The following is a 43,570-nucleotide window of genomic DNA, read 5'->3' as shown; positions in this document are numbered from 1 at the left end:
GAGGGTGTGGGAGAGTAGGTCACCGCCGGAACATCATTAAACGGTCGAGAGCCCCAACCACACGGTTGGGGCTCTCCCGCATTTAACCCCAAAACAGCACCCACCCGGGATAAGAGGCCTATTCACTTTTGAATCCTTCCGGTCGGTGGGCCTAATTCCGTGTTCTAGCTGAAAGTTCCCACCACTGGCGTGGGTGGGAGGTGGATCGCTCCCAGGCACCCGAACTCGGCCAGGTCGGTGGGAAGCTCGGCGGCGACCACGTCCAGTACGTCTAGATCCCAGGTGTACTTCACGTCCCGTAGAACCGCGCTTTGTCAGGCTGCGACCTTTGTCGTGCCGGCTCGGGCAGGGGTTGTAGTAGCGGGCGCCGTCCATGATGTTGCGTGCCCCGGCAGACTGCAGTGCGGCTTGAAGATGTCTGTCCTGGCGTCAAGACCAGCCGTGGCGGATCGAACCTCTCCAGGCATGAGTGAGTATTCCGGGGTCCGGGGGAGTCGAACTGTTTGCCCATGACAGCCCCACGGAACCGGGCGGAGTGGCGGCCCCCATCATTGCCATCTGCCCCGGCGGGTTCAACTGCCAGATCAGCGTCACCCGGCTCATCGACGTCCCCCCACAGCCGAGCCACGGCACCTGCCTCAGTGGACTCGGTGGCTGTGGGTATGGGTGGGCCACTCGCAAAAAGTCGCGGAGGGCCCACCCAAGAACCTAGTTGGCCAAGGCAACGCTCCGAGCACCCGTCGAGAGGTCAACCCACGTTGCACCGAGGCTTCCGTCCTTGGCGAACAACTTGCCATCGGTTCCCACGACTGACAGCCGGTTCTGGGTGACCCTAACCTCGAGAGCACCCGTTGTCTGGTTGGACCAGGTTGAATAGAGGCTTCCTTCTTTGACGGATACAACGCCGCCGCTTATCGCTGCGATTCTGTTGCCAGCCAAGTGGAACTGCGACACGCCGCTTAGCTGCGTAACCCAACCTGCGTAGAGATCGCCCTCCTTTACAAGAAGGGAACCGCTGGTTTGGAGGACAGCGATACGGTTGCCATTGACTTGGATCCGCGACGAGCCTGTGACCTCAGTGACCCACGGGGCGCCCAACGAGCCCTCCTTCACCTCTGCCTTGCCCTGTGTGATGACGCCAATGCGATTTCCGTCCATCGAGAAGTCGGTTACCATCGACGCGACCACAACCCATAGGGCATTTACAGCGCCTTCCTTTACCCAGAGCTCTCCGTTGGAACGAAGGATTCCGATTCTGTTAGTGGTTACCACTATGGATTGGGCTTGATCTGCGACGTCAACCCACGCAGCATTGACTGGGCCGTCTTTGATTGTCGCTACGCCAGTCGAAGTTACTACACCGAGTCGACTTCCGGCGATGCTGAAAGAGCGCGACTGGTTTGCTACCAGGGTCCACCCGGCGTAGAGATGGCCCTCCTTCATGCTCAGTCTGCCGTTAGTATCTGACATCACCAATCGGGAAAGGTTCGTGTCAGATGATGGCGCGCCGCCGTTGAGCGTTCTTGGACGGAGATAACCGGCTAGCCCGCTCTTAGTTAGATACTGACGGACACATGGTCCAGTGGAAACTCCCGGGTACGGGTTACCAGGAAGCGAAGGTGATGAATTCTGCGAGAATACGTAGAGATTGGTACCGGCATCCGCTAATACTATTGCGACGTGAGAATACGGATATGAACCTGTGCCATATTGCCAAATTGCCACGTCCCCTTTGATGGGGGTCGCCGTGGACGGCACGGAATCGAAGTAGAGAGATGCGCCGTTTCCTGAGTAACCGTCCCACAGGGCCGAGGCATATCCAGGATTGGGGGATAGCTGCGTAGATACGTGGCTGACCCCCACTAGGTCGCGACAGTAGGCCTCCCAAAGGTCCCAGCACTGGGCACCATAGGCACCGTCAACATTTATGTACTTGCCCTCAGTTCGGCTGACCCAGGCATCCAAGTCATTCAAGCTGAAAGCGAGGGCCGGTCGCGCAGTCAGAAGGGATCCGGCACTGGCTGCGACCAGTGCACCAGCGCTAATAAAGACTCGGCGGCTAATACCATTTTCCATGCTTCCCCAATTCGCAAAGTTCCGACAAATCATGGAAAGAATAGGACACTTCTTCGCGGACGGCAATGGGCGAAGCCAGAAATGTAAGTCCGACTATTTGACAAGCGTCAAACTAAAATTTGTGGTAGACGCTAAAGTCTATTCCGCGAGAAAGTCTAGCTGGGTACCGCTAAAGACCGATCACGTAATTGATGCTGGTGGTGACGTTGGGCGATGCGAGCCGCGTGCATGATCTCTGGTTCGGGCGCGTAGGTGGCGACTTGACGTAGTCACTCGACGTCCGGCGTCTTCGTCGCCGCACTCCTCGCGGTCGCCGTCCCTGCCCTGGAAGGACTGTTCAACCAGGCCAGGGGACAAGGTCGGGCAGTAGCGCGTGCGCCTGCCCGGCGCCGGCTGGGACAAAACTGACGAATGCGGGTCGGCGGTGTTGGACTTCGTCCTCGTGGGAGGGCTGTTGTCGCTGTTCTTCCTCGCCATCGTCCAGCTCACCCTCGTCCTGCACGTACGGAACACTGATCGACGCCGCGGTGTAGGGCACTAGGTAAGGCACCCTCGCGGACCGCAACGCCGTTGACGCCAAGGAGTCCCCAGGTGTCTGTGAGGCTTGACACCGCGACAGCCGAAACAGCCCCTGCCGTTAGCCGGGCGCAGGGGACTCGCCTAGAATTGGATGAGATGTACGGACTTCGAAGCGCTTGATTTCGGGTTGCGTAGGAACGAAACACGGAATAGAGCGGCTGCGATTGCGCCAGTGGTCAGCTCATAACAGGAGGAATCCAGCATGGCTGAGCATAACGACGGTAATCGTGGCGGCAACGACCGCGGCAACTTTGGCGGCGGACGCACTTCAGGCGGCGGTGGATTCCGCGGCACCAACAACTCCGGCGGCGATCCTCGCGGGTTCCGTTCCCGGGATGACCGGGGCGCCCAGGGGGACCGTCCTTCCTCCAGTGACCGCGACCGAAAGCCTTTCGGAGACCGCCCGGCGCGGGAAGGCGACCGGAAGCCGCCGTACAGCGGTGGCGGGGACCGTGACCGCAAGCCCTATGGTGATCGTGCCCCGCGTGAAGGCGGCGGCGAACGCCGCAGCTTCGGCGGCGGCGGGGACCGGAAGCCGCCGTACAGCGGTGGCGGGGACCGTGACCGCAAGCCCTATGGTGATCGTGCCCCGCGTGAAGGCGGCAGCGAACGCCGCAGCTTCGGCGGCGGTGCCGACCGGAAGCCGCCGTACAGCGGCGGCGGGGACCGTGACCGCAAGCCCTATGGTGATCGTGCCCCGCGTGAAGGCGGCGACGAACGCCGCAGCTTCGGTGCCGGCGGCGGGGACCGCAAGCCGCCGTACAGCGGTAGTGCCGACCGCAAGCCCTACAGTGGCGGCGACAACCGTAAGCCCTTTGGCAGCCGTGATGACCGGCCCGCCCGTAGCTTTGACCGTGATGACCGGCCCGCCCGCAGCTTTGACCGCGGCGACTCCGGTCCCCGGCAGTTCGGCCGCGACCGGGCAGAAGACCGCCCCGTCCGCGTTCCCAATGCCCGGGACCTCCGCAGCGCCAACCGCCCCGACCGCGAGCGTTCACCGCAGATCGACGACGACGTTACGGGCAAGGAACTGGACCGCGCCACGCAGCACCAGATCAGGACCCTCGAGGAAAACAGCGCCGAGTGGGTGGCCCGCCACCTCGTGATGGCCGGCCGCCTCATCGACGACGAACCGGAGCTGGCCTTCCAGCACGCCCTGGCAGCCAGCCGGCGCGGAGGCCGCCTCGCGGCCGTCCGCGAAGCCGTGGGCCTGACCGCCTACGCCGCCGGCCACTACGGCGAAGCCCTGCGCGAGTTCCGCACCTACCGGAGGATCAGCGGCTCCAACATGCACCTGCCCGTCATGGCCGACTGCGAACGTGGACTCGGCCGGCCCGACCGCGCCCTGGAAATGGCGCGCTCCGAGGAAGCCAAGGACCTCGACGCCCCCGGCAAGGCGGAACTGGCCATTGTGGCCGCCGGTGCCCGCACCGATCTGGGCCAGCTCGATGCTGCCGTCTCCGAACTGGAAATCGCCCAGCTGGACATCAACCGGGCGTTCTCCTACAGCCCGCGATTGTTCCGCGCCTACGGCGAAGCCCTGGCCGCGGTCGGCCGCACCGCGGAGGCGGAGAAGTGGCAGCGCCAGGCCACCGTCGCCGAGAATGCCCTCGGCCTCGATGTCTCCGAGGACCCGGACATCATCGATCTCGGCTGGGACGAGGAAGAGGAAGCCCGCGAGGAACAGCAGCAGCGCCGGCTCCTGGCCGAACAGGCCGCCCAGCGGTCCGCCGCGGCTGCCCCGGAAGAGGAGTCGCCGCGTGCGGCCAGCGCCGAGGCCGTCGCCGGCCTGCCGGAAACTGCGGCGGCAGCCAACGCCCTCGACGAGGGATCCGACGATGCCGAATCCGACTTCTGGGAGTCCGACGACGCCGAGTCCGATGACGACTCCGTGGAAAAAGACGCCCTGGACCGCTCCGAGGTCCTCACCGGTGACGATTCCGGCGAGTCCGGACACGGCGAGTCCGGTGACGATTCCGGCGAGTCCGGACACGGCGAGTCCGGTGACGATTCCGGCGAGTCCGGACACGACCAGTCCCACGACGCCGGCTCGCACGAGCCGGAACGCACCGAAGGCTGATCCGGAATGGCCGCACCGGAGCTGATCTCCGCTTTCGACGCCCTGCTCGCCGACCTCGACGGCGTCGTCTACGCCGGGCCGCACGCCATCCCGGGCGCCGTTGAGTCCCTGCGCCGGCTGGCGGGGATCGGCGTCGGCCTTGGCTACGTCACGAACAACGCCTCCCGGACGCCGGCGCAGGTGGCACAGCACCTGCGCGATCTGGGTGCCCCGGCAGAAGACCACCAGGTGGTCAGCTCCTCGCAGGCCGCGGGCGAGCTGCTCGCCTCGCTGCTGCCGGCCGGTGCCCGGGTGCTGGTCACCGGCGGGGACTCGCTGGCCCAGGAGATCGCACTCGTCGGACTGGTGCCGGTCCGCAGTGAAGCGGAGCAGCCCGTCGCCGTCGTGCAGGGGTTCCATCCGGACCTCGGGTGGAAGGACCTCGCGGAAGCCGCCTACGTCATTGCCGGCGGCGCCCTGTGGGTGGCCACGAACACGGACATGTCCATTCCCCAGGCCCGGGGCATGGCACCGGGCAACGGGACGCTGGTCGGGGCCGTGGCCGCTGCCACCGGGCAGCGGCCCCTGGTTGCCGGGAAACCGGAAGCGCCGCTGTTCCACGCCGCCGCGAAACGCCTGGCCGCAGACCGGCCACTGGTCGTCGGCGACCGCCTGGACACCGACATCCTCGGCGGGAACAGGGCCGGCTTCGCCACGGTTGCGGTGCTGACCGGCGTAGACACACGCGAAACGATCCTCGCCGCCCGCACGCTGGAACGGCCCGGCTACCTCATCAACGACCTCACGGACCTGTACCGTCCCTACCCGGCCATTGAGTCCGACGCCGGGCAGCACCGCTGCGGCGCGGCCACCGCCGTGGTGCACGGGCAGACCGTCCGGGTCAGCGGCGATCCCGCCGACCTCGACGCCTGGCGGGCCGCGTGCTCGGCCTGGTGGACCGCCAATCCCGAGACCATTACGGCCCTGGCGCCGGTCCTCGAATGGCTGGATCACTAGACTGGGGACCATGACCGAGCCCAACCACACCACCGGGACGGACCCCGCAGGGGAAGACGCCCAGGTCACCTGGCCGGCGCTTCCGGCGGTGCCCGGCGATGCCGACACTGCCGCGGGGGATGATCCGTCTCGGGACCCCGCCGTCAGCGCACTGCTTCGTCGTCTCGGTGACCTGCCGGACCTCCCCGTGGCCCGCCACGAGGAGGTCTATGCCCTCCTGCATGATGAACTGCTCGCGGCCCTCAACGAGTCCATCGCAGCACCGCCAACCAAAGGCCCGGCCGCGGCCGGACCGACCACGTCACCAGGGGATGCCACGAATGAGCAGGCTTGACCAGGCCCTCGTCAGCCGCGGACTGGCGAGGTCCCGCACCCATGCCGCCCGGCTCATTGCCGAAGGCAAGGTCAGCTCCGACGGTGAAGTGCTGGCCAAGGCCTCGCTTCAGGTCCAGGACGACACGGCCCTCGACGTCGCAGCCGCCGAGGAGGACAACTACGTCAGCCGTGCCGGGCACAAGCTGGCCGGCGCGCTGGACGCGTTTCCCGCCGTCGAGGTCGAGGGCAAGCGGTGCCTGGACGCCGGGGCCTCCACCGGCGGATTCACCGAGGTGCTGCTGCGCCGCGGTGCGGCCCACGTCGTGGCCGTCGACGTCGGTCACGACCAACTGGTCCCCGTGATCCGGCATGACCCGCGCGTTTCCGTCCACGAAGGCCTCAACGTCCGCTACATGACCCCTGAGGAGATCGGCGGACCGGTGGCGCTGACGGTGGCGGACCTGTCCTTCATCTCCCTCACCCTCGTGCTGGCACCCCTGGCGGTGTGCACCGAACCGGGCGGCGACCTCGTCTTGATGGTCAAACCGCAGTTCGAGATCGGCAAGGACCGGCTGGGCCGCACCGGCGTCGTCACCTCGGAGCGGGAGCGCCGCCTCGCCGTGGCCAAAGTCGCGGCGGAGGCCATGGACACCGGGCTGGAACTGAAGGGCCTCGCGAGCAGCCCGCTGCCCGGCCAGGACGGAAACGTCGAGTACTTCCTGTGGATAAAGCGCGGGATTCGAACAGACCTGCCTAAGATCGAAGAGCGGGACGCAGCCGTTGCTGCGTTACTCGGAACAATCTGGCCCAAGTACTAGAAGCACCAGAAGGCGGAACCCGATGAGCAGGCGTGTCCTCATCCTTGCCCACACAGGCCGTGAGGAGTCCCTCAAGGCTGCCTGGGAAGCGTGCGCCCAGCTCCACGACTTCGGCATCATTCCCGTGATGCTCAAATCCGAGCTCGGCGACATGGTCCGCTTCTTCGGCCGCCTCGACCAGCCCGTCGAGATCCTCCATGACCACGTGATGCTGCCCGACGTCGAGCTCGTGATGGTGCTCGGCGGCGACGGGACCATCCTCCGCGCGGCGGAACTGGTGCGCGAGGTCGACGTGCCGCTGCTCGGCGTAAACCTCGGCCACGTGGGTTTCCTGGCCGAGAGCGAACGGGCGGACCTGGCCCAGACCGTCGAATGGGTCGCGAGCCGCCAGTACACCGTGGAAGAGCGGATGACCATCGACGTCCAGGTCTGGGTCCGCGGGCAGAAAATCTGGCACACGTGGGCCCTCAACGAGGCCGCGATCGAAAAAGGCAACCGGGAACGGATGCTCGAGGTGGTCACCGAGGTCGACGAACGCCCGCTGACCTCCTTCGGCTGCGACGGCGTGGTCCTGGCCACCCCCACGGGCTCCACCGCCTACGCCTTCTCCGCCGGCGGCCCGGTGGTGTGGCCCGAGGTCGAGGCGCTGCTGATTGTGCCGATCAGCGCCCACGCGCTCTTCGCCAAGCCGCTGGTGGTCTCACCCCGGTCCCGGCTCGCCGTCGAAATCCTGAACCGCACCGACGCCCAGGGTGTGCTCTGGTGCGACGGCCGGCGCTCCGTGGACCTCCCGCCCGGCGCGCGCGTGGAAGTGACCCGCTCCGCCACGCCCGTCCGGCTCGCCCGCACCCACCAGACGCCCTTCTCCGGCCGCCTGGTCCGCAAATTCGAACTGCCCATCCAGGGCTGGCGGGGACCGATGCCGCAAGCCGCCACGGTCCATACCGGTCCGGTGCCGGTGATCCGCACGCCCCGGCCGATGCCCCCGCTTCCGACGCCGCCGCAGGCAGGCCCGCCGCACGCAGGGCCGGACGAGACTCCTGATCCATCGACTGCGAAGTGAAGCATGCTTGAAGAACTGAGAATCCGCGACCTCGGTGTCATCACCGACGCCACGCTGCCCCTCGGCCCGGGCCTGAGCGTCGTGACCGGTGAAACCGGTGCCGGCAAGACCATGGTGGTGACCGCCGTCGGGCTGCTGCTCGGCGCACGCTCCGACGCCGGCGCCGTGCGCAGCGGCGCGAAGAGCGCCTCCGCGGAGGCGACGGTGAAGCTCGACGCCGGGCACCCGGCCGTGGCGCGCGCCCGGGAGGCCGGGGCCGAGGTCGAGGAGTTCGACGGCGGCGCGGAGCTGCTGCTCGCCCGCAGCGTGGGCGCGGACGGCCGCAGCCGCGCCTACCTCGGCGGCCGCGCCGCCCCGGTGGGGGTGCTCGGGGAGATCGGGGAAACCCTCGTGGTGGTCCACGGCCAGTCCGGGCAGATCCGGCTCAAGAGCCCGGTCGCGCAGCGCGAGGCCCTCGACAAATTCGCGGGGGAGAGCCTCGCCGCAGCGCTCGGCAGCTACCAGGAGCTGTACGCCCACTGGAAGTCCAGCCAGGCCGAGCTGGACGAGCTCCGCAGCGCCGCCCGGGAACGCCTCCGCGAGGCCGAATCCCTCGAGGTGGCCCTGGCCGAGATCGACGCCGTCGACCCGCAGCCGGGAGAGGACGAATCGCTCAAGGCGGAGGCAGTCAAGCTCGCCAACGTCGAGGAACTCCGGATCGCGGCCACCACGGCACACCAGGCACTCATCGCCGAGGACTTCGGGGACGGCAACGACGCCACCGCCCTGGTCGATGCCGCCAAACGCACCCTGGAGCACGTCGCCGAACACGACGAGGAACTCGGCTCCGCGGCCGCCCGGCTTGCTGAGGTCGGTTTCCTGCTCAACGACATCGCCACCGAACTCGCCAGCTACCAGTCCGCCCTCGACACCGAGGGTCCGGAACGGCTTGCCGAGATCGAGGACCGCCGGGGGGCCCTGGCGAAGCTGGTGCGCAAGTACGCCCCGAGCATCGACGAGGTGCTGGTGTGGGCCGAGCAGTCCCGGGCGCGGTTCCTGGAGCTGCAGGACGACTCCACCCGGATCGAGGCGCTGGAGGCCGAAGTGGCCCGCGCCGGGGCCGAGCTGGCCCGGCAGGCCGCCGGTATCAGCAAGCTCCGCAAAAAGGCCGCCAAGGACCTCTCCGCCCGCGTCAGCGCGGAACTCAAGGCCCTGGCGATGGCCGATGCCACCCTGGTCATCACCGTCGAATCCGGCGGGAAACCGGGACCGCACGGCGCGGACGAGATCTCCTTCCTGCTCCAGCCGCACTCCGGCGCCCCCGCCCGCCCGCTGGGCAAGGGCGCCTCCGGCGGTGAACTGTCCCGCGTGATGCTCGCCATCGAAGTGGTGCTGGCCGCCGTCGACCCGGTCCCCACCTTCGTCTTCGACGAGGTTGACGCCGGCGTGGGCGGCCGCGCCGCCGTCGAGATCGGACGGCGGCTGGCGATGCTGGCCCGGCACGTCCAGGTGCTCGTGGTGACCCACCTGCCGCAGGTGGCTGCATTCGCCGACCAGCACATCCGGGTCACCAAGACCTCCGTGCGCGGCGCTGACGGTGCCACCGCCACCGGCTTCACCTCCAGTGACGTCCGGCTCCTCGACGAGGCCGAACGCGTCCGGGAACTGGCCCGCATGCTCGCCGGCCAGGAGGACTCCGAATCCGCCCAGGCCCATGCCCAGGAGCTGCTCGACGACGCCCGGCTCCTGCCGCAGCAGGCCTGACCACCCCCCGTGCGGCGCCCCGGCACCGGGAGGACAACCACAGCGGCTTGCCGCGAACAGACCCCTGGAGGCTGAATTGATGATAGGCTCGAACCCCGTGGTGCAGCGATCAAATTCCCGTGTAAATTCCCGGTTTCCGGGCTCGTCCAAGACGACCAAACACATCTTCGTCACCGGTGGTGTGGCGTCCTCGCTCGGTAAGGGACTGACGGCTTCGAGCCTCGGTCACCTCCTGCGGGCACGCGGCTTGTCTGTAACAATGCAAAAGCTCGATCCCTATCTGAACGTGGATCCGGGCACGATGAACCCCTTCCAGCACGGCGAAGTCTTCGTGACTGACGACGGCGCCGAAACGGACCTCGACATCGGCCACTACGAGCGCTTCCTCGATGAGAACCTCGAGGGCTCGGCCAACGTCACGACCGGCCAGGTCTACTCCACGGTTATCGCCAAGGAACGCCGCGGCGAATACCTCGGCGACACCGTCCAGGTCATCCCGCACATCACCGACGAGATCAAGCGTCGCATGCGGCTCCCCGCCGAGGGCAAGCACGCCCCCGACGTGATCATCACCGAAATCGGCGGCACCGTGGGCGACATCGAGTCGCAGCCGTTCCTCGAATCCGCCCGCCAGGTCCGCCAGGACATCGGCCGCGGCAATGTGTTCTTCCTGCACGTCTCCCTCGTGCCCTACATCGGCCCGTCGCAGGAACTGAAAACCAAGCCCACGCAGCACTCCGTTGCCGCGCTGCGCTCGATCGGCATCCAGCCCGAGGCGATCGTGATCCGTTCGGACCGCGAAGTCCCGCAGCCCATGCGCGACAAGATCGGCCGCATGTGCGACGTCGACATCGACGCCGTGATCGGCTGCCCGGATGCCCCGAGCATCTACGACATCCCGAAGACCCTGCACTCCCAGGGCCTGGATTCCTACATCGTCCGCGCGCTCGACCTTCCCTTCAAGGACGTGGACTGGACCAGCTGGGACCGGCTCCTCGACGCGGTCCACAACCCCAAGCACGAGGTTGAAATCGCCCTGGTCGGCAAGTACATCGACCTGCCGGACGCCTACCTGTCCGTGACCGAGGCCCTGCGCGCCGGCGGCTTCGCCAACGACACCAAGGTCAAGATCCGCTGGGTCCCCTCGGACGAATGCGAAACCCATGAGGGTGCGGTCAAGTCCCTGGAGGGCGTCGACGCGATCTGCGTCCCCGGCGGCTTCGGCATCCGCGGACTCGAAGGCAAGCTCGGCGCGCTGAAGTACGCCCGCGAGAGCAAGCTCCCGGTCCTGGGCCTCTGCCTGGGCCTGCAGTGCATGGTGATCGAGTACGCCCGCAACGTGGTCGGCCTCGAGGGCGCGTCCTCGTCCGAGTTCGAGCCGGATTCGAAGTACCCGGTGATTGCCACGATGGAAGAGCAGCTGGACATCGTCGACGGCAAGGGCGACCTGGGCGGCACCATGCGCCTGGGCCTGTACGAGGCCAAGCTCGACGAGGGGTCCGTGGTCGCCGAGACCTACGGCACCACCAAGGTCAGCGAACGGCACCGCCACCGCTACGAGGTCAACAACAAGTACCGCGAGCAGATCGCCGCCCAGGGACTGGTGTTCTCCGGAACGTCGCCCGACGGCAAGCTCGTGGAGTACGTGGAGCTTCCCCGCGAAGTCCACCCGTACTATGTGGCCACGCAGGCGCACCCGGAGCTCAGCTCACGCCCGACCCGCCCGCACGCCCTGTTCTCCGGACTGGTGAAGGCCGCCCTGGAGCACCAGAAGCGCAACGGCAGCACCGCCGTCCAGTCAGATACCGCCCAGGCGGATACAGCCCAGGCAGAATCCGCCCAGGCAGGGGCAGGCGCGGCGGATACAGCCAAGGCAGCCCCGGCGGCGGCCAAGCCGTCCGCGGCAGTGTCGAAGTAACCCCCAACTAAATCAAAGGACGGCGCGATGCCCGGTATCCCTGAAACCCCCCATGCTGCACGGCAGGTTTCGGACGAACCGAGCCCGCGCCGTCTTTTGTCGTCCCGGACGGTCTACGAAGGCCGGATCTGGGACGTGGTCAGTGACAGTTTCCAGCTCCACGACGACGGCGACCCGCTCACCCGCGACTACATCGAGCACCCCGGCGCGGTGGCGGTCCTCCCGATGAACGACGCCGGCGAAGTGCTGCTGATCAAGCAGTACCGGCACCCCGTCGGGATGGACCTGTGGGAGATCCCGGCCGGGCTCCTCGATGTCGAAGGCGAGGACTTCGTGGCCGGCGCGGCCCGGGAACTCGCCGAGGAGGCCGACCTCATCGCCGGCCAATGGAACGTGCTCGCCGACTTCTTCAATTCTCCCGGGTCCTCCAGCGAGGCCATCCGCATTTACCTCGCCCGGGACCTGAGTGATGTGCCCGGCCACGAACTCCACGTCCGCACCGACGAGGAAGCCGAAATCGAGCTGCACTGGATCCCGCTGGACGCGGCCGTTGAGGCCGTGCTGGAGGGGCGCCTGCACAACCCGTCCGCCGTCGTCGGCGTGCTCGCCGCCGCGGCCGCCCGTGCCGACGGCTTCAAGAACCTCCGCCCGGGGAACGCCCCGTGGCCCGCGCATCCCAGCCAGCGTTGATGCTGGAACCGCTGATGGTGGAACCGCTGACAGCCGACCCCGAGGCGCCCGGCCAGCCCCCGGCCCGGCCGCTGACGGCGATCGACCGCGCCATAACGGACTACCTGCAGCACATGGGCGTGGAACGGGGACTCGCGGCCAACACCCTCTCCGCCTACCGCCGGGACCTCGCCCGCTACGCCAGGCACCTGGCCCGCACGGGCCGCCAGCGTCCCGCAGAGATCACCCGGCACGACGTCACCGGCTTCGTCCAGGCGCTCTCCGACGGGTCCGACGGCGGCTCGGCCCTGGGCATCCGGTCGGCAGCGCGGACGGTCGTGGCCGTGCGCGGGCTGCACAAATTCTGGGCCCTGGAGGGTGTAACTCCCACCGACCCGGCCAGCGACGTCCATCCGCCCATGCCCGGCAAGCGCCTGCCCAAGGCCATCAGCGTCGACGAGGTCACCAGGATCCTGGAGGCAGTCGGAACCGACACCGCCACCGGGCTGCGCGACCGGGCCCTGCTGGAGTTCCTGTATTCCACCGGCGCCCGGATCAGCGAAGCCGTGGGCCTCGACGTCGACGACATCTCCCTGCATACGGCCGGGGAAGCCGGGCCCGCGATCGTCCGGCTCTTCGGCAAGGGATCCAAGGAACGGCTGGTCCCGCTGGGATCCTTCGGCGCCCGCGCCCTGGACGCCTACCTGGTCCGCGGCCGGCCGCTGCTGTCCGCCAAGGGAAAGGGGACGCCAGCCCTCTTCCTGAACGCCCGCGGCGGACGGATCAGCCGGCAGAGCGCCTGGACCATCCTCAAGACCGCCGCGGAGAAGGCGAACATCACCAAGGACGTCTCGCCGCACACCCTGCGGCACTCCTTCGCCACGCACCTGCTCGAAGGCGGGGCCGACGTCCGGGTGGTCCAGGAGCTGCTGGGCCATGCCTCGGTCACCACCACGCAGGTCTACACACTGGTCACCGCGGACACCCTGCGGGAGATCTATGCCGCCGCGCATCCCCGGGCGCTGGGCTGAGCCGCAGGAGCGCAACGCGCCGCTAGGCTTGGCTTCATGGCCTCCACTCCCGTCACTTTATGTTTCCTGCTCCGCGAAACAGGCTCCCGCACCGAAGTGCTCCTGGGGCTGAAGCGGACCGGGTTCGGCACGGGCAAGATCGTGGGCATTGGCGGCCACGTTGAAGCGGGGGAGAGCGACGCCGAAGCCGTCGTCCGCGAAGTCTGGGAAGAAGCCGGCGTCGTCGTCCGGCAGGAGGACCTGGCCGAGGCCGGCGTCATCGAGTTCCTCTTCCCGACCCGCCCCGAGTGGAACATGTACTGCAGGCTCTTCACCACGCGGCGCTGGGAGGGCGAGCCGGCGGAAAGCCCCGAGATTACGCCCGAATGGTTCGACGTAGGGGCACTGCCGCTGCATCTGATGTGGCAGGACGCGGGGCACTGGCTGCCGCCCGCGCTGGCCGGCGAGGTGCACGACGTCGTCGTTGTCCTGAATGAGGACAACGAGAGTGTGGCATCTGTCGAAAGACTTACCGGGGAAAGGTAACGCGGGCGGGCCGGCCAACGGGACATTGACTTATCAACAGGACAAACACAGGGGGATGGACATGGCACCGACCAAGGACACCACGGGCAGGGTCTTCAGCGACGACCGAATGAGGGCGGATTCCTTCGCTGAGGCTGCCCCGCGCCGCCGCTGGCCCTGGGTGGTGGCGATCCTGGCCACTGCCGCGGCCGCGGCCACGGCTGGTGTGCTCGTGGCCGGCAATCTGGCCTCCGCGCCGGAGCCGGCAGGACCGGCCGGGGCCGTGGCGGCCCCGACCGCTTCTCCGTCCCTGGCGACGGAACCGGGCCGTGCGCCATCGGCGGGTCCAGGCTCCCAGCCGAGCGCGCAGGCAACGCCCCCGGCAACGGAGGGAACCGCCGCCGCGCCCACGGCCGGGCGCTACGTCAGCGCCTCGGCCGGGGCCTCCTTCGAGCTGCCCGAGGGCTGGACGGCGGAGGAGTCCACCATCGGGTCCGGCGACAGCCAGGGAACCCGCATCATCGTCTTTAACGAGGCCCGGATGCAGGCGGCGGAGCTCTACCACGGTGCCGGCGGCGGGGTGGGCGGCGCGTGCGGCCCGGGTCCCTATCCCATGACGGAGCTGGACACGGCCGCCGTCGTGGACAGCCAGTGGGCCGCGGCAGACGGGGTGCGGTTTTCCTACCGCGTCCTCGATATGCGGGCCGACGGCGGAGCCTTCGACTACCAAATCGGACTGGTCGACAACGTGAGCGGACAGCTGAAGGACAGCTGCCTGATGTACTCCTTCGTCGCAGGTGCGCCCCAGGGCACGCTGTCCTTTGCGGACCGGGCGGCCCAGAGTCCGGCGCACGATGACCCCATCTTCAACTCCATGGCCGAAGCCAAGGACCACATGCTGACCCCGGCGTACCGGAAGCTCAAGGCCATGATCCTCAGCCTGGAAATCAAGGACTAGCCAACGACAAACGGGCCGGCCACCTCCCCGAGGTGACCGGCCCGCCGTCGTGCGTGCTGCAGGAACCCGGACTAGGCCAGGTGCCGTTCCTCGACGCCGTTGTATTCGCTCAGCGGGCGGATCAGGGAATTCGAGTCCAGCTGCTCCATGATGTGCGCGGTCCAGCCGGTGATGCGGCTGGCGACGAACAGCGGAGTGAAGGTCGGGGTGTCGAAACCCATCAGGTGGTACGTGGGACCGGCCGGGTAATCGAGGTTGGGCTTGATGGCCTTGGCCTCGTCCATCGCCGACTCCAGCCCGTTGTACAGCCCCAGCAGTTCAGGCCGGCCGTAGTACGCGATCATCTTGTCCAGGGCCGCCTTCATCGTGGGCACCCGGGAGTCGCCGTGCTTGTACACGCGGTGCCCGAAGCCCATGACCTTCTTTTTGTGCGCCAGGGCGTCCTCCATCCACACCTTGGCCCGGGTGTGGGCATCCTCCAGGGACTCCTCCGGACGGATGCCGATCTCGTCGAAGGTGTGCATGACGGCCTCGTTGGCGCCGCCGTGCAGCGGGCCCTTCAGCGCGCCGATCGCCCCGGTCACGGCCGAATGCAGGTCCGAGAGCGTCGAGGTGATCACCCGGGCGGTGAACGTCGAGGCGTTGAAAGAGTGCTCGGCGTACAGGATCATCGAGACGTTGAAGGCCTCGACGACTTCCTGGACCGGCTCCTCGCCGAAGGCCATCCAGAGGAAGTTGGCGGAGTAACCCAGGTCGTCGCGGGGCTCCACGGCCTCCTGGCCGTGCCGGCGGCGCTGGTCGTAGGACACCACCGCCGGCATCGCGGCGAACAGGTCCACCGCCTTGGCCATGTTCGCCTCGCGGGAGGAGTCCTCGGCGAGCGGGTGCCGGGCACCCATCACGGAGGCCGCCGTGCGGCAGACGTCCATAGGATGCGAGGTGGTCGGCAGCGCGTCGATGACCTGCTTGACCACAGGGTCCAGCGCGCGGCCGGCGCGTTCCCGGGCCGTGAACTCCGCCAGCTGCTCCGGGTCCGGCAGTTCGCCGTTCCAGAGCAGGTAGGCGACTTCCTCGAAGCTGCACTTGGCGGCCAGTTCCTGCACGGGGTAGCCGCGGTACAGCAGTGAATTGGTGTCCGGGTTCACCTTGGACACCGCGGTGTAATCCACCACGACGCCGGCGAGGCCCTTTTTGATCTCTTGTTCAGCCATGCTGAAACTCCTTTGTTCCTGTCGCCTGTTGAACCGGCCGGAGCCGGAAGTCCGATGCGGGGGCTTACTGACCCGGGATCTGGAAATTGAAGACCCCGGTATCGAAGCTGTTGTACGCCTCGTAGTCCACGAGGTCATACAAACGCGCCCGGGTCAGCATGTTCCCGACCTGGGCCTCCTGGGTACCGTCAGCCTTGATCGATTCCAGCGTACGCTCCGCAGCGCCCATGGCACTACGGAGCAGGGTCACCGGATAGATGATCATGTTGACGCCGACGCCGGCGAGCTGCTCCACCGTGAACAGGGCGCTCTGGCCGAACTCGGTCATGTTGGCCAGGATCGGCACGTCGACGGCGTCACGGATCGCCTGGAACTCGCTGAGGTCCTTCATGGCCTCCGGGAAGATGGCGTCCGCCCCGGCCTCCACGAGCGCCCTGGCGCGGTCCTGCGTTGCCTGCAGGCCGTCCGTGGCACGGATGTCGGTCCGCGCCATGATCAGGAAGTTCGGGTCACGCCGGGCATCGGCCGCCGCGCGGATGCGCTTGGTGGCCGTGTCCAGGTCCACCACGTTCTTGCCGTCGAGGTGGCCGCAGCGCTTCGGGTTGAACTGGTCCTCGATGTGGAGGCCGGCGAGGCCGGCGTTTTCGAGCTCCTGGACCGAGCGGGCCACGTTCATCGGCTCGCCGAAGCCGGTGTCGGCGTCGACGATGCTGGGCAGATCCGTCATCCGGGCAATCTGCCCGGCGCGGGTCGCCACCTCGGTGAGCGTGGTCAGCCCGATGTCGGGCAGGCCCAGGTCATTGGCCAGGACGGCGCCGGAGATGTAGACCCCGGCGAAGCCCTTTTCCTCGATCAGCCGGGCCGAGAGCGGGTTGAACGCTCCCGGGAACTGCTGGATCGTCCCGGAGGCCAGGAGCTCCCGGAAGCGGACCCGCTTCTGCTCCGGGGTGACCTTCGAGTACAGCATTTAGAAGAGTCCCTTCGGTGCGGCGGCCAGGTCGATCACGCCGTCGGCGGCCTGGATGTTGAGCTCGTCCAGCTCACCGGCAGCCAGCTCGGGCAGGCGGGCGGCGGCCGCCAGGAAGCGCTCGATTTCCGCTTCGGCGACGAGGCCCGCGGCGAGGGTGCGGAACTTGTTCACGTACTGCTCCCGCGCGAACGGCCGGGCACCCAGCGGGTGGGCGTCGGCAACGGCGATCTCGTCGGTGATGACCGTGCCGTCCTTGAGCGTGATGACAACGGTCCCGCCGAAGGCCTTCTCCGCGATGTCCAGGGAGTGGTAGCGGCGGGTCCATTCCGGGTCCTCGACGGTGGTGACCTTGTGCCACAGTTCCACGGTGTCCGGGCGCGTGGCGCGCTCCGGGGCGTAGGAATCGACGTGGTGCCAGGCGCCGTCCTGCAGGGCGACGGTGAAGATGTACGGGATGGAGTGGTCCAGCGTTTCGCGGCTGGCGGTGGGGCTGTACTTCTGCGGATCGTTGGCGCCGGAGCCGATCACGTAGTGCGTGTGGTGGCTGGTCTTGATCAGCACGGACTCTACGTTGGCCGGGTCCGTGACCTCCGGGTGCCCGCCGTGGAGCTTGCGCGCCAGGTCGATCCACGCCTGGGCCTGGTACTCGGCCGAGTGCTCCTTGGTGTAGGTGTCCATGATGGCGCGCTTGGTTTCGCCCGGGGTCGGCAGCGGCACGGTGTAGGAGGCGTCGGGGCCGTCCAGCATCCAGGCGATGACGCCGTCCTCGCCTTCGTAGATCGGCACCGGGGAGGTCTGGCCGCGCATGGCCCGGTCCGCGGACTCGACGGCCATCTTGCCGGCAAACGCGGGGGCGTGCGCCTTCCAGGTGGAGATCTCGCCCTTGCGGGACTGCCGGGTGGCGGTGGTCGTGTGCAGAGCCTGGCCGATGGACTGGAAGATGGTCTCGACGTCGAGGCCCAGCAGAGTGCCGATGCCGGCGGCGGCGGAGGGGCCGAGGTGCGCGACATGGTCGATCTTGTGCTTGTGCAGGCAGATTGCCTTGACCAGGTTGACCTGGATCTCGTAGCCGGTGGCGATGCCGCGGATCAGGTCCTGGCCGCTGGAGCCCACGTGCTGGGCGACGGCGAGAATCGGGGGAATGTTGTCGCCCGGGTGGGAGTAGTCCGCGGCGAGGAAGGTGTCGTGGTAATCGAGCTCACGGACGGCCACGCCGTTGGCCCAGGCAGCCCACTCGGGGGCCACCCGCTCTTCGATGCCGAAGACCTTCGAGCCCTTGCCGCCGGTGGTGGGGCCGTGGGTCAGGGCCTGCGCGCGGGCCGCGACGATCGGGGCGCGGTTCAGCGAGGCAACCGCCACCGAGGCGTTGTCGATCACCCGGTTGATCACCATGTCGGTGACCTCGGCGGAGACGGCGACGGGATCGGCAGCCACCTGGGCTATCTTGAAGGCGAGCTGGTCCTCGCGGGGCAGGTTTTCCTCGCTCTTGTAAACGCGGACGTGGTGTTCCTTGACCATGGTGCTCCTTTTAGTGCGGTGGATGCGTGCTATTGAGGTGTATGCGTGGCTTTGACGTGGGAAAGGCTGCGGTGCAGGTGGAGTGTGGTTGCGGCCTCCGCCAGCCGGGGGTTGCCGGCGGCGATCGCCTCGGCGATGGCGGCATGTTCGGCGGCAGCCGCGGTGAGCCGTTCGGCGTCGTCGGCCGCCAGCCGGCGGACCCGGACCAGGTGGACGCGCAGGCTGCGCATCGCCTGGGCGAGGTAGGAGTTGTGGATCGCGGCGTCGATGGCGGTGTCCAGGCGTCCGACCAGGCCGTAGTAGTCGTGCCGGGCCGGGTCCCCGGCGCTGATCAGCGAGGGGGCCTGGCACAGTTCGTTGCGGAGCTGTTCGAAGGTGGCGGCGTCGCCGCGTTCGGCGGCCAGCGCCGCTGCCTTGCCCTCGAGGGTTTCGCGCAGCTCGAAGAGCTCGTCGATGTCCTCCAGCGAGATGTCGGTGACGACGACGCCGCGGCCGCCCGCCGTCGTCGTCAGGCCCTCCGCGGTGAGCCGGCTCAGGGCCTCCCGCAGCGGGGTGCGGGAGATGCCGAGCCGCTCGGACTGCTCCACTTCGGCGAGTACCGTCCCCGGCGCCAGGCGCCACTCGATGATGTCGTCGCGCAGGGCCGCATAGGCCTTGTCGCTGGCGCGCATCCTGACTCCTTCGTTGGCTGACGATGTCCAGTGTATACACGGATGTTCCTTTTGCCCAGCATTTGACGTGAATTGGGTTCGGTACTGGCAGCTTTGTATACATACGCCTTGTGCCGTGCGCCCGGACGGGGCTACCATGAGCACCATCACATCGTCGTGGACGGGACTCATTTTCATGGTTAGCAAGAATTACCGGGACAGCTACGCACGCAGCCTGGATACGCCCGAAGCATTCTGGCTGGACGCCGCAGCAAAGATCTCGTGGACCACTCCACCGCAGCGTGCCCTCGATTCCAGCCGGAAGCCGCTGTACGACTGGTTCCCCGATGGTGTGCTCAACACGTCCTACAACGCGCTGGACCGCCACGTGGAGGAGGGGAGGGGCGGCCAGGACGCCCTGATCTATGACTCCGCCATGCTCGGCACACAGCAGCGCTTCAGCTACGCGGAACTCACGGACCTCGTCGCCCGGTTCGCCGGGGTTCTGCGCAGCCAGGGCGTGGGCAAAGGCGACCGTGTTGTGATCTACATGCCGATGATCCCCGAGGCGGCCATCGCGATGCTCGCCACCGCCCGGCTCGGCGCCGTGCACTCCGTCGTCTTCGGCGGCTTCGCCCCCAAGGAACTCGCCGCCCGCATCCGCGACGCCGCCCCTGCCGCGGTGGTCACGGCCTCCGGCGGCATCGAACCCTCGCGCCGGATCGAATACCTCCCCGCCGTCAGGGAAGCCCTCGGCCTGGCCGGGGTGCCGGACACCCCCGTCCTGGTGAAGGCGCGCGACGGCTTCGCCTCCTCGGCGGCCGACCACGCCGGCTGGCTGGACTGGGACACCGAGATGGCCTCCGCCGCGCCCGCCGCACCGGTTGACGTCAAGGCCACCGACCCGCTCTACATCCTCTACACCTCCGGAACCACCGGCGCCCCCAAGGGCGTCGTGCGGGACAACGGCGGCCACGCCGTTGCGCTCAGCTGGACCTTGAAGAACATCTACGACATCGGACCAGGCGACGTGATGTGGACGGCATCCGACGTCGGCTGGGTGGTGGGGCACTCCTACATCGTCTACGGCCCGCTGCTGGCCGGCGCCACGACCGTTCTCTACGAAGGCAAGCCCGTCGGGACCCCCGACGCCGGGGCGTTCTGGCGCGTCATCCAGGACCACAAGGTCAACGTGCTGTTCACCGCGCCCACCGCCCTGCGCGCCATCCGGAAGGCCGACCCCGAGGCCAGCCTGCTCGGCGGGTACGACATTTCCAGCCTGCGCACCCTGTTTGCCGCCGGTGAACGGCTCGACACCGACACGTTCCACTGGGCCTCCCGGGTCCTGGGCGTCCCGGTCGTGGACCACTGGTGGCAGACGGAGACCGGCTGGGCCATCTGCGCCAACCCGCGCGGGCTCGACGGCCTGCCGATCAAGGCAGGCTCGCCCAGTGTGCCGATGCCGGGCTTCAAGCTGAACATCGTCGACGGAGCGGGGACGGACGTCGAGGCGGGGACGGAGGGCAACATCGTCCTGGCGCTTCCGCTGCCGCCGGGCACGCTGACGACGCTCTGGGGCAACGACGAACGCTACATCTCCTCGTACCTGCAGGCGTTCGAGGGCTACTACGCCACCGGCGACTCCGGCTACCGGGATGAGGACGGCTACCTCTTCGTGATGGGCCGCACCGACGACATCATCAACGTGGCCGGCCACCGCCTGTCCACTGGCGCCATGGAACAGGTCATCGGCCAGCACCCGGCCGTCGCCGAATGCGCCGTGATCGGACTCGCCGACCCGTTGAAGGGCCAGCGCCCCAGCGGCTACGTGGTGCTCAAATCAGGGGTCGACGTGCCCGAGGAGATCCTGGTCAAGGACCTCATCGCGCTGGTCCGGCGCGACATCGGCGCCGTTGCCGACTTCAAGCACGTCACCGTGGTGGAAGCCCTCCCCAAGACCCGCTCCGGCAAGATCCTTCGCAAGACCATGCGCCAGATCGCCGACGGCGAGGACTATGTGGTGCCCTCCACGATCGAGGACGCCGGCGTGATCGACCAGCTCATCGGAACGCTCCGGCCCGCGGCCGCGGGGGGAGTAGCTGCGGAATAGCGGTGTTAGGTGTCACGCTGAGCAGGCTTTTGGATCCTCCGTCGGCTCCGACGGCGTGATTCCGCTGCCGGGGCCGGGCGTCAGCGGCGAAAGTCTGCATTGAGTGACGGGTTATCTTCCGGCTGTCGCAGTTCCCCCGGCCCCCCGGTAGGGGCAGTGTCAGTTTCCGAAGTCGTCTGCACCGAATGTCCACACTCGTCTGCACCACTCACAAAATGTCCGTATGGGGAACCCGTGCGGGACAGTCAGCAGGATTTCATCCGATATCAACATGCCGCAACGGACGAACAAATATGGCAGGCCACGATCATCTGCTCTTGGGTTCCCAGCCCATCCGGAGGCGGCCGGCGTTGAATTCACGCAGCACCATCTTCGCTTCGAAGGACCCGACGCCGCCCGAGCTTGCTAGAGCCTGCAGATAAGCCCGGGCTTCGGATTCAGCCCAGAACAGACAATGACTTGCGGACCACCGGGCCACGGTCGGCACGGGGTGGGACATCATCGTCCTAATTGCCGCGCGCCCATCGGCAGTCTTTCTCAGTTCGAGCTGGGCACGCTGCATCCGATCGACATGCGTGTTCCATCGTCTCGCACGCGCGTCGCTTGCCAACGAGATCGAGTCCATGGCCACCAACTCGACAAGGTACGCGTCGGTCCACTTGCTGAGGTCGTCAGGATTCACGCCGTAACCCTCCCACATAGAACAGCCCTTTAATCGGCGCGGCCGACTACTCCGGGCCCACGAATTTTCGCACCGGGCATGCCAATCGCCGATCCATTGCCGGGCTGCGGCCTTAGGTGAAGGAGTCAACAAGTTCGGGGGCAGTCCCAACCTGCCCGTTTTCGCTGCGGACAATCCCTGTTCCTGCTGTGCACAAGAGCCATGCGACGTCCCAAAGGCTGGGCACCTATCACCCGAACTTCTTCCATTGTCCTTCGGAAACCACCTCGACGGAGCCGTCGGCGACCTTGATAGCTGTCTGTTCGTCGATGGCGTAGGCAGGGACGCGTATATCGGCGGCCCACCGCTCTGCGTGGGCCAGAGTGTTGCCCGGGAAAGCGTCCAGGTGCGGGAAGATCGAAAAGTCCACCACCCCCAGGGTGCGATCGTCCGGAGCGGACGGCCACTCGACGAAGTATTCCCCGATCCGGGGCGTCATCACCATGCTTCCGGCACTCACTCCCACCCACACCGTGTCGGGAAGTGACGGCAGCAGCTCGGCCAGCCCGGACTCCCGCATCCAATGGGACAGGTACGTCGCGTCGCCGCCGTCGACTAGGAGCACGTCGGCTTCCCGATGCCAGGGGACCCATCGCTCTGCGCCGATGGTGGGCAGCGCGGTGAGCTCGAGAACGCCGAGCGACGCCCAGCCCAGGCCCGACAAGTGACGGGAGTCGTGCTCGGCGGCAAGTAGGCCCCGGCGTCCTCAATTCCAAGAGCAGCAACGAGGTGGTGCGCTTCTGACCGCCGTGGCCTCTCTCAGCGTTGGCGTGAATGATCCACCCGTAACATCGTGAGGTCTTCGACGGCGTTGATGACGATCCCAGACCTGGGTGCGGTGACCGCGAAGACGGTCCCGGGTTCCAGGGCGTACCGGGCGTTTGCTCCAGGAAAGGAAGCCCAACCGCGGCCGCCGACGCAGTAGAGGGGAAGTTCCCTCCTCGGCTTCCAGCAGTCGTTCGCCTTCAGTCTTGGATACGCAAAGCTCGTGTATCGAGTAGCCGAACTGATGGTCCTCGGAAATGACCTCGCCGTCGCCGGAAGCATCACGGTCAGCAGTTGTCGCGTGCAGCACTGAAATTCTCCTCTCGATAGGGGTAAGGCAGCGGCACGGGACGCCCGGGCCGCTACTCGGGGGTCTTGCTTTGCCGATGCGGCGCGGACCGTCCCGGGCCTTGTTGCCCGCCGCTTCAGCCTCAGGGGCGTTTGAAACCTGGGCGGGTGCTGCGGGTCTGGATCTCTTCCAGTTCCTGGAACAGCGTGACCTGCATCCCGTCCGGCCCGGTCAGCCTGGAGTTCAAGGACTTCCATGGTGTTTCGCGTGGTTCGGCGATGAGGGTGGCGCCGGCGGCGATCAAATCCTTTGTGGCTGTCGCGGAGTCGTCTACTTCAAAGGCGATGCGGATTTTTGCGCTCCGTTGGCCGTCGGCTTCGACGTCGTCAATCATGCGGATTTGGGCGGGGTTGGAGAGTTCCAGGGTGGCCCGGCCGGCATCGAGGATAGTGACTCTGGCATCGCCGTCACCCTCGAACGCAGCTTGTTCGGTGAGACCGAGTACGTCGCGGTAGAACGTCACGGCGGCCTCGTAGTCTTCGGCTTCGACGATGAGGCGCAGCTGGCGCACGGGGGCTGTGGTTCTGTTCTCTGTGGTCATGCTCGTACCCTAGGACCTGATACCAATGTGAGAGGCAAGGCATAAATGCGCATCGGAGAACTATCGGCGGCCACAGGGGTGAGCGTGCGATCGCTGCGTTACTACGAGGAGCAGGGTCTGCTGAGCGCGGACCGCACCGGATCAGGGCAGAGAGTGTACGACACGGAAGCGCCCGCCCGTGTTGGCCTGATTCAGGAGCTCTTCGCCGCCGGCATATGCAGTGCGACAATGGTCGATTTACTGCCGTGCATGAGTGATCCCGGAGTGAGAACCCCGAAGCTGGGGACCCGCTTGCTCGAGGAACGAGACCGGATCTCAGGTACGATCGCTAACCTTAAGGCGACCCAGACTGCCCTTGACCGGATCATCAGCGAGATCAAAATCGACTAGGCATCCTTTTTCCGATGTACGGCGGCGGTTCGCTCCGTCCGTATTTGGGAGAATTCATCCCAGCCTGCCGGAAGCAGTTTGCGTCGGCCAGGGTTCCCAAATAGGACCGTCTTACGGGCAGCTCTGGATGCCCGCGAGAAATGCGCGCAGTACCGCGGCCCATTCATCGAAGGCATCCAGGTGTCCATCATGCGATGCTCCCGCGAGGTCCACGCGCTGGACGTTCCGTCCGCGCACCACGAACGCGCTCTTCTCCTCCGCGGAGAACATTCCCTTTTCGCCATACACCACAAGAGCCGGGGCATTCACGCCCTCCCACTCTGCCCAGCGAGGGACGACGACGTTGTTCATCGTCTTGACCATTACGTCAGCGTCGAACCGCGGCCACAGGCCGTCGGCCCTTTCTTCCAAGTCGGCCACCCAGGCCCGCGGTAGTGGGTCGTCACCCAGGTGCGCGCGGGCGGCCTCGCGGTCCGGAAACGGCACGGGCCAGGACCGGAAGAAATCGCCCAAGACCTCGTATTCGGCAGAGGTGCCTCCGCCGGCATTGGATTCAAGCAGCACCAGCTTTGAGACAAGATCAGGCCGTGCAGCGGCAACGAGCATCGCCGTATGCCCGCCCATCGACTGGCCCACCAGGGCGACAGGTCCGCCCACCGCCGTTTCGATCACTTGTACGACGTCGGCCACGAAAGCCTCGCGGGAGAGATCGCTGGGAGTACGTGTGCTCTGTCCATGTCCGCGAAGGTCAACCAGAACCGTTCGGAATTCGGGCAAGGCCCCAGCCGTGGCGAAAAACTCCCGGGAGCTGCCCGCCAGCCCGTGCAGGATCACGACGGGCAGTCCGTCGCCGCCGGTGTCGATGCAGTGAATCCGATCTTCCGGTCCAACGTCTACAACGAAGCTTCGGGTAGAGTCCATGTGCGCGTCCATCCCCTGACCGTATCGCCCGCATGCGAGTCCCCTTATCGGTCGGCTTTCGGTCCTGGAAGTGGAAGGCCGGGAGCCGCTGGCCATAACGCTCATCTCGAACGTCCGGACCTTACTGCCGCGCTAGTGAAAGATTGGCTTGCACGGACCAGCGCGTCTGCCATGTGAGGGGACCCTTCTGCGACACTCCAACAGGCTAGATGCGGTCAGGGTCGCGTTGTCGCGTAGAGCAGCATGTCGCGCCGGGTGTCACCAATCTCCTGGTGGCTGCGGAGGAGGCCCTCCCGCTGGAAACCAGACGCCTCGGCAACACGACGTGAGTTGCTGTTCCACGGCTCGATGTACAGCTCGATCCGGTGCAGAGCCGGGATGGTCCAAGCGAACGCGGTCAGTGCCTTCAACGCGCTGCTGGCGATCCCGCGACCACGGTGCTCGGGGGCAACCGAGTAGCCGATCGTTGCGCGGCCGGCGGACATGTTCTGAAGCCACAGTCCGATGGCACCGACGGCGTTGTCGGACTCGGCATCGGCGATGACGAATGACAGGCCTTTTCCTTCGGCTAACCGGCCGCGCTGTCGGTAGATCCACTCCATAGCCTGCTGTGGCGTGGGGAGTCCGGGAAGGCTGCCGATGAGTGGGATGTAAGAATCGTCCCCCAGCTCCAAGGCGAGATGTACGTCGTCGTCGGTAAACTCGCGCAAGACGACTGAACCGTAGGTCGGGGGCGTAGTCGGCCAGGACGGTAGGTGCTCAGTCATACATCGATTATCCTCATGGTCGTAGTCCCGGAGTCTGAGATTCACTCGATGCCGGAAAGGCTGGGTTTCTTCACTGTCGGCCCGTTTTGGGTGAAGGACCGGCTAACGGGCGCTGTTGAAACCGTTTTCAGCTACGGCCCGCAAACGCACTCGGAGAAAGCTCGGAGAACGCAGCCCCCTGCGCGCGTTGAGTACGTGACGCTTGAGAATTCAGGTCGGTGCACCATGCGGGATAGACGCGGAAACCGCGCTTGCCGGGATGCAGATCGGAGCTGACGTATCCGAGCGAGATCAGGTGCGCCGCGGTGAATTGGAAGACCCCGAACCGTTCCAGCTCCTCTACGACGACGAGCAGTCCAGACATCGACTCGTCAGCCGTGAACGGCCTGGTCGATCCACTTTCGCCGCGCTTCCAGACCGCGACGAAGGCGCCGGGCTTCGCCGATGTGATCCGGGCGGTGCGGATTCGCCACTGCTCCGTCCCGACGCGCGCGACCCCAGATTCGTAGTCGCTGTTCTGTTCTTCAACCTGGATGACAGGCTGTGCAACGGCAGAAGCATGCGCAAGGTCGATGAAGCGCTTGAATGCGTGGAAATTCACTCTCAGACTCTAGTCGCTCAAGAATCCGGCCTAATCCTGTCTGGTTGACGATCGACTAACAAAACGTCGTTCTGAGGGAGATGCCCGGCCAGCTGCATAGTCTCAGGGGCGGGCAACCCCTAGAGGCTGATTTCGTAGATGAGAGTCGGCAATCCGGATGGTGTGATGTCGTGCCGACCAAAGGTGAATCCGAGCTTTTGTGCAAGACCGATGGATGGTGCGTTGTTGGGGTGAATATTCGCAATGAGCCGAGCTATGTCAGATGATGTGCGGGCCCAGTTGATCCAGGCCGATGCGCCCTCGAACGCGACGCCTTTGCCCTGCGCTGCGCGGCCGAGGATGTAGCCCACTTCAACCTCATCCCAGTCCGGCCAGAAGTGGAGCCCAATCCGACCCAAGAACTCACCTGTGGATCGATCGATGACGGCGCTCTGACCGTAACCCCGTTGATCCCATTCTGCGGCGAAGGCGGCTACCTGGAAGGAGATCGCGACTGGCGTGAGTCGGTCGCCTCCAACGTAGCGAGCAACGTCGGGGTCCGCGTAGACGGCGGCCAGATTAGGGCCATGTTTGATGCTCAAGGGCGGCAGGTTGAGACGGTCGCTGCCGAGGTTCCTGGCGTCAATCATCTGGTCACTATAGGCTTCGGGCGACACGTCCAACCGGCGACCCGCGCCGAGTCCTCAACCTCCATTCTGCGACTTCAACCGCTCGCACCACCCCAGACGTTCGAGCCAACACCGGATGCGTCGGGGTCCGCCCGGTCCCCTGGGCCGTCCAACTCGAGCATCGTCCGTATAAGACCCGTCCGATGAGTTCTCGGAAGCCGTGGTCTTATGTCGCTATCAGTGGAGATCCTGCTCCCCAAGGGAACAGGATCGCGGGGACGTCCGACCGCTTGAGTCAACGAGCGCGCGCATCTGGTGCTCGGCTGGACAGGGATGAAGTCCCCGGCCAGCCGGGCAACGTCGCATTGGGGAGGATCAGTTCCCGGCAGCGGCAGGTCGGCGAAGAAAAACTGCGACCAGAAGCGCCCCTGCCAGGCATAGGGCTGCGTTGACGCCGATGGCGGGCAGCACCGCGCCCAGCACCTGGCCCGGGTCGCCGCTGGTGCCGTGCTGGAGCAGGGACGCGGCGATGATAGTGCTCATGACGGGGATGCCCATGGTGATGCCGATTTGCTGGCTCATGGTCGTCAGGCCGGTAGCGAGGCCTTGTTCGGCGTCAGGGAGCCCTGTGGTGGCGGTGACCATGAACCCGACGATCGCGGCGAGGTTGGCGACCCCACCGACGAACGTGGTGACCAGGACGATGGCCAGCGAGGCCTGATCAGTGTTGATGAAGAGCAGGGATCCGGTTGCAGCGGCCTGGATGGTGAGGCCGGTGATGATGGTGTTCCTGGTGCCGAGTTTGCCGATTAGTTTCGGAGCGATGATCCCGCCTACGACCGTTCCGATGCCGAGGACGGCGAAGGCCAGCCCTGCCCCGAGTGCTGTGTAGCCGAGGACCTGTTGGAGGTAGAGGGTCAGGACAAAGACCAAGGACGTTTCGGTGGCGAACGCCAGGATCCCGGCGATGTTGCCCCAGGCGATGTTGTTCCGCCGCAGGATCGTCACGGGCACCAGCGCGTGTGCTGTGTTCTTCTCGATGAAGAAGAACACGATCATCAGGAACAGACCAGCGGCGAGGGGGCCCCATGCCGATGTCTCAGCCCAGCCCTTTTCGCCCGCGGTGGTCAGACCGAAGACGAGCAGCAGCAGCGCCAGGGTTACAGTGACAGCGCCCGGGACATCGAGTTTCGTTTTGTTTCCGCGCGCGGACTCGGTGAGGAGTTTCGGGGCGAGGATCAGGACGAAGAGGGCGATGGGGATGTTGATGAAAAACGCCCACCGCCACGACAGCAGGTCAGTCAGGAGCCCGCCGAGGATCGCGCCGGCGGTGAACCCTGCAGCCATCAGGGACCCGTTCAGTCCCAGTGCTTTGTCCCGCAGCGGGCCTTCGGGGAAGGACGTGGTGAGCAGCGACAGCGCGGCCGGGGTTACGGCGGCGGTGGCGAGGCCCTGGGCGACGCGCGCGGCGAGCAGCAGCCCGGGGTCGGTGGCGAGCCCGCCGACCAGTGATCCGATGCCGAGCAGCGCCATGCCGGCGATGAAGAGCCGTTTGCGGCCGAACAGGTCAGCGACCCGGCCGAAAAACAGGGTGAACCCTGCCGCGCACAGCGCGAAGGATGTGGCGATCCATTGCAGGTGCTCCAGCGAAAAACCTACGTCGGCCCCAATCCGGGGCAGTGCCACGTTCAGGATGGAGAAGTCCACTGCGAGGGTGAAACTCGCGGTCAAAAGCAGGACCAAGATGAGCCGCTGCCGCCCCGTCATCCGGAGAGGACTCTCATGGACCGTGTCTTCCGGTGGTGCGGCGAGCTGGGGGAGAGGCGTGGTGTCGTTGGTTGTCATCGCGGGAGGGTATCCAATCACTTGCGTGTGTGCGGGTTTTCCTCTCCACCCTGCCGGTGCCCGGCAGGAACAGCCACGCCGTGCTGTGGGTAGCACTGGCAGTACTACCCACCCACGGGAAAGTTCGTGAATACTCACAGGTATGAACCAACCAGCAGCCACGGGCGACTTCCTGCGCACACGACGGGCCGCGCTAACCCCGGCAGACGTCGGACTGATGGACTACGGCACCCGCCGTGTCCCCGGGCTGCGGCGGGAAGAAGTGGCCATGCTGGCCGGAATGAGCGTGACCTACTACGCCAGGCTCGAACAGGGCCAGCACGTCAACGCCTCTGACGCCGTCATCGATTCCCTCGCCCGGGCACTGGCCCTGACCGAAGTCGAAAGAAAACACCTTGTGGACCTGTCTGGCGCCAAGCGCCGCACAACCAAAACCATGCGGAGCAGGCCGGATCAGGTCCGGCCTGGAACAAAGCGCCTCGTTGATTCCATGGGCAGGGTTCCATCAGTAGTGCTGGGCAAACGCACCGAAGTCCTCGCCTGGAACCAGACCGGGCACCGGCTCGTCGCTTCCCACCTGGACTTCGACGCCCCGGACACACCGGCGGAGCGCCCGAACATGACCCGGATGCTCTTCCTGGACGAGGCCACGCGCGCCCTGTACCCGCAGTGGCGCACCGAGGCCGGGCGTGCAGTGGCGTCCCTGCGGCTGCTCTCCGGACGGTTCGCCGACGACACAGACCTTGCAGCCCTCGTCGGGGAACTGACCCTGAAAAGTCCTGAGTTCGCGAGCATGTGGGCTGAACACCCGGTCGAGAACTGCATGTCGGGGCACAAGACACTGAAGCACCCCCAGCTCGGCACTTTGGATCTGGGCTTCGAGGTCCTGACCATGCCGGACGATTCCGGCCACCGCGTCCTCACCTACACAGCAGAACCAGGCACCGAAACAGCCAAAGCCTTGACCCGCCTGCAGCGGGCACCCTTGGCCATTGCACGGGAAGGAGCGGATCTTGATTAGGCAGTCTGAGGTAGCTATCCGTCATCACTTCAGCCCCCAACTTCACCAGTCCACCGCCCCGTTCTCGCACTTCGTGCAGCACGGAGATAGCGGCTGCACGGCAGGGATTATCGGCCAAGACCCGCGCACAGGTGCCCTCGTGTCCGACGACGTCGCCGAGCAATGCGCCGCCATGCTCAACAACCTCGAAACGCTCCTGCATGAGGTCGGTCAGGACTATCCAACATCCTTCGCACAACGATCTACCTGACGGATTACGCGGACTTTGCGGCAATCAACACGGCCGACGCAAAGCACTTGCAGGCACCGTTCCCGGCGCGGACCACCCTCCAAGTAGCAGCGCTCCCGCTCGGCACGAAAGTACAAATAGATGCCATTTCGACCACTTCGCGGTTCCCGCAACAGAGGAAGGACCGGTAACGGTCAAATCCGTCCCGAAGAGGTTCGGCCTACGTTCCGTGACAGGTTGGCGGCGATCCCACTCACCCGACATGACAAGCTGACAAAATGACAGGCGCGGCGTGGCAACAGAAGATCGACCACTTCTATGAGCAGGAGTTCGACGAAAACGATCCGCATGGCTCTATAGCCAGGATGCGTAGTCTCCTCTTGGAACGTCCAGACGGCGACGCAGAGGCCTTGTTCGAGTTGGGTGGGGTACACGATGCTCTGGGACTCGAGGATGAAGCGATCCCGCTGTACAGGCGAGCCATTGAAGCAGGACTTGAGGGCACAAGCGCGCTACGCGCATCCATCCAACTTGCAAGCACGCTGCGCAACGTCGGTGACTCCGCCGAAGCAGTGTCAATCCTCGAATCAATGCCTGACGCCGGCGTCGACGAAGGCGCACGGCAAGCCTTCCTCGCCCTGGCACTACACGATGAAGGCCGACATGGGGACGCGTTGAGAATTGCGCTACTGGCGCTCATCCCCATGCTCGACGGTTATAAGCGGGCCCTCACCGACTACGCAGCAGAACTTTCGAGCAACGTCACGAGACCCTGACGGATGTTGCCCGTTCAGGGATCGGCTTTCGGGCGATGCTGAGTGCGACCAATGGACTTCTGGCTATGGAAAAGGATGCCGTGACTGGAACGCCGACATTGCATCTGATGGTCTGGCCACCCGGCGGCGGAAAGACGACACCGCTGCGAGAAATCGAACATCGGACGGTGCGCTCCGACTTACTCCGGATGATCGGATGCAGCCGTCATAGTCGTTTTCGACGTGTGCGGGGTTGCCGCCCATACGGCCCCTTATGGCCATTTTTTTGCAGTCCTGTGATCGTATTGTCAGGGATGAGAACCAGGAGGAACGCATGACGACTAGCCCGCACCAAGCGCATGACGAGGTTATACATGCCGAACACAAGGAGGCTCTGGCCCGAGGTGAAGCGCGCGTTCTCTATCTGACCGAGGACGGAATGCTCCACAGTTACCTGAAGCACGAACTCGGAGGGCCACCCAATGGGCCCAAACATTGGTGGGTGAACCTCTTCCAGCTCGCGTTCATGGTGGGTGGTGTCGCCCTCGGCGTCGCCGTCGTGGTGGAACCCACCCTGAGCGGGGGAGAACCGTATTGGCGCGGACTCATCGCCGTCGGAGTGTTCCTCCCCGGCGTCGCCGCCTGCCTCTGGTTCACGACAGCGGACTACCGAGCCCAGAGGCTGCGTAGGAAACGAGGCACCCCGAACCCGCTGCGCATCTCTGGCGCGAAGAGGAAGGTCCCGGAGGCCTACACGGAATCCATGCCCACGCGGGCTCTCTAGCTCAAATCGGTCGACGCCCTTGATTGCTTCGTGCTGAGCGATCTTCAAGACTTCATCGTTGAAAGTTACCTCGGGTTGGGAAAACCTCGCGGCCCGCGTGACTTGCCCTAGCACCTGCCGCCTGTCCCACAGCCGATCCCCTAGTGGCCGTGCCACAGAGGGTTTCCCTCAACGTGACCCCTGAATGGTGCCAGTCTTTCGCGCTGCCAGCAGCCCAGTGGGTCGTCACACCCTAATGAGGTGCGACAACGATCTGGACGTCGTCTTCGTAGAGGACCTTTCCTGGATCATTCGAATAGAGCACCCGCCAGCCGACGCCATAGCGATGTAGAAGATCCGTGTAGAACTCCACTCCAGTCACCAGATGCGCAGCCGTACGCTTGAACCAGGACTGGGCTGCCGGGTTGATTGCACGGTCGTAGACGGATCTGTCCACCGTCGAGGGGTCCGCGTATGCGGCGTCGTAGTGATCGTTCGCGCTACGCCAGGATGCCCAGTCCTCGGCGCTAAGTCTCCCGTCCTTGGCCAAGCCGTTGGCGAGAGCGAAGACGCCTGGGTGGAATCCGCGGCCGTTGGGCATGCTTGCCTCATAGCGCACAAACTTCTCTTCCATGCAGCCCAGCCAATCACCTGCCCTCGTGTTTACGGCCGGATGTGGCTTAGTGTCGCGCGAACGTCCCATTCAAGGTTCAGCCTGCGGGCAGTTCTCATCCGTCGACGACGGACATCGGCAGGCCGCCCCCGTGCACGGCAGGGGCGATGCTGTCTAGCTGCCAACCGTCCCCAGATGCCCGGAATGTCGCGATCTGCGGAGGCGAGTAGCCCGATGGGACGCTGCTCGGCCCATTCGTCGTCGAGGACTGGTGTTCCTCGGTCAATTCCTTGAACGGGACGCTTGCCTCCGAACCGGTCACCTCGACCGACTCCACCGTTAACTTCGTCGAAAAGGACGTATACCAGAAGCCCATAGACTTGAATCCCACCTTCGAACGAGCCACCACTGCGAGGTCCCGCGCGCGCTTGGACCGGTAGGCCGCCGTCATCTGCCCCTCGGCAAGGCGCGCGGCGGGGGGAGTGTCGAGGACTGTGCCGTTTCGATCCTCGACGGCAGTTTGGATGATGGCCGCGAGCTCGGACGACGACGGGCCAGGCACTGATGCGGACAACCCCACCGTTGGCGGCCCGGCGGCCGGCTGGCACCCGCCAAGGGCCGACCCGAGCACAGCCACCACGGCCACCACTTACGACGGGTACTTCACCGTGCTCCCCCTTGCCCTGGATGTCATCACAGCCTGCCGTGCCGACCCCACCCAGTCAACGGGGCCCAGTGGGGTGCCCGGTAAAGGATCTCTCAGCGGACACAAGCATGCCGGACGTTCCGCGTTCTCAGCGATCAAGCACCGCATCCGCGATCTGCTGCGCGGCTTGGTCCGCTGTGATGTGTGTGGTGTCGATGACCTCGGCTTCATTGTGCAACCAGGTATGAGCTGCCTCGGCGTATGGCTCCAAGTACGCGAAGCGGAATGTCGAGGGGCCGAGGTCTGTGTCGTTCTGTATACGGTCGCGGAGCGTGGCTTGGTCGGCGTGGAGCACGAAGTGCTGGATCGGTATGCCGTGCTCGGTGAGACCATCGCTGATCTCGCGCCAATAGCTCTCGACCAAGACAGTCATCGGCATCACGAGTGTGCCTCCGGTGTACTCAAGCACGCGCCGAGCGGTTTCGACAACAAGCCTTCGCCACGGCTCCCAGTGCTGGAAGTTGTCGGTCTCAGGAAGTCCCGGCTTGATGTCCATGAGCATCTCACCGACCTTCTCAGCATCGAAGACGCGCGCGTCAGGCAGCAATTGCTGCACGAGCGTGCTCGTCGTCGTCTTTCCCGCCCCGTGGGTGCCGTTGAGCCAAACAATCATGGACCGAACTCTAGTGGCAAACAGTTTTCCTTCCCGGCCCGCCCGTTAGCCGATCCCCTTGCGGACGCTGGTTAGGGGCCGCTTCTGGGAGCATGGCGATATGAAGAAGTTCATGCGATCACTGGCAACCGACATTCTCAACGCCGTCGGTTCCGGGCCCCGGTTCGTGGCAATCGACGGCGTGGATGGCAGTGGCAAGACATCCTTCGCCGCAAGGCTGGCATCCGAGATCCAGAATCGACCCGTGATCGTCATCCACGCCGACGACTTTCTGAACCCCTCGCCTGTCAGGCATGCCAAGGGGCGTGCTTCACCCGAAGGGTTCTGGGAGGATACCTACAACTACAAGGCCCTGCAGCAGCAGCTGCTCGCGCCACTCGGCCCAAAGGGGGACGGCTGGTACTCGCCGGTTTCCTATGACCCAGTGACCGACCGAATGGCACAAGTGGAAGTCGTTCACGCCCCATCAGATGCACTGGTCGTAGTCGAAGGTTTATTCCTGCACCGCGATGAACTCGCCCCCTACTGGGATGCTTCGATATTCCTGGACGTTCCATTCACCGAAACCGCGGCACGAATGGCAGATCGAAACGGGAGCAACCCCAACCCGGAGCACCCAACGATGCGCCGGTACGTCGGCGGACAGCGCCTCTACTTCGACGCTGCACGACCCTGGGAACGCGCCACGTTCGTCGTGGATAACTCGGATTTCACCAAACCGAAAGTCATCCGTCCCGACATGGTTTCAACTGTCCGGTGAGAGTTCCTCGAACGGAACGACAAAACCGCCATTTCAGGCTGCGACTTAACCGCCAATCGGGGTTATACAGTCACACCTGCTACGAACCGAATAGGCTGGCTGCCATGGCTCGAGTTCTAATCACCGGCATGTCAGGGGCAGGAAAAACGACCGTGCTGCAAGAGTTGTCCCGGCGAGGCCACCGAACTATCGACACCGACTACGACGGCTGGGTGCTCCCGGACGACACTTGGGATGAGCCACGCATGTCGGCACTTCTCGCGTCCGATTCGTCGCTGGTTGTCTCGGGAACCGTAGAGAATCAAAGACATTTCTACGACCGTTTCGCTGCTGTTATTCTCTTGAGCGCACCGGTGGAAGTCCTGATTGATCGGGTCTCGGCTCGTACGAACAATCCATATGGCAGGTCAGAGGATGACCAGTCCGCGATCCGCCAGCATGTTCTCGAAGTCGAACCACTGCTCCGAAACGGCGCAACGCTCGAACTCGATGGGCGTCGACCGGTCGCAAAACTTGCGGATGAGGTTGAACGTCTCGTCATCGGTCGGCCGATCGCGTCTGATGCCCGGTGAACGATTGCCGACACCAGCTAACGCCAGTCAGTTATGTCATCTTCAGGCGCCACGACTTTGTACTTCTGCAGCTGCGTCAGGGAACTGGATACCTTGATGGGTTTTGGGCCACAGCGGCCGCCGGACACGTTGAAGCCCATGAGTCTGCTCATGAGGCAGCCTCCCGTGAAGTCCAAGAAGAGCTTGGCGTCGCAATCAAGGCGAGTGAGCTCTTGCCATTGGTCGTCATGCACCGGAAGCAGGACGAAACGCATACGGGGAGAGTGGACTTCTTTTACCAGTGCACAGCCTGGCCGTCCGAGCCACACCTTATGGAGCCAGACAAGGCTTCCGATCTCAGATGGTTCCACCTCGATGACCTGCCGACACCAGTGGTTCCACATGAACTCCACGTATTTGAGTCACTTAGGTCAGGAATGCCAGGGATCATCTCCTTCGGATTTCCCGCGCGAAACTCCGAGTGATCCCGCTGCCACATGTAGGAACGGGTCGCGTTCAGACCCCGCCCGGTGAAGGATCCCTGAGCGGGCGCTGTTTCCGCACACCGACGGACATGCTGTCTGGATTCCGTAGGGCCGAAAGTCGCCAGTGGCTGGACTAAGCTCCATGCAATGACATTGTGGCGCTGTGTGGTGCCACGTCTATTGGGGGTAGAAAAGCGTGAAGCATCAAAGTCTGAGGACTGCCGCAGCGGTGACGGCGATCCTTGTCCTGGGGGCGGCACCGGCCGTGGGGGCTCCTGCCGAGATTCTCGACGTCGGCGGGACACCCCTCGGGGTAGTGGTTGGCAGTGACGGCACGGCGTACGTGGGCGACTACGGCACCGGCGGGATTCGGGTGATACCGCCGGGAGCGTCCCGGCCTTCGCGCACGCTCAGTACGGGTATCAATGTCTCCGGGATCGCGTTGGCCCCGGACGGCACGTTGTACGTGGCACAGCAGGACAGTGCCTTGGGTGAGGCAGTGGTGGGTGTCATCCCGGCCGGCGCGGCGGGTGTCGTATGGAGCATTCCGGTGTCGGATGGGAACCATCTGATTGCCGCCGGACCCGACGGGACGGTCTTCGTTCCGAACCCTGCCGAGGGCACTGTGTCGGTCATCGCACCCAATGGATCGGCGGTGGACCGCATTGTCACGGTCGGGGCCGGCCCGGTGGAAGTGGCGGTCACGAAGGACGGCACCGCGTTCGTGACGAACCAGTACGGCGGGACGGTCTCGGTGATCCCGGCCGGGGCGAATACCGTCTCGCGGACCATCCAGGTCAGCTCCACGCCCGGGAGGACAGAGAACCCCCACGGGATCGCCGCCGGCCCGGACGGGACGATTTATGTCACCAACATCAGTTCCAATCACGTCGCCGTCATCAAACCAGGCGCCGACACCGTGGCCTACCGCATCTATGTCCCGGGCGGACCCACGGAGGCCGCCGTCGGGCCGGACGGGACCCTCTACGTCGCCAGCGCCCTACGTCCCGCCCTGTCCGTAATACCGCCCGGGGCCACAGCGACCGGCCCCTCCATCCCGACGGGGAGCAACCCCGGTCACCTCGCGGTAGCTCCGGACGGGACCATCATCGTCACGACCCCGGGCAGCGGCTTGGGAAACGGTTCCGTGGCCCGCTACGCCACTGCCGCTGCAGTTGCGACTTCGGCCCCCGCCCTAGCCCCAGCCTCAGCACCGGTATCCGACCCGAACCGACCGGGCGACGCGGCGACAACCCCGTGGAGCTCCCCGGCCGGAATCGCTGGAACGGCCGGAGCGGCAGCTCTCGTCATCGCCCTGCTCATCGTGGCCACGCAGCGCCGGCGAATGGCGTCCCTTCGCGACCGCGCCAGCGGGTCAGAGGAACACCCCGCGGATCACCACAGCGCAGGTATCTGGAGCGGGCACGCCGATGCAGGCCAAAGCAAGTGATCTGGCCGAGCGGGCTTAACCGGTTGTCCCAAGCTGATGTGGAAAACCCGGACAGTAAACCGTAGCCACAGCTATCCGCGGGTCCACGCCACCCTTTCACCAACTTCGGATGGGCAGTTCGGTCGCAGGCAACGGTGTGCAGAGGTAGGAGGGGTCGCCAGCTATGTATATATGGCACGCTTCACCCCGCCGAAAGAAGTCAGTCCGAGCCACGATCGTCGGAAACAGGAAATGGCGGAAACACATGCCACTAGAGTTCATGGACATGCTGGCGAAGCCCACTCTTGGTTTCAGCCAGGCACTACTCTCAAATGCGAATCCGGAGTCAGTCCTGAATCGCCGAGTGGTATCGATAGAGTCCCGTAGAGGGATCCTTCAACGGGAATGAGTGATTCTGCTCGATGAAGCTGCCGAGGTCGCCGTCCCCGACTGAATCAGCGGAACCAATCACTGCATTGCCTTCCCACGGTTTCGTTGGCGGACCCCTCGTCGGGTCGGCTCAGGGCTTCTTTTCAAAATATCTCCGACAAAGTGAAACCTTTTGGATGCTCCCGGACAATACAGGGCATGGGGAACATTGAATCCGATGACGACGGGCTATGGACGCGCAGCCTCAACGGTGAGGGCGACGCCTTCGGAGTGTTGTTTGACCGGCACCGCGACAGAGTTTTCCGCCACGCCTACCGGCTGTCCGGGAACCGCCATGATGCCGACGACATCATGGCAACGTCGTTCCTCGAATTATGGAGGCGCCGGAGCAGGGTGCGGCTCGTCGAGGGCTCTGTGCTTCCGTGGTTGCTCGTCACCACCACAAACGTGGCACGCAACAGCGGACGGACGGCGTTCCGCCACCGCAGACTCCTCAACTCTCTCCCCCGGGATGAAGCCGTTTCCGATCCCGCATCGAATCAGCACTTGGACGGCCAGATAGATGGGGACGCGGCCCGGGCCCTGGGAACCCTCAACGCCGTGGACCTGCAACTCGTAAGCCTTGTCGTGTTCGAGGAATACACCATCGCAGCAGCTGCTGCCGTCCTAAACCTGACACCGGCGGCGGCCAAGTCCCGCATGCACAGGGCGCGTCAACGCATGAAAACGGCAATCATCGGGGAGCTGCGGCCCACCCCGGCTCTAGAAGGAGACAGGTCATGAATCAGTTGCACCCCGACGATACTTTCAGCAAAGCCCTGCGGGCGGAACTGGTCTCACGCGCCCAGAAACCCGCACCCTCACGGACCAGGGGTCGCACCCGGCTGTGGATCAGCGCCGGCGCTCTGGCAGGTGCGGGCCTTCTGGCCGGCACCACGGTCCTGATCACCGCCTCCGCACCGGTACCCCCGGACAGGTTCCTAGACGCGTCACGAATCATCCCCAGCCTGTCCGAGCCTCAAAAGGAAACGGACAAAATCCCAGCCACCGTGAACCCGGAACTCTTCAGCTACATGATGGTGGATCCTGTGTCCCGGCGGGACATCGACCCCACGAAGACACGGCTGGTCGGACACACTGCAACGCGGACGATCTACGCCGCCCCCGCCGGCAACGACTACATCTGCGACATCGCGGTAGATACCAAAACGGGGACCAGCGACGGTGCAGGGTGCGTGTGGCTGAAAAACTTCGAAGGCTTCGGGATGAAGACGGTAACAGCAGACGGGAATGAATCCTGGTGGCTGATGGTCCCCGCAGCCGTAAAAAAGAACCTCGAGTCCGTTAAAGATGAACCTGGCTGGACGCAGCAGGCCCCGAACTTCCTGGTTCGGGAACTCAACAAATGAGTCACTGAAGAACATGAGTGGGACTGTAGTGATACAACCCCGCCCGAAGCCCACCATTACGCGAAGGGCCGCCCCGACGCTTGTTGCCGTGGTGGCCCTTTTGGGCCTCATTTCATGCAGCGCAGGAGGGCCCCAACCAGGAGGAAGCCAACCAGCATCGGTTACTCCTCCGGCTAAGACAAGCCCGTCCATCCATGCCATTACTCCACCGGCTAAGGCAAGCCCGTCCGTCCATGTCATTACTCCACTTGCGAACCGGCTCCCAACAGACAGCTCACCGGCTACGGGTGAGACAGTTCCATGGACTCTGGTGAGAGTCGACAACGAGAAAGACCGCATCTACCTGTCAGCAGGGCAGGTTAGCTGTGCAGTGCCCTCTGTCGTGCACCTCCAGGAAACGCCGACGGAGATCATCATCGCCGTCACCGGCCCGCCGTCTTCGGCATCGTCCTATATTCCATGCACCGCGCAGAAAGTGACCCTCGTCGGTCACGTTCAGCTCAACGACCCCGTAGGCGGACGCCGAATTGTGGGAAACACCGAGTAGGAGGCAGGGCCTGATTGGAACCCACCAGGATAGGGCTACCCCGCCGCCGCGGCTGGAGCCATTTAGGGATCCTTGGACGGACACCGATTGAGTGCTGGTGGCCCGATCTGCCGGTAACGACGCATGATGACCCACTGATGTTGGTTTGTTGTCCTTCTCCTGACAAAAACGCTTGTGGCGGTATACGCTTCGAGAAATCTCGGCCGAGGCGGGGGGCTATGAAGAATCTTAAAGTCTTTGCTTGCCTCACTGCTGTTGTGTTCACGGGGATGACGGTTGCCTCGTGCGGTTCCAGCACGGGGGCACCGAACCCAAGCCAGACATCACCGACGCCATCGAGTGAATGCGCCCAATTCGTAGCTGGGGCCCCTTGCGAGAAATACACCAGCACGGCCGGCTCCGATGACGGCACACCAATCTCCTGGGTAACCGCAGGGGAGGTAACGGCACAACTTTCAAAACGCGGTTCGGATACCTACCTCACGGTTGTGATGCCCTGCGGTCCCCTTGATGCCGTTGTGACGATCAATGACAAGATCATGCGAATTACGGGGCAGAGGGCGCTTGGCGCCTCAGGCTGCATAGAGAACCTTGGGGAGAGACAGGGTTGGGTCCTTAAGTTCCTCGAGGGGAGCGTGGAACTGGGCTACAGCAACAACACCTTGACCTGGACGAACGGCAAGGATTCGCTTTCGTTCGTTACCAGTTGACGTTCCGGCCAGACTGCGTCCCAGTTGCGGAACCCTAAGCGGGACGAATTTCTCGAACGGGATGGCTGCGACTCGCTCAATCGCGGTAAAAGCTAGCCATGGCCTCTTTCGCGGGATCCACCATCGTCGCCGGACGCAGTCCGTCGTGGGGGAGTCTTTCGGTCGTGGCCGCCCATACGACACCCCAGAACGTCTCGTCGTTCAGGTCGTAATTGATTGGGCGACGGATATACCAATCGAATCCCCGGGGCCTTGGTGGGATGTCCGCCGCGGCCAGGTAGACATCTATGGCGTCGTCGATGGATGAAAGGTCAGCTTCGGTCAGCAGGAATGGCTGTCCTTGTTCTCCTCCCTCTGGTAATCGACGGACCATCGAACCGAAACGGTCGCGCGCTGCTGAACGTACTCTCGCAAAGTTGGCAGGACCGGCAGCCCAGAGGACCAGGGCGCCCCAACCGTTCTCGGTGGCACGTATCCAGTTCTTAGGAGCTTCCGACAGTTCAGTGCATTCCCACGGGTCATGTGTCATGCTCACCATCCTTCACTGCTAATCGAAGATGGGAATCCCTGAGTCCCAATGGTGGATCGCTCGGCGTGATTGCTCGCTGTGCTCGTTGGTTCCGGGACTTACGGCCGGTGGATGGAAAGAATATCTTTCCGCACCTTGAACCAGTCGTTCGGCCCTAATTTGCCTGGGTACGGCAAAGGTGTCATGCCAAGTCTTGACGACGGAATGACACCGACCTGCCAATGATCTTCATAAACAATTCTTCCGGGATCGTCCGAAACGGACCGTTCCCAAGCCACGCCCTTCGAATCGAGAATCGACAGGAGCGGTCGTAAGCGATCGGTCATACCTTCACTGGCATGCCGGAACCAGGTGACGGCACCTATAGAGTTCCCGTCATCGTAAAACGAAGGATTCGGAAGGTTCTCCTGAAACCAGTCATCGACGACGGCATAGAGAACGATCTCTTCTTCGCTGAGCCTCCCGGTCCGGCGAAGATGATCAACGGCAACGAAGACCCCGACGGGTACACCTGTCTGCCCCACATAGCCTGTATGAAATCGCTCAAAGACCCCCATAGCCTCATGCTCCCACACCTATAGCGCAGGTCGATCGGACTACGCATCAACATTTGCGCCACCAATGCGAAAAAGTCCCGGTGGAGGATGGGTATGGGGAACCAAGAGAAGGCACAAACGGACAGCGAACTGTGGTGGCGCGTCCTGGCATGACCGGACCAGGCATCCGGCTGCCCCCGGCTATAGCGAGAAGCAGCTCGAAGGACGCGTTCTGGAGACACTCCATCCGGCTGTCATTCCCTCTTCGATCGGGGCCGTTGCGATGTTCATGGCCATCCTGCCGATGCCCTATGAGTTTTATGTGCTGCTGCGCTGGGTGGGGCCCGCCGTGGCCATCTGGACCGTGGCAGGCGGGCAGAAGAAGACCGGGTGGGTCGCAGTCTTCGCGCTCGTCACTGTCCTGTGGAACCCTCTGCTGCCGGTCGAGATGCCCCGGAGCTCCTGGGTCTTCCTGAACGTTGCCGGGCTCGCCCTCTTCGCCGCGGCCGGGGCCCAGCTGAAGGCATCGAAACCGGCATTGCGGACGCACCACGCAAAATCCCGCTGATCTGCATACCGCCAGGGGTTCAGGAGAGCCCTTCGTTATGAACGAAGGGCCCAGTTTGCTCGAAAGCGGACCGGGCCCATCGTGTAGGTCCTGAGAACTCTTAGCTCTCGTTGACGAATAGCTCCACGACTCCGACGTAGGACAGGCTGCTCAGGAACGTCACACAAGAAGGCCGCGCCGCACAGTGTGCGACGCGGCCCCCTTTTGCGTGTTCTTGGACCGGTCAGAGGTTGCTTTGCCACATAGCGACAAATCGCGGCAAAGACTTTGACACCGATGAAGCATTAGCCAGTACGATCGTGTTCGCAAACGGAGCCTTCCAGAACTGCACCAGGTGCCTTTCCTTCGACTCTTCCACGACGACGTCGTAGTCCAAGTCCCTGCCGACAGCGTGAAGCCGGGCCCGATAGCTGCCCGCCTCCGCCGCCGACATGAACCCGACCTCGTGGGAGTCCGAACCCGTGGGCCCGTTGAAGTGCACCTTGCCTTCCGGGATGACCAGGGAGACGTCCGCAACGTCTTCCCAACCGGGGGCGACTGTGTCCGGCTCGTGATCAAGGACCTCGATCGTCAGGTGGATGGGTCCGCCATAGATACCGGTGAAGACCAGAGGCACCCTGAGGGTTGGCGGTGTCTTGCCGCTTTGTGCCGCTTTGAGCGCCTCGATGGGGTCTTTAGGTTGAGGCGGATCCACGACCAGGTCGACGAGGTGGCTCCATGCACTGATGGTGAACTCTGCGGGTTGGATCACTGGCCGTGCCCTTCAGGCGATGTGCACGTAGAACGGGTCCGCGTCGATGACCCGCATCGGGGCGTAGAGGACGTTGTTGAGCACTGACCCCGCGTAGTTGTTTTCATCGAGATTAATCATGCACACGCTGTATCCGACGGGGCCGGTGGAGTCAGGAGCGGACAGGGTTATCTGGCACCAGGGGAACGTCCTTGCGGTGCCCCCACCTGTGTAGGCGCCTTCGCTCGTTGACGCAAACGGGTATTCATCACAGGAGTACCCTGTCGGGCGAGGGTAACTCGAGTTTTGAGGGCAAGCCGTGTTGCGGTTCAGGTCCCGCAGGGTCTGGTTGACGAGTCGGTGCAGCGGGGCGCCGGACAACGCGCCTGGCAGGCCGCTGTCCTGGGCTGCCTTGACGTGGGTGCCGAAGGAATCAAAGCCCTGGTACTGGATGTAGGGGGCAATGTCGGGGTTGACGCAACCTGTGGATGCGTTGTTCGGCAGGGCTGTGTCGCAGCGGACGTTCAGCGATGAGGACCCCAGTGTCCACGAGTTGCTTGCTGAGGGGACCTTGAAGGTGATGTTCCAGCTGCTGCCCGTGGGGCCGACTGCCCCGGGTGTGATGGCTGTGGTGTTGTAGAAGAACTCACCGGAGGAGCCGTTGCCGGTGGTGAGTGTCTGGGTCCCGAAGCCCTGGGACCCTGCAGCGCAGTTCTGCCAGCACTGCGCGGTGGCCGACGCGGTGGCGCCGACGGCGTCACCGGTCATGCTGGAGGGGATGATCGTGATTTGATGGGCGACCGTCGGCTGGTTCTGGGCGCCGTAGTGGAAGCCGCTGAGGGTGAATTCCATGACTCCGGTCACGGTCTGGGAGCCTTTGACTTTCCGGACGACTGTGAGCTGGTACGGCCAGTTCCCGCACGCTTCGTAGCGGGTGGCGGAGTAATACCCCTCCGGCAACGTCCCGGCTTGGGCGCACCAGGACGGCAGCGGCTGCACGGTCATCGGCGTGAGGGCCTGCTGCTTGCCGGTGGCCGGTTTCAGCTGCTTCTTGAGCGGCTTCACGCACGTAACTGCCTCGCCCTCCGCGGCGGCCGCGCACTCCTGAGGCGCCTGGGCCCTGCCTGGCGGGGTGACCTTCCGGACGTCCGGGGCGGTCGCCGTGGGCGGAAGCGGCGGAGGGGCTGGCCTCTCGGCGTTTGCCGCGCTGGCCGGGCCAGCAAGAATTGATCCTGCGAACAGGGCCGCGCAAACAGCCAAACTCGCCTTACTCTGACGTTTCATTGTGTTCCCCCAAACGTGCTCGTAATGAGCGTGCGCAGGGGACGCTGAAATGCCTCCCCCATCGGCAGCGTCAGCCTATGGGATTGATGCCGCTGGGGATAGAGGTAAAGGAGAGTATCCTTGGGGCCTGTGAGACGAAAGAACCCGGGAGTGGTCAGGCAGCCCCGGGTCTTCGTTCCTGCTAGTTCTTCTTTGGTGGTTTCTTGCCGCGCGGCGGACCCGGCC

The 43,570-nt window shown here is 64.8% G+C and carries 44 protein-coding genes and 4 pseudogenes; 27 read left to right on the top strand and 21 right to left on the bottom strand.

Annotation, left to right across the window (positions count from 1 at the left end):
- Window positions 1-708: 708 nt before the first annotated feature.
- The gene (locus J2W14_RS13805; RefSeq protein ID WP_307463392.1) at window positions 709-1,443 is read right to left on the bottom strand and encodes a hypothetical protein; all 735 of its coding nucleotides are present in this window, start codon (window positions 1,441-1,443) and stop codon (window positions 709-711) included.
- 195 nt (window positions 1,444-1,638) lie between these two features.
- Window positions 1,639-2,076 (bottom strand): annotated as a pseudogene (locus tag J2W14_RS21245) (CHAP domain-containing protein); the annotation flags it as partial.
- A gap of 373 nt (window positions 2,077-2,449) precedes the next feature.
- Here J2W14_RS21245 and J2W14_RS13800 point away from each other — a divergent pair.
- The 12 genes and pseudogenes from J2W14_RS13800 to J2W14_RS13745 all read left to right on the top strand — a co-directional run.
- A pseudogene (locus J2W14_RS13800) lies at window positions 2,450-2,606 on the top strand (TadE family protein); the annotation flags it as partial.
- A 251-nt stretch (window positions 2,607-2,857) separates the two neighbouring features.
- The gene (locus J2W14_RS13795; protein ID WP_307463389.1) at window positions 2,858-4,735 is read left to right on the top strand and encodes a hypothetical protein; all 1,878 of its coding nucleotides are present in this window, start codon (window positions 2,858-2,860) and stop codon (window positions 4,733-4,735) included.
- Between the two features lie 6 nt (window positions 4,736-4,741).
- Entirely contained in the window at window positions 4,742-5,731 is a 990-nt protein-coding gene (locus tag J2W14_RS13790; protein ID WP_307463386.1) for an HAD-IIA family hydrolase, read from the top strand.
- A gap of 10 nt (window positions 5,732-5,741) precedes the next feature.
- The gene (locus J2W14_RS13785) at window positions 5,742-6,065 is read left to right on the top strand and encodes a hypothetical protein (RefSeq protein ID WP_307463383.1); all 324 of its coding nucleotides are present in this window, start codon (window positions 5,742-5,744) and stop codon (window positions 6,063-6,065) included.
- A complete protein-coding gene (locus tag J2W14_RS13780) occupies window positions 6,052-6,864 on the top strand; it encodes a TlyA family RNA methyltransferase (protein WP_307463380.1) in 813 nt (270 codons plus the stop codon). Before J2W14_RS13785 ends, J2W14_RS13780 begins: the two co-directional genes overlap by 14 nt.
- Before the next feature lie 22 nt (window positions 6,865-6,886).
- Window positions 6,887-7,927, top strand: coding sequence for an NAD kinase (locus J2W14_RS13775; RefSeq protein ID WP_307463377.1), 1,041 nt, complete (start codon window positions 6,887-6,889; stop codon window positions 7,925-7,927).
- Window positions 7,928-7,930: 3 nt separating this feature from the next.
- Window positions 7,931-9,670 carry a DNA repair protein RecN gene (recN, locus tag J2W14_RS13770; protein ID WP_307463374.1) on the top strand — a complete coding sequence of 580 codons (1,740 nt, stop codon included), beginning with the start codon at window positions 7,931-7,933 and terminating at the stop codon, window positions 9,668-9,670.
- Between the two features lie 79 nt (window positions 9,671-9,749).
- Window positions 9,750-11,588 (top strand): CTP synthase, encoded by a 1,839-nt coding sequence (locus J2W14_RS13765; RefSeq protein WP_307463370.1) that lies wholly within the window; start codon window positions 9,750-9,752, stop codon window positions 11,586-11,588.
- Window positions 11,589-11,615: 27 nt separating this feature from the next.
- Window positions 11,616-12,278, top strand: a complete 663-nt coding sequence (locus J2W14_RS13760) for an NUDIX domain-containing protein (RefSeq protein WP_307463367.1) — start codon at window positions 11,616-11,618, stop codon at window positions 12,276-12,278.
- A gap of 14 nt (window positions 12,279-12,292) precedes the next feature.
- A complete protein-coding gene (gene xerD / locus J2W14_RS13755) occupies window positions 12,293-13,288 on the top strand; it encodes a site-specific tyrosine recombinase XerD (protein ID WP_307463434.1) in 996 nt (331 codons plus the stop codon).
- A 36-nt stretch (window positions 13,289-13,324) separates the two neighbouring features.
- Window positions 13,325-13,813 (top strand): 8-oxo-dGTP diphosphatase, encoded by a 489-nt coding sequence (locus J2W14_RS13750; RefSeq protein WP_307463366.1) that lies wholly within the window; start codon window positions 13,325-13,327, stop codon window positions 13,811-13,813.
- A 61-nt stretch (window positions 13,814-13,874) separates the two neighbouring features.
- Complete coding sequence (locus J2W14_RS13745; RefSeq protein WP_307463363.1) at window positions 13,875-14,750, top strand: hypothetical protein; 876 nt, start codon at window positions 13,875-13,877, stop codon at window positions 14,748-14,750.
- 71 nt (window positions 14,751-14,821) lie between these two features.
- On the opposite strand, the gene J2W14_RS13740 is transcribed toward J2W14_RS13745, so the two are convergent.
- The 4 genes from J2W14_RS13740 to J2W14_RS13725 form a co-directional block, all read right to left on the bottom strand.
- Window positions 14,822-15,961: a bifunctional 2-methylcitrate synthase/citrate synthase gene (locus tag J2W14_RS13740; RefSeq protein ID WP_307463362.1), complete on the bottom strand. Its 1,140-nt coding sequence runs from the start codon at window positions 15,959-15,961 to the stop codon at window positions 14,822-14,824.
- Window positions 15,962-16,025: 64 nt separating this feature from the next.
- On the bottom strand, window positions 16,026-16,928 hold the full coding sequence (prpB, locus tag J2W14_RS13735; protein ID WP_307463361.1) for a methylisocitrate lyase: 903 nt from the start codon (window positions 16,926-16,928) through the stop codon (window positions 16,026-16,028).
- The gene (locus J2W14_RS13730; protein ID WP_307463359.1) at window positions 16,929-18,449 is read right to left on the bottom strand and encodes an MmgE/PrpD family protein; all 1,521 of its coding nucleotides are present in this window, start codon (window positions 18,447-18,449) and stop codon (window positions 16,929-16,931) included.
- 29 nt (window positions 18,450-18,478) lie between these two features.
- Complete coding sequence (locus J2W14_RS13725) at window positions 18,479-19,120, bottom strand: GntR family transcriptional regulator (protein ID WP_307463356.1); 642 nt, start codon at window positions 19,118-19,120, stop codon at window positions 18,479-18,481.
- A 175-nt stretch (window positions 19,121-19,295) separates the two neighbouring features.
- Between J2W14_RS13725 and J2W14_RS13720 the strand changes: the two genes are divergently transcribed.
- Window positions 19,296-21,209 (top strand): propionyl-CoA synthetase, encoded by a 1,914-nt coding sequence (locus J2W14_RS13720; protein ID WP_307463431.1) that lies wholly within the window; start codon window positions 19,296-19,298, stop codon window positions 21,207-21,209.
- 307 nt (window positions 21,210-21,516) lie between these two features.
- Here J2W14_RS13720 and J2W14_RS13715 read toward each other — a convergent pair whose 3' ends face one another.
- The 3 genes and pseudogenes from J2W14_RS13715 to J2W14_RS13705 all read right to left on the bottom strand — a co-directional run bounded on the left by J2W14_RS13715 (window position 21,517) and on the right by J2W14_RS13705 (window position 23,585).
- The gene (locus J2W14_RS13715; protein ID WP_307463353.1) at window positions 21,517-21,891 is read right to left on the bottom strand and encodes a DUF2019 domain-containing protein; all 375 of its coding nucleotides are present in this window, start codon (window positions 21,889-21,891) and stop codon (window positions 21,517-21,519) included.
- Between the two features lie 229 nt (window positions 21,892-22,120).
- A pseudogene (locus J2W14_RS13710) lies at window positions 22,121-22,594 on the bottom strand (Type 1 glutamine amidotransferase-like domain-containing protein); the annotation flags it as partial.
- Window positions 22,595-23,126: 532 nt separating this feature from the next.
- On the bottom strand, window positions 23,127-23,585 hold the full coding sequence (locus tag J2W14_RS13705) for a VOC family protein (RefSeq protein WP_307463350.1): 459 nt from the start codon (window positions 23,583-23,585) through the stop codon (window positions 23,127-23,129).
- 45 nt (window positions 23,586-23,630) lie between these two features.
- On the opposite strand from J2W14_RS13705, the gene J2W14_RS13700 reads away from it, so the two are divergent.
- Window positions 23,631-23,975, top strand: a complete 345-nt coding sequence (locus J2W14_RS13700; protein ID WP_307463347.1) for a MerR family transcriptional regulator — start codon at window positions 23,631-23,633, stop codon at window positions 23,973-23,975.
- 111 nt (window positions 23,976-24,086) lie between these two features.
- Here J2W14_RS13700 and J2W14_RS13695 read toward each other — a convergent pair whose 3' ends face one another.
- The 5 genes from J2W14_RS13695 to J2W14_RS13675 all read right to left on the bottom strand — a co-directional run bounded on the left by J2W14_RS13695 (window position 24,087) and on the right by J2W14_RS13675 (window position 28,717).
- A complete protein-coding gene (locus J2W14_RS13695) occupies window positions 24,087-24,908 on the bottom strand; it encodes an alpha/beta fold hydrolase (protein ID WP_307463345.1) in 822 nt (273 codons plus the stop codon).
- Window positions 24,909-25,111: 203 nt separating this feature from the next.
- Complete coding sequence (locus tag J2W14_RS13690) at window positions 25,112-25,663, bottom strand: GNAT family N-acetyltransferase (RefSeq protein WP_307463343.1); 552 nt, start codon at window positions 25,661-25,663, stop codon at window positions 25,112-25,114.
- Window positions 25,664-25,790: 127 nt separating this feature from the next.
- Window positions 25,791-26,264 carry a MepB family protein gene (locus tag J2W14_RS13685; protein ID WP_307463341.1) on the bottom strand — a complete coding sequence of 158 codons (474 nt, stop codon included), beginning with the start codon at window positions 26,262-26,264 and terminating at the stop codon, window positions 25,791-25,793.
- A gap of 119 nt (window positions 26,265-26,383) precedes the next feature.
- Window positions 26,384-26,893, bottom strand: a complete 510-nt coding sequence (locus J2W14_RS13680; RefSeq protein WP_307463339.1) for a GNAT family N-acetyltransferase — start codon at window positions 26,891-26,893, stop codon at window positions 26,384-26,386.
- Window positions 26,894-27,247: 354 nt separating this feature from the next.
- Entirely contained in the window at window positions 27,248-28,717 is a 1,470-nt protein-coding gene (locus tag J2W14_RS13675) for an MFS transporter (protein WP_307463336.1), read from the bottom strand.
- A 142-nt stretch (window positions 28,718-28,859) separates the two neighbouring features.
- Between J2W14_RS13675 and J2W14_RS13670 the strand changes: the two genes are divergently transcribed.
- From J2W14_RS13670 to J2W14_RS13660, 4 genes and pseudogenes are all read left to right on the top strand, one after another.
- Window positions 28,860-29,738, top strand: a complete 879-nt coding sequence (locus tag J2W14_RS13670; RefSeq protein ID WP_307463333.1) for a helix-turn-helix transcriptional regulator — start codon at window positions 28,860-28,862, stop codon at window positions 29,736-29,738.
- A pseudogene (locus J2W14_RS21240) lies at window positions 29,710-30,158 on the top strand (RidA family protein). Before J2W14_RS13670 ends, J2W14_RS21240 begins: the two are co-directional and overlap by 29 nt.
- An 87-nt stretch (window positions 30,159-30,245) precedes the next feature.
- Window positions 30,246-30,743 carry a tetratricopeptide repeat protein gene (locus J2W14_RS13665; protein WP_307463329.1) on the top strand — a complete coding sequence of 166 codons (498 nt, stop codon included), beginning with the start codon at window positions 30,246-30,248 and terminating at the stop codon, window positions 30,741-30,743.
- 481 nt (window positions 30,744-31,224) lie between these two features.
- A complete protein-coding gene (locus tag J2W14_RS13660; RefSeq protein WP_307463327.1) occupies window positions 31,225-31,506 on the top strand; it encodes a hypothetical protein in 282 nt (93 codons plus the stop codon).
- 232 nt (window positions 31,507-31,738) lie between these two features.
- On the opposite strand, the gene J2W14_RS13655 is transcribed toward J2W14_RS13660, so the two are convergent.
- The 3 genes from J2W14_RS13655 to J2W14_RS13645 all read right to left on the bottom strand — a co-directional run bounded on the left by J2W14_RS13655 (window position 31,739) and on the right by J2W14_RS13645 (window position 33,417).
- Window positions 31,739-32,119 carry a hypothetical protein gene (locus J2W14_RS13655; RefSeq protein ID WP_307463325.1) on the bottom strand — a complete coding sequence of 127 codons (381 nt, stop codon included), beginning with the start codon at window positions 32,117-32,119 and terminating at the stop codon, window positions 31,739-31,741.
- A gap of 94 nt (window positions 32,120-32,213) precedes the next feature.
- Window positions 32,214-32,747, bottom strand: a complete 534-nt coding sequence (locus tag J2W14_RS13650) for a hypothetical protein (RefSeq protein ID WP_307463323.1) — start codon at window positions 32,745-32,747, stop codon at window positions 32,214-32,216.
- A 145-nt stretch (window positions 32,748-32,892) separates the two neighbouring features.
- Window positions 32,893-33,417 carry an AAA family ATPase gene (locus tag J2W14_RS13645; protein WP_307463322.1) on the bottom strand — a complete coding sequence of 175 codons (525 nt, stop codon included), beginning with the start codon at window positions 33,415-33,417 and terminating at the stop codon, window positions 32,893-32,895.
- 100 nt (window positions 33,418-33,517) lie between these two features.
- On the opposite strand from J2W14_RS13645, the gene J2W14_RS13640 reads away from it, so the two are divergent.
- The 8 genes from J2W14_RS13640 to J2W14_RS13605 all read left to right on the top strand — a co-directional run bounded on the left by J2W14_RS13640 (window position 33,518) and on the right by J2W14_RS13605 (window position 39,698).
- A complete protein-coding gene (locus J2W14_RS13640; RefSeq protein WP_307463319.1) occupies window positions 33,518-34,177 on the top strand; it encodes a uridine kinase in 660 nt (219 codons plus the stop codon).
- Window positions 34,178-34,281: 104 nt separating this feature from the next.
- The gene (locus J2W14_RS13635) at window positions 34,282-34,749 is read left to right on the top strand and encodes an AAA family ATPase (RefSeq protein ID WP_307463316.1); all 468 of its coding nucleotides are present in this window, start codon (window positions 34,282-34,284) and stop codon (window positions 34,747-34,749) included.
- The gene (locus J2W14_RS13630) at window positions 34,746-35,213 is read left to right on the top strand and encodes an NUDIX domain-containing protein (RefSeq protein ID WP_307463314.1); all 468 of its coding nucleotides are present in this window, start codon (window positions 34,746-34,748) and stop codon (window positions 35,211-35,213) included. The genes J2W14_RS13635 and J2W14_RS13630 overlap by 4 nt, the downstream gene beginning before the upstream one ends.
- Before the next feature lie 229 nt (window positions 35,214-35,442).
- Window positions 35,443-36,663, top strand: coding sequence for a virginiamycin B lyase family protein (locus tag J2W14_RS13625; RefSeq protein WP_307463312.1), 1,221 nt, complete (start codon window positions 35,443-35,445; stop codon window positions 36,661-36,663).
- Between the two features lie 567 nt (window positions 36,664-37,230).
- Complete coding sequence (locus J2W14_RS13620) at window positions 37,231-37,815, top strand: RNA polymerase sigma factor (RefSeq protein WP_307463309.1); 585 nt, start codon at window positions 37,231-37,233, stop codon at window positions 37,813-37,815.
- A complete protein-coding gene (locus J2W14_RS13615; protein ID WP_307463306.1) occupies window positions 37,812-38,441 on the top strand; it encodes a hypothetical protein in 630 nt (209 codons plus the stop codon). The genes J2W14_RS13620 and J2W14_RS13615 overlap by 4 nt, the downstream gene beginning before the upstream one ends.
- A 370-nt stretch (window positions 38,442-38,811) precedes the next feature.
- Window positions 38,812-38,988, top strand: a complete 177-nt coding sequence (locus tag J2W14_RS13610) for a hypothetical protein (protein ID WP_307463304.1) — start codon at window positions 38,812-38,814, stop codon at window positions 38,986-38,988.
- Between the two features lie 218 nt (window positions 38,989-39,206).
- Window positions 39,207-39,698 (top strand): hypothetical protein, encoded by a 492-nt coding sequence (locus J2W14_RS13605; protein ID WP_307463303.1) that lies wholly within the window; start codon window positions 39,207-39,209, stop codon window positions 39,696-39,698.
- Between the two features lie 76 nt (window positions 39,699-39,774).
- Here the strand turns inward: J2W14_RS13605 and J2W14_RS13600 are convergent, their stop codons facing one another.
- Window positions 39,775-40,227 (bottom strand): DUF5956 family protein, encoded by a 453-nt coding sequence (locus J2W14_RS13600; protein WP_307463300.1) that lies wholly within the window; start codon window positions 40,225-40,227, stop codon window positions 39,775-39,777.
- Between the two features lie 98 nt (window positions 40,228-40,325).
- Complete coding sequence (locus tag J2W14_RS13595) at window positions 40,326-40,784, bottom strand: hypothetical protein (RefSeq protein ID WP_307463297.1); 459 nt, start codon at window positions 40,782-40,784, stop codon at window positions 40,326-40,328.
- A 64-nt stretch (window positions 40,785-40,848) separates the two neighbouring features.
- On the opposite strand from J2W14_RS13595, the gene J2W14_RS13590 reads away from it, so the two are divergent.
- On the top strand, window positions 40,849-41,331 hold the full coding sequence (locus J2W14_RS13590; RefSeq protein ID WP_307463295.1) for a DUF6804 family protein: 483 nt from the start codon (window positions 40,849-40,851) through the stop codon (window positions 41,329-41,331).
- A 223-nt stretch (window positions 41,332-41,554) separates the two neighbouring features.
- Here the strand turns inward: J2W14_RS13590 and J2W14_RS13585 are convergent, their stop codons facing one another.
- Both J2W14_RS13585 and J2W14_RS13580 read right to left on the bottom strand, forming a co-directional pair.
- Window positions 41,555-42,082: a hypothetical protein gene (locus J2W14_RS13585; RefSeq protein ID WP_307463290.1), complete on the bottom strand. Its 528-nt coding sequence runs from the start codon at window positions 42,080-42,082 to the stop codon at window positions 41,555-41,557.
- A 12-nt stretch (window positions 42,083-42,094) separates the two neighbouring features.
- Window positions 42,095-43,126 carry a NucA/NucB deoxyribonuclease domain-containing protein gene (locus tag J2W14_RS13580; protein WP_307463287.1) on the bottom strand — a complete coding sequence of 344 codons (1,032 nt, stop codon included), beginning with the start codon at window positions 43,124-43,126 and terminating at the stop codon, window positions 42,095-42,097.
- Window positions 43,127-43,570 lie beyond the last annotated feature (444 nt).

It is taken from the genome of Pseudarthrobacter oxydans (assembly GCF_030812335.1).
Taxonomy (GTDB): Bacteria; Actinomycetota; Actinomycetes; order Actinomycetales; family Micrococcaceae; genus Arthrobacter; species Arthrobacter oxydans_B.
This window is presented reverse-complemented; position numbering and strand designations above follow the sequence as displayed.

Coding starts and splice junctions, on each gene's coding strand:
- J2W14_RS13595 (WP_307463297.1), bottom strand. CDS start 40,784: ATGGGGGTCTTTGAGCGATTTCATACAGGCTATGTGGGGCAGACAGGT.
- J2W14_RS13655 (WP_307463325.1), bottom strand. CDS start 32,119: ATGGAAGAGAAGTTTGTGCGCTATGAGGCAAGCATGCCCAACGGCCGC.
- J2W14_RS13695 (WP_307463345.1), bottom strand. CDS start 24,908: ATGGACGCGCACATGGACTCTACCCGAAGCTTCGTTGTAGACGTTGGA.
- J2W14_RS13705 (WP_307463350.1), bottom strand. CDS start 23,585: ATGACCACAGAGAACAGAACCACAGCCCCCGTGCGCCAGCTGCGCCTC.
- J2W14_RS13775 (WP_307463377.1), top strand. CDS start 6,887: ATGAGCAGGCGTGTCCTCATCCTTGCCCACACAGGCCGTGAGGAGTCC.
- J2W14_RS13620 (WP_307463309.1), top strand. CDS start 37,231: ATGGGGAACATTGAATCCGATGACGACGGGCTATGGACGCGCAGCCTC.
- J2W14_RS13645 (WP_307463322.1), bottom strand. CDS start 33,417: ATGATTGTTTGGCTCAACGGCACCCACGGGGCGGGAAAGACGACGACG.
- J2W14_RS13740 (WP_307463362.1), bottom strand. CDS start 15,961: ATGGCTGAACAAGAGATCAAAAAGGGCCTCGCCGGCGTCGTGGTGGAT.
- recN (WP_307463374.1), top strand. CDS start 7,931: ATGCTTGAAGAACTGAGAATCCGCGACCTCGGTGTCATCACCGACGCC.
- J2W14_RS13665 (WP_307463329.1), top strand. CDS start 30,246: ATGACAGGCGCGGCGTGGCAACAGAAGATCGACCACTTCTATGAGCAG.
- J2W14_RS13680 (WP_307463339.1), bottom strand. CDS start 26,893: ATGATTGACGCCAGGAACCTCGGCAGCGACCGTCTCAACCTGCCGCCC.
- J2W14_RS13635 (WP_307463316.1), top strand. CDS start 34,282: ATGGCTCGAGTTCTAATCACCGGCATGTCAGGGGCAGGAAAAACGACC.
- J2W14_RS13780 (WP_307463380.1), top strand. CDS start 6,052: ATGAGCAGGCTTGACCAGGCCCTCGTCAGCCGCGGACTGGCGAGGTCC.
- J2W14_RS13590 (WP_307463295.1), top strand. CDS start 40,849: ATGCGAAAAAGTCCCGGTGGAGGATGGGTATGGGGAACCAAGAGAAGG.
- xerD (WP_307463434.1), top strand. CDS start 12,293: ATGGTGGAACCGCTGACAGCCGACCCCGAGGCGCCCGGCCAGCCCCCG.
- J2W14_RS13640 (WP_307463319.1), top strand. CDS start 33,518: ATGAAGAAGTTCATGCGATCACTGGCAACCGACATTCTCAACGCCGTC.
- J2W14_RS13795 (WP_307463389.1), top strand. CDS start 2,858: ATGGCTGAGCATAACGACGGTAATCGTGGCGGCAACGACCGCGGCAAC.
- J2W14_RS13805 (WP_307463392.1), bottom strand. CDS start 1,443: ATGAAGGAGGGCCATCTCTACGCCGGGTGGACCCTGGTAGCAAACCAG.
- J2W14_RS13750 (WP_307463366.1), top strand. CDS start 13,325: ATGGCCTCCACTCCCGTCACTTTATGTTTCCTGCTCCGCGAAACAGGC.
- J2W14_RS13615 (WP_307463306.1), top strand. CDS start 37,812: ATGAATCAGTTGCACCCCGACGATACTTTCAGCAAAGCCCTGCGGGCG.
- J2W14_RS13790 (WP_307463386.1), top strand. CDS start 4,742: ATGGCCGCACCGGAGCTGATCTCCGCTTTCGACGCCCTGCTCGCCGAC.
- J2W14_RS13745 (WP_307463363.1), top strand. CDS start 13,875: ATGGCACCGACCAAGGACACCACGGGCAGGGTCTTCAGCGACGACCGA.
- J2W14_RS13605 (WP_307463303.1), top strand. CDS start 39,207: ATGAAGAATCTTAAAGTCTTTGCTTGCCTCACTGCTGTTGTGTTCACG.
- J2W14_RS13675 (WP_307463336.1), bottom strand. CDS start 28,717: ATGACAACCAACGACACCACGCCTCTCCCCCAGCTCGCCGCACCACCG.
- J2W14_RS13730 (WP_307463359.1), bottom strand. CDS start 18,449: ATGGTCAAGGAACACCACGTCCGCGTTTACAAGAGCGAGGAAAACCTG.
- J2W14_RS13720 (WP_307463431.1), top strand. CDS start 19,296: ATGGTTAGCAAGAATTACCGGGACAGCTACGCACGCAGCCTGGATACG.
- J2W14_RS13690 (WP_307463343.1), bottom strand. CDS start 25,663: ATGACTGAGCACCTACCGTCCTGGCCGACTACGCCCCCGACCTACGGT.
- J2W14_RS13765 (WP_307463370.1), top strand. CDS start 9,750: ATGATAGGCTCGAACCCCGTGGTGCAGCGATCAAATTCCCGTGTAAAT.
- J2W14_RS13785 (WP_307463383.1), top strand. CDS start 5,742: ATGACCGAGCCCAACCACACCACCGGGACGGACCCCGCAGGGGAAGAC.
- J2W14_RS13670 (WP_307463333.1), top strand. CDS start 28,860: ATGAACCAACCAGCAGCCACGGGCGACTTCCTGCGCACACGACGGGCC.
- J2W14_RS13725 (WP_307463356.1), bottom strand. CDS start 19,120: ATGCGCGCCAGCGACAAGGCCTATGCGGCCCTGCGCGACGACATCATC.
- J2W14_RS13760 (WP_307463367.1), top strand. CDS start 11,616: ATGCCCGGTATCCCTGAAACCCCCCATGCTGCACGGCAGGTTTCGGAC.
- J2W14_RS13600 (WP_307463300.1), bottom strand. CDS start 40,227: ATGACACATGACCCGTGGGAATGCACTGAACTGTCGGAAGCTCCTAAG.
- J2W14_RS13700 (WP_307463347.1), top strand. CDS start 23,631: ATGCGCATCGGAGAACTATCGGCGGCCACAGGGGTGAGCGTGCGATCG.
- prpB (WP_307463361.1), bottom strand. CDS start 16,928: ATGCTGTACTCGAAGGTCACCCCGGAGCAGAAGCGGGTCCGCTTCCGG.